Origin of the sequence: Curtobacterium oceanosedimentum (assembly GCF_040545555.1) — a bacterium.
Lineage (GTDB): Bacteria > Actinomycetota > Actinomycetes > Actinomycetales > Microbacteriaceae > Curtobacterium.
Genome location: NZ_JBEPMD010000012.1, coordinates 57,314 through 97,685 on the forward strand (window position 1 = coordinate 57,314; position 40,372 = coordinate 97,685).

Below are 40,372 nucleotides of genomic sequence, written 5' to 3' on the forward strand. Positions count from 1 at the left end.
GGCGTGCTGGACGAGAAGGGCGAGAAGACCGGCAAGAAGGGCCCCTTCAACATCGAGGTCTTCGCCGGCTCGCTCGACGACAACAACGCCGGGTTCTTCTTCAACGGCGCGATGGACACCCTCAAGCCGTACCTCGAGGACGGCACGCTGAAGATCGGCTCCGGCCAGGACCAGCTCTCGCAGGCCGCCACGCAGCAGTGGGACCCGGCGACCGCCAAGGCCCGCATGCAGAACCTCGTCGCGTCGACGTACTCCGGCGGCACGAAGCTGGACGGCGTGCTCTCGCCCTACGACGGCATGTCGATCGGCATCATCTCGGCCCTGCAGGGCGCCGGCTACGGCTCGGGTGACCGTCCGCTCCCGGTCGTGACCGGTCAGGACGCCGAGGCCGCCTCGGTCAAGTCGATCATCGCGGGCCAGCAGTACTCCACCATCTACAAGGACACCCGCAAGCTCGCGAAGCAGTCCGTGACGATGGCCGAGGACCTGCTCTCCGGCAAGACCCCCGAGGTCAACGACACCAAGAGCTACGACAACAAGGTCAAGGTCGTCCCGACCTACCTGTTCCAGCCCACGGTGGTGACGAAGGCCAACTACAAGGAGGTCCTCGTCGACAGCGGGTACTACACCGAAGCCGACCTCAAGTAGGACGCAACCATCCACAGGACTGGAGGCGCGGTGCACCCCCGCACCGCGCCTCCAGTCCGTCTCCACCCGCGCCCACGCGCGGACGACGGAAAGGCGGTCCACATGGCGGACACCATCCTCGAGATGCGGGACATCACCAAGACCTTCCCCGGAGTGAAGGCGCTGCAGGGCGTCTCGATCGAGGTCGAGCGCGGTCAGGTCCACGCGATCTGCGGCGAGAACGGCGCCGGCAAGTCCACCCTGATGAAGGTGCTGTCGGGCGTCTACCCCCACGGCTCCTTCGACGGCGAGATCCTGCTCGACGGCAAGCCCGTGCAGTTCGCTGACATCAACGGCTCCGAGAAGGCCGGCGTGGTGATCATCCACCAGGAGCTCGCACTCAGCCCGTTCCTGTCGATCGCCGAGAACATCTTCCTCGGCAACGAGCGCGTCAAGGGCGGGCTCATCGACTGGAACCAGACGAACCTCGAGGCGGCGGCGCTGCTCAAGCGCGTCGGACTCAAGGACAACCCGGTCACCAAGGTCACGGACATCGGCGTCGGCAAGCAGCAGCTCGTCGAGATCGCGAAGGCGCTCTCGAAGGAGGTGAAGCTCCTCATCCTCGACGAGCCCACCGCCGCGCTGAACGACGACGACTCGGAGCACCTGCTCGAGCTCATCCGCACGCTGCAGGCCGAGGGCATGACGGCGATCATCATCAGCCACAAGCTCAACGAGATCAAGGCGATCGCGGACAAGGTCACGATCATCCGCGACGGCAAGACCATCGAGACGCTCGACATGCACGCCGACGACGTGTCCGAGGACCGGATCATCCGCGGCATGGTCGGTCGCGACCTGTCCAGCCGGTACCCGGAGCGCGAGCCGAAGATCGGCGAGGAGCTCCTGCGCATCGAGGACTGGACCGTCCACCACCCGCTCGACGGCTCCCGCGAGATCATCCACCAGGTGAACCTGAACGTCCGCGCGGGTGAGGTCGTCGGCATCGCCGGGCTCATGGGCGCCGGCCGCACCGAACTCGCGATGAGCGTCTTCGGGCACTCGTACGGCACCGGCATCTCCGGCACCGTCTACAAGCGCGGCGTGCCGATCAAGACGAACACGGTGACCCGGGCGATCGACAACGGCATCGCGTACGCGACCGAGGACCGCAAGCGGTACGGCCTCAACCTGATCGACGACATCAAGCGGAACATCTCCGGCTCGGCGCTCGGCAAGCTCGCCGACTGGGGCTTCGTGAACGCGTCGAAGGAGACCACGGTCGCCGGCGGCTTCCTGAAGAGCATGAACATCAAGGCGCCGAACGTCGACGCCGTGACGGGCAAGCTCTCCGGCGGCAACCAGCAGAAGGTCGTCCTGTCGAAGTGGATGTACGCCGACCCGGACGTGCTCATCCTCGACGAGCCGACCCGCGGCATCGACGTCGGCGCGAAGTACGAGATCTACACGCTCATCAACGACCTGGCCGACCAGGGCAAGGGCGTCATCGTGATCTCGTCCGAGCTGCCCGAGCTGCTCGGCATCTGCGACCGCATCTACACACTCTCCGAGGGCACGATCACGGCCGACGTGCCCCGCTCCGAGGCCACCCCAGAGGTCCTCATGCAGTACATGACCCAGGAACGGGAGACCCCAGTCAATGAACGCGCTTAAGTCCGCCGCCGGCTACCTCACCGGGCAGCTCCGACAGATCGGCCTGTTCATCGCGCTGATCGTCATCGTCATCTTCTTCCAGGTGGCGACGAACGGCATCACGTTGGCCCCGATCAACGTGTCGAACATCATCGTCCAGAACAGCTACATCCTGATCCTGGCGATCGGCATGGTGATGGTCATCATCGCGGGCCACATCGACCTGTCCGTCGGGTCGGTCGTCGCCTTCAGCGGCGCGATGGCGGGCGTGATGATCACGCAGTGGGGCCTCCCCTGGCCGGTCGCAGCGCTCCTCTGCCTCGTCGTCGGTGCGCTCGTCGGCGCGTGGCAGGGCTTCTGGATCGCGTACTTCGGCATCCCGGCGTTCATCGTGACGCTCGCCGGCATGCTCGCCTTCCGCGGTGCCACCCAGATCGTGCTGCAGAACCAGCAGATCTCGCCGTTCCCGGAGGGCTTCCGCTCGCTCGGCTCCGGCTTCCTGCCGTCGTTCGGCACCACCGGCTACGAGCCGCTCACGATGATCCTCGGCATCGCAGCCGCCGCCGTCATGGTGATCTCGGCCTTCCGGGGCCGCATCACGCGCCGCAAGTACCAGCTCGAGAGCGAGCCGTTCGCCTGGTTCATCGTGAAGACGGCCTTCGGTGCCGCCCTCGTGGTCTACGTGGCGCTGCTGCTCGCCAGCTACAACGGCACCCCGATCGTGCTCGTCGTGCTCGGCCTGCTCGTGGTCGTCTACTCGGTGGTCATGCGCAGCTCGGTGTTCGGTCGCCACGTGTACGCGATCGGCGGCAACGCCCTCGCCGCGCAGCTGTCCGGCGTCAAGACGAAGCGCGTCACGTTCCTGCTCTTCGTGAACATGGGCGTCATCGCGGCCCTGGCGGGTGTGGTCTTCACGGGCCAGCTCAACCTCGCGGCCCCGGGTGCCGGCAACGGCTTCGAGCTCGACGCCATCGCGGCCGTGTTCATCGGTGGCGCTGCCGTCACCGGCGGCATCGGCACGGTGCCGGGCGCGATCGTCGGTGGTCTCATCATCGGCATCCTGAACAACGGCATGTCGATCCTCGGCGTCGGCACGGAGTACCAGTCGCTCATCAAGGGCCTGGTGCTGCTCGCCGCCGTCGCGTTCGACGTGTTCAACAAGCGTCGGGCGGCGTCCGCGCGCAAGTAGGACTGGCTCTCCTGCCCCGAGACTCGGGCTGAGCGACACATCTCGCGCCGATCGGTGCGAGAACGGTCGCCCAGCCCGAGTCTCGTTCTGTACGCGGAGGCGTCAGGCGGTCAGGACGGCCCAGCCGGCGGCCGGGAGGCGCAGGGTCCCGTCCCGCAGGTCGCCGGCGCCCGCCTCCACCCGCGTCGCGTCGGCCGCGGGTACCTCGACGGGGTCGTCCGCCAGGTTCAGTGCGGTCACGACCGCCGCGTCCGCGGTCGCCGTCCGCAGCACCACCGCCGTGTTCGTCAGGTGCACGACGTCGGTGTGCGCGCGGTGCAGCCACGGGTTCCGGCGACGCAGGGCGATCAGTGCCTCGTGCACGCGGGTCAGGTCGGTCGGTGCGGGCGGGGCGGCCGGGAGCTCCGGGCGGACGGCGTCGTCGCCGCCCTCACGTTCCTCCTTGACCGCCGTCCACCCGTACTCGTCGCCCGCGTACACGACCGGCGTCCCCGCGACCGTGAACAGCACCGCCGCGGCGTGCCCGGCGAACCGCTCCCCCACCGCGCTCGCGATCCGGGTGACGTCGTGGTTGCCGACGAAGGTCGTGGGCACGAACGTGGCGAGCAGGGCGTCGTGGCGCTCGACGGCGTGCGCGAGCTCGAAGCAGTTCCGGTCGGCGATCCCGTGCCAGACCGCCTGCCACAGCTCGTACTGCGTGGTCGAGTCCATCGTCGACGCCTCGACCATCGCGGCCGCGTCACCGTGGATGACCTCCCCGCTGGACCAGGCGTCCGGGAACCGCTCGCGCACCCGTGGCAGCACCCGCGCCCAGAACGCCGGCGGGACGGCGTACGCGGCGTCGAGCCGCCACCCGTCGATCCCGCGGTCGAGCCAGTAGGTCATCACCTCGACCACCAGGTCCTCCGCCGCCCGACCGTCGTGGTCGAGGGCGACGAGGATGTCGTGCCCCTCGAAGTCACGCACGGGCACGGGCTCGCCCTGCTGCCAGTCGGTCTGCTCGAGGGCGAACAGGTCGGCCGTGGACGCACGGGGACCCTGCTCCTCGAGCGCCCGGAACGCCGGGTGCTCACGCCCGACGTGGTTGAAGACGCCGTCGAGCACCACGCGGACGCCGCGCTCGTGTGCCGCGGCCACGAGCGCCACGAGGTCGGACTCGTCCCCGAGCCGCGGGTCGACCCGGAAGTGGTCGACCGTGTCGTAGCCGTGCGTCGACGCCGCGAACACCGGGCCGAGCACCAGCCCGTTCAGCCCGAGTCCCACCACGTGGTCGAGCCACGGCACGAGTCGCTGGAGGCGGTGGTCGACCGGACGGTCGTCGACCGGGGTCGTCGGACGGACCTCGGCGCCGACCGCGCCGAGCGGGTAGACGTGCCACCACATCGCGTGCTCGACCCAGGCGGGTTCCTGCGGGCGGGAGACGTTCGGGTCCAGGGTCACCACTCCGATCGTGCCAGCCGACCCTGGGCTGTGGGTCGTGTCGGACCGCAGGACCAGGATGGGCGCATGGGACGAGCGATCAGGACCGCCGCGGACGCCTCGGCATCGCAGGAGGCACACGCGGAACGGACCTGCGCGTCCTGCGGTCGTCGGATGCCGTCGTCCGCCTCCCCCGACGCCAAGTGGTGCTCGGCGGCGTGCCGGAAGCACGGGGTCGACGACACCGACCGCGCGCTCGAGCAGCGGATCGACGAGCTGCTCGCCGCTCGTGCACGGACGTCGAGCATCTGCCCGTCGGAGGTCGCGCGGTCCCTCGAGCCCGACGACTGGCGGCCCCTGATGGAGCCCGCACGACGGGCAGCGCGTCGCATGGTCGCGCGGGGCGAGGTCGAGATCACCCAGAACGGCAGCGTGGTCGACCCCTCGACCGCCAAGGGTCCGATCCGGATCCGACGACCCCGGTAGGGAACACGTGTCGCCCGTGGACGTTGCACCACCACGATGACGAACACGACCGAACCGACCATCGCCCGTCCCGAAGCCCTCGTCGTGGGTGCCAGCGGCATCACCGGCTCCGCGCTCGTCGACCACCTGCTCGCGCTCGGGTGGGACGTGACCGCGCTCTCCCGGCGCCCGCTCGCTCGTGACGGTGTCCGCACCGTCGCCGCGGACCTCCGCGACCCGGACTCCCTGACGTCGGCACTCGCGGGCGAGCGGCCGACGCACGTGTTCTTCACCGCCTGGCAGCGGCAGGAGACCGAGGCCGAGAACATCCGGGTGAACGGTGGCATGGTCCGCGACCTGCTCGCCGCGCTGTCGCACGCCCCGCTCGCCCACGTCGCCCTGGTCACGGGGCTGAAGCACTACCTCGGCCCGTTCGAGGCGTACGCCGCCGGGGAGATGCCCGACACGCCCTTCCACGAGGAGGAACCGCGCCTCGACACCCCGAACTTCTACTACGCGCAGGAGGACGAGCTCTTCGCCGCCGCCGAGCGCCAGGGGTTCACCTGGTCCGTGCACCGCTCGCACACCGTCATCGGGTACGCGGTCGGCAACGCCATGAACATGGGCCTGACCATCGCCGTGCAGGCCACGCTCGCGAAGGAGCTCGGCCTCGACTTCGTGTTCCCGGGCAGCGAGGCGCAGTGGAACGGCCTCACCGACATGACCGACGCCGGGATCCTCGCCGAGCACATGGTCTGGGCGGCCACCAGCCCCGAAGGCGCCGACGAGCCCTTCAACGTGGTGAACGGCGACGTCTTCCGGTGGCGGTGGATGTGGCCGCGACTCGCCGCGCACCTCGGTGTGGACCCGGCGCGGGTGGTCGGGTACCAGGACCGTCCCCGGCCGCTCGAGGAGCAGATGACCGAGCACGAGGGTGCGTGGGCCGGCATCGCCGAGCGGTACGGCTTGGTCGAGTCCGACGTCACGCGTCTGGCGTCGTGGTGGCACACCGACGCCGACCTCGGACGTGCCATGGAGGTCGTCACCGACATGGGCAAGAGCCGCGAGGCGGGCTTCACGGCGTTCCGCCGCACCGAGCGCGCCTTCGCCGACCTGTTCGCGCGCTACCGTGCCGAGCGTCTCGTCCCGTAGCCGTACCCCGACGGAACCGACCGGGGTACACGAACCTCAGACCGGGCCGCGAGTCGGGCCGGATGCCCTGGTTGTCTCGGTGACACAGACGCCGGGAGCCCTCGGCGGTTCCCGGAGGAAGGAAGACACCATGTCGCTCGGAGACAAGGCCAAGGACGTCACGCAGAAGGTCGCCGGCAAGGTCGAGGAGGCCGTCGGCAAGAAGACCGACGACGCCGAGCTCACGCACCAGGGCCAGAAGGACCAGGTCATGGGCGAGGGTCGCCTCGACAAGGAGAAGGCCAAGGACGCGTTCGACGGCAAGTGATCGTCGACCACCGCTGACGCCCGTACCGCTCGTCGGTGCGGGCGTTCGCCGTACCCGGGCAGTCCGTCCCGGCCGGCCGGCTCAGAACGCGTAGCGGATGCGGCAGGACGGCAGGTGCTCGGCGACGAGCTCGCGGAAGCGCTCGACGAGCTGCCCCTTCATGCCCGAGCGGTAGCGCACGTTGACGGCACCGTTCTGCGAGACCTTCTGCTCCTGCAGGTCCGGGCGCCAGAGCAGGTCCTCGGCCTTCGGGTGCCAGCCGAGGTTGACCTCGTGCAGGGGTTGGTTGTGCGTCAGGAAGATCACCTCGGCCGCGAGCTGCGCCTTGGCCGCGGGTGAGAGGACGTCGTCGACCTGGCGCAGCAGCTCGGCCCAGTCCGACTCCCACGTCGGTGTGAGGATCACCGGCGAGAAGTTGAGGTGCACCTCGTACCCGGCGTCGACGAAGTCGTTCACCGCGGCGATGCGTTCGGCGATCGGGCTCGTGCGGATGTCGGTGACCTTCGCGGTCTCGTGCGGCATGAGCGAGAAGCGGATGCGCGTGCGACCCATCGGGTCCCAGTCGAGCAGGTCGCGGTTGACGTACTTCGTCGCGAAGGAGGCCTTCGCCGTGGGGGTCATCCGGAAGAGATCGCAGAGGTCCCGCACGTTGTCGCTGATCATCGCGTCGACCGAGCAGTCGCTGTTCTCGCCGATGTCGTAGACCCAGGCGTCCGGGTCGCACTGGTTCGGCTCGGTCTTCGGTCCCTGCTTCGCGATGTTCCGAGCGACGTGCTTCGTGATCTGCTCGATGTTCGCGAAGACCGTCACCGGGTTCGAGTAGCCCTTGCGCCGCGGCACGTAGCAGTAGGCACACGCCATCGCGCAGCCGTTCGCGGTCGAGGGGGCGATGAAGTCGGCCGAACGCCCGTTCGGTCGGGTGACGAGCGACTTCTTGACGCCGAGCACGAGCGCCTCGGTCTTGATGCGCACCCACCGCTGCACGTTGCGCTCGTCGCCGTGCACCTCGGGGATGTTCCAGTGCGACGCCACGGGCACGATCTCGGCGTCGGGCCAGCGCCCGAGCACCTCCTGCCCGCGCGGGAGCTCGAGGGCGGCGTCCTCGGCGTAGATCCGCCGGACGTCGAGCATGGGTCGCACGCGTGGTCCCGTCATCGACACCTGTCTACCGCCGACCACCGACGGTGCAGACTCGGGAGCATGACCGCCGGACCCGACGACCACTTCTTCGTCGTCGACGGCCGCCGGTGGCGTCGCACCGACCCCGCGCTGCCCGAGGACCTCGCCGCGGCACTGCGCTCGCACCTCGGCCGCGGGCGCAACGCCGTGCGGCAGGCGAAGCGCGCCGGCGACGAGGACGCCCTCGCCGCCGCCCGGCACCGGAACGGCCTGGCGAAGCACGGGCTCGGTGAGCGTGGCCCCGAGTGGTGGACCCGCCCTGAAGCCGACCGGGTCGCCGACGCCGAGCGCGCCCTGGCCGACCTCGACGCCCTGGACGACTGAGTCCGCCCGGTCCTTCCCAGAACACTCGCGATGGGAAGCGAGAACGGGCGTACCTGGTCGATCCGTCCGACCAGGTACGCCCGTTCTCACCAGGTACGCCCGGAAGTGCCCGGTGCCCGGCGCCGGAAGACGCGCCCGCGTCAGGCCTCGGTGTGGCCCAGGTCGGGCTCGAGGAGCATGCACACCGTCCGCGACGCGCTGGCGTGCAGCTCGAACACGACGACCTCGTTCCGGCCGGCACGGAGCACCGGCCCCGGCACGGCCAGCGTCCGCTGCGGCCCCCGCGACCAGTACCGCCCGAGGCAGAACCCGTTCACCCAGGCGACACCCTTGCGGAAGCCGTCGAGCGACAGGTAGCGGTCCTCCGTGGACGTCAGGTCGAACGATCCGGCTGCGAGCACGGGACCAGCCAGCACGTCGCCGTCGGTGGAGGGCAGTGCGGCGAGCTGGTCGACCGCTGCCGGCGCGATCGGGCCGAGCGCGAGCGGCGACGCCGACCACCGGGCGAGCGGGACACCGTCGACGGCGACGACCCCGATCAGGCCCTTCGGCTCGCCGATCCGGGGGCCGTAGTCGACGCGCCCCTGGTCCTCGACGAGGAGCTCCAGCGTGCCGGTGACCGGCGGGAGCGCGATCGCCCGGTCGTGGTGCTCGCGCTCCAGGACGCCGACGACCACGCCGTCCACCGAGACGACCGCACGGTCGCGGACCTCGGTGCCGACGGTCAGGACGCCACCGTCCGGCAGGTCCACCTCGGTCCGGTACAGCACGAAGCCGCTGGCTGCGCCGAGGGCGTCGAAGGTCGGCGGCTCGTCGTGCGCCGACCACTGCGTGAGCGCGGGCAGCAGGGACCGGAGCGACGCGACCCGGTCGAGGCGGACCGCGACGTCCGCGGCGGGCGCGGGGCGCGCCTCCAGGCCGGCGACCGACGCGGCGGACGCACTCGACGCGGCGGATGCACTCGACGCGGCGGATGCACTCGACGCGGACAGCACACCCGACCCACCCGGCTGCATCGACGCCGGGAGCGCCGGGACGGGGGCGTAGCGCGCGATGACCTCCCGGAAGGCATGGAACTTCGTCGTGGGCCGGCCGGCCTCGTCGAGGGGCGCGTCGTAGTCGTACGACGTCGCGATCGGCCGGTACACGCCCTTGTCGTTCGCGCCGTTCGTGAAGCCGAAGTTCGTGCCGCCGTGGAACATGTAGATGTTCACCGAGCCGCCGGCCGCCAGCAGGTCGTCGAGGTCCGACGCCGAGGCCGAGGCGGGCGTGGTGTGGTGGTGCTCGCCCCAGCTGTCGAACCAGCCGTCCCAGAACTCGGAGCACATCAGGGGTCCGGTCGGCTGCGCCTGACGGAGTCGCTCGAGCCGCTCCGTGGAGCGGGACCCGAACGAGCCGGTCTTGTGCAGCGACGGCAGCGACCCGTCCTCGAGCATGGTGCCCATCGGCTGGTCGACGCTCGTGAAGGGCACCGTCAGGCCGATGTCGCGGTGCATCTGCTCGAGCGCACGCAGGTACGACGCGTCGGAGCCGTACGCGCCGTACTCGTTCTCGACCTGCACGAGCACGATCGGCCCGCCCTGGTCGACCTGCCGCGGCACGAGGACCGGCGCGAGCTGCTCGAGGTAGTCGCGCACGGCGGCCAGGAAGCCGGGCTCGTTCCGCCGGACCCCGACGGTGCCGTCGGCGAAGAGCCAGTAGGGCAGGCCGCCGTTCGACCACTCGGCGCAGATGTAGGGACCGGGGCGGACGATGGCGTGCATGCCCTCCTCGGCGACCAGGTCGAGGAAGCGGCCGAGGTCGAGCCCGCCCTCGAAGCTGAAGGTCCCGGGCTGCGGCGCGTGGGCGTTCCAGGCGACGTAGGTCTCGATGGTGTTGAGGCCCATCAGCTTCGCCTTGCGGATCCGGTCCTGCCAGAGGTCCGGGTGGACGCGGAAGTAGTGGATCGCGCCGGACAGGACCCGGTGCGGCTCGCCGTCGAGCAGGAAGTCGGTGTCGCCGATGGCGAAGCGCATGGTGTGTCTCTCTCGTACGACGGGGCCGTGCGGACGTGGTGTCCGCACGGCCCCGGGGTGTGGGGAACGCGGGTGTTACTTGCTCTCGACCGTGAAGCCCTGGTCCTTGCCGTACTTCACGAGTGCCTTCTGCCAGGCCTCCAGGCCGCCCTCGAGCGAGGTGCCGTTCTGGTAGGACTGCCCGACGGTGTCGGCGTAGACGCTGTTCGCGTACACCTGGTACGGCAGGTAGGTGAAGTCGTTCGCCGAGGTCTTCGAGGCGTCGACGAGGACCTTGTTGATGTCCTGGCCGCCGAAGTACTCCGGCTTCTCGTTCAGGAACGAGCTCGAGTCGAGGTCGGCGGTGGTCGACGGGAAGCCGCCGGACTGCATGAAGACCTTCGTGGACTCCTCCGACGAGTTCAGCCACTTCAGGAAGCCGGCAGCGAGGGCCGGGTTCTTCGACTGCTTCATGACGACCTGCGAGCTGCCGCCGTTGCTGGCCGTCTGGGCCTTGCCGCCGTCGTAGGTCGGCATCGGCGCGACGCGCCAGTCACCCTTGGCGTCCGGCACGCTGGCCATCAGGTTGCCGGGCATCCAGGCACCGGTCACCATCGTGGCGATCTCGCCGTTGCCGAGCTGCTTGTACCAGTCGTCGGTCCAGCCGGTGGTCTTCGACAGCAGGCCCTGCTCGACGAGCTGGTCCCAGGTCTTCGCCCACTTCTGCGTGCCGGCGTCGTGCAGGTCGATGGTGATCTTGTCGCCGTCGGTCGTGAACGGGGTGCCGCCGGCCTGGGCGATCATGCTCGTGGTGAAGCCGGCGTCGCCGGAGTCCGCGGCGATGTACTTCGACGGGTCCGCCTCGTGCAGCTTCTTCGCCGCGGCGACGTACTCGTCCCACGTGGTCGGCACCGTGATGCCGTACTCGTCGAAGACCTTCTTGTTGTAGAACAGCGCCATGGGGCCGGAGTCCTGCGGCAGGCCGTAGACCTTGCCGTCCATCGCGACGTTGCTCCAGGTGCCCTTCGAGAACTTGCTCTCGAGGTCGTCGAAGCCGTACGACGACAGGTCGACGAGCGAATCGGACAGGGCGAACTGCGGCAGCGCGTAGTACTCGACCTGGGCGACGTCGGGCGCACCCGAGCCGGCCTTGATCGTGTTCTGCAGCTTCGTGTACTGGTCGGCGCCGGTGCCGGCGTTGACCAGCTTGACCTTCACCTTCGGGTACTGCTTCTCGAACGCGGCGATCTGGTCCTTGGCCGAGGGGGTCCAGGACCAGTAGGTCAGCGTGCCGCCGTCCTTCAGGGCCTTGTCGATGTCGTCCGCCGAGCCGCCGGCGGAGCTGCCGGACGCGCAGGCGGTCATGGCGATCGCGGCGGTGACGCCGATGGCGAGGGCGCTGAGCCCGCGCCGGAGACGCTTGTTCATGGGTTGCCTTCCACTTCTTCGTGATCTGGGGCTGGGGTGGTGCTGCTGTGTCCGGTCGCCGGGCGCGTGGCGGGCTGCCGGCGTGCCAGGCGTCCGGTGGGTCAGGCCTTGACGGACCCGGCCGCGAGGCCGGACTGCCAGAAGCGCTGGAGGAAGAGGAACGCGACCACGATCGGGATGATCGTGAGGAGCGATCCGGTGACGACGAGGTTGTAGATCGGCTGCGCGCCGGAGCCGGTGGCCTGCGCGTTCCACTGGTTGAGGCCGACCGTGAGCGGGTACCACTTCGGGTCGCTCAGCATGATGAGCGGCAGGAAGTAGTTGTTCCAGGTGGCGACGACCGCGAAGAGCAGGACGGTGACGACGCCGGGGGTGAGGAGCTTCAGCGCGATGGTGAAGAAGATGCGGAACTCTCCGGCGCCGTCCATGCGGGCGGCCTCGATGAGCTCGGTCGGGATCGCGTCGATCGCGTAGGTCCAGATGAGGTACATGCCGAACGGGCTGATCAGCGACGGCAGGATGATCGCCCACGGGGTGTTCGTCAGGCCGAACTGCGAGAAGAGCAGGAAGGTCGGGACGGCGAGCGCGGTACCGGGGACGGCGATCGCACCGAGGACGACGGCGAAGACCGCACGACGGCCGGGGAACTGGAACTTCGCCATGCCGTAGCCGGCGACCGTGGCGAGCAGGGTCGCGCCACCGGCACCGACGACCACGTACAGCAGCGTGTTGCCGAGCCACTGCATGAAGATGCCGTCGTTGTAGGTGAGCGTGTCGACGATGTTCTGCCACAGGTTGAAGTCGCCGCCGAACCACAGGCCGAAGGTCGACAGCAGCGACGCCTGGGTCTTCGTGCTGTTCACCAGCAGGTAGAACAGCGGCGCGAACGAGTAGACGACGAAGACGACCATCACGGCGGTGAGGAGACCGGAGCGCTTCACCTTGCGTCCGTCGACCGGCTTGCCGGCGCGGCGCGACCGGGAGGCGCGGGTCCCGCGGTCGCGCGGGTCACGCTGGGTGGTGGTCGCCTCGGTGACCGTGGCCGGGCCGGTCCCACCGGCGGGTCCGGTCGCGGGGTGCTGCAGGGTGCTCATCGGTTCTCCTGGCGGGTTCCGCGGACCTGGACGACGTAGGCGATCACGGCGGTGATGACACCCATGACGATGGCGACGGTGGCGGAGTAGTTGAACTGCTGGCCGCTGAAGGACAGCGAGTAGGCGTACATGTTCGGGGTGAAGGCGCTGCCGATGACGTTCGGAGCGAGGGTCTTCAGCAGGTTCGGCTCGTTGAAGAGCTGGAAGCTGCCGATGATCGAGAAGATCGTCGCGATGACCATCGGGCCGCGCAGGGCGGGCAGCTTGATCGAGAAGACGGTGCGCAGCGGTCCGGCGCCGTCGAGCTCGGCGGCCTCGTACAGCTCGCCGGGGACGACGCGGAGCGCTGCGTAGAAGATCAGCATGTTGTAGCCGAGGAACTCCCACGTGACCACGTTGCCGATCGACGTGAGGACCCAGGTCGGGCTGAACGGCTGCAGCAGGTCGATGCCGAGCGCGCTGTTGGCGGCGCCGGTGAGGCCGAACTGGTTGCCGTAGATGAAGCCCCAGATGAGGGCTGCGACGACGCCGGGGACCGCGTACGGCAGGAACACCGCGATGCGGAAGAACCCGGTGCCCCAGAGCCGTGCGCTGTCGAGCGCGAGGGCGGCGACGAGGGCGAGGCCGAGCATGATCGGCACCTGCACGACGAGGAACAGCGCGACGCGGCCGAGGCCCTCCCAGAACTGGGCGTCCTGGAACAGCTGCACGTAGTTGGCGAACCAGACGAACTGGTTGCCGCCGATGAGCTGGTCGCGGAACAGGCTGAGCCAGAGCGCGTAGCCGATCGGCACGATGAGCATCGCCACGAGGACGACGACGAAGGGGCCGACGAACAGCCAGCCGGTGTACCGCCCCCGGACCTTCGGGCGGCGAGCGGTCGGCCGTGCCGGCGGTGCCGCCTCGGCCGGGCGCGCTGCGAGCGTGCTCATGTGACTCCCTTGTCTGCTGCGTTCGGGTTCCGGACCGCGCACCTTCCGGTGCGTTCGGGACGTGCCCTGCCTGCGCTGGCACCGTTCCGGAGGACGTCGATGTTGACGTCAACATCGAACGACGTCACCGTAGCATGGCAACGTCAACATGCACTAGCGTTCGGGGAAGTCGAACGGAGGGAACACGTTGTCGACCGATCTGACCGCACCGCGTCGTGCGCCGTCGATGGCCGCGGTGGCCGATGCCGCCGGCGTCTCGATGCAGACCGTGTCGCGCGTCGCACGCGGGTTCGACAACGTCAGTCCGGACACCCGCGACCGGGTCCAGCGCGCCATGGACGACCTGGGCTACCGGCCGAACCGTGCAGCCCGCGCACTGCGGTCCGGGCGCTTCCGGACCATCGGCGTGATCATGTTCACGCTCGCGTCGTTCGGCAACATGCGCACGCTCGAGGCGATCTCGGCAGCAGCGGCGGCCGCGGACTTCACCATCACCCTCCTGCCGATGGCGTCGCGCACCGGCGAGGGCGTCCGCACCGCCCTCTCGCGGCTGCACGAGCAGGCGGTCGACGGCGTCGTGATCGTCATCGAGTCGCACATCATCGACACCGCCGAGGTCGTGCTGCCGAGCGGTGTCCCGCTCGTGGTCGTCGACTCCGCGGGCACGACCGACCGCCCCTCGATCGACATCGACCAGGCCGAGGGTGCACGGCTCGCCACGCAGCACCTGCTCGACCTCGGCCACGAGACCGTCTGGCACGTCGCAGGCCCCTCGGCCTCGTACTCCGCCGAACGCCGTCTCGACGCGTGGCGGGAGACGCTGGAGCTCGCCGGTCGTCGGGTCCCGCCGGTCCTCCCCGCCGGGTGGTCGACGGCCGACGGGCACCGTGCGGGCCGGGAGATCGCAGCACGCCCCGACATCACCGCCGTCTTCGCGGTGAACGACCAGACCGCGCTCGGGGTGCTCCGGGCGGCGCACGAGGCCGGTCGCGACGTGCCGGGGAGCCTCAGCGTCGTGGGGTTCGACGACTTCCCCGAGTCGGAGTCGTTCTGGCCGCCGCTCACCACCGTGCACCAGTCCTTCGACGAGGTCGGGCGCCGTGCGGTCGCGACGCTGCTCGCGCAGATCGAGGGCACCCCGGTCCGGACGTCGACCGACCTCGTGCCGGTGCGCCTGGTCGAGCGGGCGAGCACCGCACCCCCGCCGCGGGCCTGAGCGCTCCCGGCGGATCAGGCGGTCACCCGTGCGCTCCCGTGACGCAGGAGCAGACTGACCGCATGACCACCTTCAGCGCAGTGACCGTGCTCGGCGCCGGCGTCCTCGGCACCCAGATCGCCCTCCAGACCGCTCGACACGGCGTCCCTGTCGTCGTGTACGACATCAGCGAGGACGCGGTCGCCGCCGGTCGTGAGCGGCTCACCGGCATCGTCGAGCAGTACCTCGGCGACGTCGGGCAGGACGCCCGCCCGGACGCCGACGCGGCCGTCGCGCGGATCACCTTCGACACCGACCTCGCGAACGCCGTCGCCGAGGCGGACCTGGTCGTCGAGGCGGTGCCCGAGCGACTCGACCTGAAGCGCGACGTGTACGCACGCCTCGCCGAGGTCGCGCCGGAGCACACGGTCTTCGCGACCAACTCGTCGACCCTGCTGCCGAGTGCGATCGCCGACGCGACCGGGCGCCCGGACCGCTTCCTCGCCCTGCACTTCGCGAACCACGTCTGGCGGCAGAACACCGCCGAGGTGATGGGGACCGAGCAGACCGTCCCCGAGGTGTTCGAGCGCGTCGCGACCTTCGCCGAGGAGATCGGCATGGTCCCGATCCGCCTGCACAAGGAGCAGCCGGGCTACGTGCTCAACTCCCTGCTCGTGCCGCTCCTCGACGCCGCCGCGGGCCTGGTGCTCCGCGGGGTCGCCGACCCCGCCACGATCGACACCACGTGGCAGATCGGGACCGGCAGCCCGGTCGGGCCGTTCCGCATGTACGACGTCATCGGGCTCCGCACCGCGCACGCGGTCGCGAGCGCCTCCCCCGAGCCGGGCGCGCAGGCGTGGGCTGCGTACCTGCAGTCCGAGTACCTCGACCAGGGCAAGTTCGGCGTCGAGTCGGGTGAGGGGTTCTACCGGTACCGCTGACGTGAGGGGGCCTGACCTGAGCACCCCTAGGATCTCGGGATGGAACTCGTCGCCCCCTCCCCCGAGTACTTCCCGTCCTTCCGCCGCGCCCTGCAGGAGTGGGACGGCGCCCACCAGGACGGAGCCGGGATCCGCGACGTCGCGGAACTGCAGGACCGTGCCGGCTTCGATCGCTGGGTCGAGCAGCTCCTCGCCGAGGAGACCGTCCCCGCCAGCCCCGGACACGTCACGTGCACCTACCGCTGGATCGTCGAGGGCGACGAGTACCTCGGCAGCATCGCCCTCCGGCACGAGCTGAACGACTTCCTCCGCTCGTACGGCGGGCACGTCGGGTACGGCGTCCGGCCCTCCGCCCGGGGGCGGGGACTGGCGTCCGCGGCCCTCGCCGAGGTCGTCCGCACGGCAGCCGAGCGCGGCCTGCCCGAGGTCATGCTGACGTGCGACGCGACGAACCCCGCGTCCCGCCGGGTCATCGAGCACGCCGGCGGCCGCTACGAGCGCAGCGTCGTCGACCCGGACGGGCACACCCTGCTCCACCACTGGATCCGCACGGGTGCGCACGCGCAGCCCGACGTCACCGAGGTGGACGTCGTCGGCGGCCCCGAGCCGCTCACCGTCGGGCTCCACGAGCACGACCCCGCCTGGGCGGGCCGGTACGAGGAGCACCGCGCACGGATCGCCCGCGCCCTGGACGGCCAGCACGTCACGATCGAGCACATCGGGTCGACGTCCGTGCCGGGACTCGCTGCGAAGCCGATCGTCGACGTCGCGGTCGCCGTGGCGGACGTCACCGACGAGGCCGCGTACCTCGCCCCGCTGCTCGACGCCGGGTACGAGCTCCGGGTGCGCGAACCCGGTCACCGACTCGTCCGGACGCCCGAGCGGGACACACACGTGCACGTCTACGAGCACGGTGCCCCCGAGCTCGACGACTACCTGCTGCTCCGCGACCAGCTCCGCCGCGACGACACCGACCGGCAGCGGTACGAGGACACCAAGCGGGCGCTCATGGAGCAGTCGTGGGACGACACGAACGCCTACGCCGACGCGAAGACCGCCGTGATCGCCGACGTCAAGGACCGTGCACGGACTGCGGTCGTGCGCGTGCGTCCGGTCCGTCCGACGGACGCGGACGCCTGGCAGGACCTGTACGCCGGGTACCGCGCCTTCTACCGTCTGCCCGAGGACCCCGAGGCCGTCCGCACCACCTGGGAGTGGGTGTCGACGGGCGCGCACGGGCTGAGCGGGCTCGTCGCCGAGGACGCCGACGGGCACCTCCTCGGGCTGGCGGACGTCCGCCGGTTCGCCCGCCCGTCGTCGGCGACGACCGGCCTGTACCTCGACGACCTGTTCACGGCTCCTCCCGCCCGGGGACGCGGTGTCGCGACCGCCCTGCTGCACGAGGTCGCCGCCATCGCCGCCGCCCAGGGCGCGAGCGTCGTCCGGTGGATCACCGCCGCGGACAACGCGACCGCGCGGGCGGTCTACGACCGGGTCGCCGCGGCGACCCCGTGGGTCACCTACGACATGCGGCCGTCCGCGGACTGACCGACCGGCGGACGGGAGGCCCGTGGCCGGACCGCACCGCGCCTCCCGTCCGCGTGTCCCGGGTCGGGAGGCCCGTGGCCGGACCGCACCGCGCCTCCCGTCCGACACGACCGGCCACGCCGTCACGACCCGGACACGAGCGAAGGGCACCGGTCCGCTCGCGCGGGCCGGTGCCCTCCGTGCTCACTCGACGCTCACCGGAGCGCTCGCCGAGGCGTTCGTGCGCCGACCGTGGTCGGCGGCGGCTCAGCCGATCGACACCGCGGTCCAGGAGACCGGGGGCAGCTCGATCGTGATCGTGTCGCCCTCGCGACGGACGGTCTCGTTCGTGCGGAGCCCGACGCGCTCGCGGCCCTCCAGGTCGTTGACGGCGTGCACGTCGTCGTCCCAGATGCCCTCGGCGCGGACGTCGCCCTCGACGCCGATGCCCGCCAGGTCGATCGTCACCGTGGTGCTCTCGGTCTGGTGGCGGTTCACCAGGAACACCGCTGCCTTCCCGTCCTCGACGGTGGCGGCGGAGTCGACCACCGGGACCTCGCCGTACTTGCCGCCGTCGACCGTGTCACCGGAGGCCTTGACCTGCAGCGACGTGCCGTTGGCGAGCCGCGAGGTGACCGAGAACGGGAAGAAGGTCGTCTGGCGCCAGGCCGGTCCACCCGGCTCGGTCATGATCGGGCCGATCACGTTGACGAGCTGGGCGAGGCTCGCCGACGCCACGCGGTCGGCGTGGCGGAGCAGCGAGATGAGCAGACCACCGACGACGACCGCGTCCGCGACCGTGTAGACGTCCTCGAGCAGACGCGGGGCGACCGGCCACTCGTCGAGCGTGAAGGTCTTCGCCTGCGCCTCCCAGCGCTTGATCGACCACACGTTCCACTCGTCGAACGAGATGTCGATCCGCTTGTCCGACTTCTTGTGCGCCTTGACGTGGTCGGCGGCGGTCGTGACCGTGTCGATGAAGTGGTCCATGTTCACACCCGAGGCGAGGAACGAGGTCATGTCGTCGTCCTCCTCGTAGTAGGCGTGCGCCGAGATGTAGTCGACGTCGTCGTAGGTGTGCTCGAGGACGGTGCGCTCCCACTCGCCGAACGTCGGCATCGAGGCACCGGACGAACCGCAGGCGACGAGCTCGAGGTCGGGCTGGATCTGCCGCATGGCCTTCGCGGTCATCGCGGCGAGCTTGCCGTAGTCCTCGGCGTTCTTGTGACCGAGCTGCCACGGGCCGTCCATCTCGTTGCCGAGGCACCACATCTTGATCGCGAACGGCTCCTGGCGGCCGTTCGAGCGGCGGTACTCGCTGAGCGCGGTGCCGGCGTCGATGTTCGCGTACTCGAGGAGCTCGATGGCCTCCTGCGTGCCGCGGGTGCCGAGGTTCACGGCGAGCATGAGCTCCGAGTCGACCGCGTCGAGCCAGTGCTGGAACTCGTGCAGGCCGACCTCGTTCGTCTCGGTGGAGTGCCAGGCGAGGTCGAGGCGGCGGGGTCGCTGCTCGACGGGGCCGACGCCGTCCTCCCACTTGTAGCCGGAGACGAAGTTGCCGCCGGGGTAGCGGATCGCGGAGACGTTCAGCTCCTTGACGAGGTCGATGACGTCCTTGCGGAAGCCGTGCTCGTCGGCGGTCTCGTGAGCGGGCTCGTGGATGCCGTCGTAGACGTGGCGCCCGAGGTGCTCCACGAACCCACCGAACAGGCGACGGCGCACCGGCCCCACGGTGAACGCGGCGTCGAGGACGAGGTGTGTGCGGGGCATGGATCTCCTTCGATCTGCTGGGGGTTCGTGCGGTGACGTGCGCGGCCCGTCACGAAAGTGAGCGCTCACGTCATGAGAACGCTAGCGGGTTCCGGCCCGTTGGGGAAGCGGTGGCACACCGGTGTCGTGACGTTCACGGAAGGGGTGGCGGCGACCCCGGTCGGCCGCTAATGTGAGCGCTCACGGAGCAACGACCGCTCCGCTCGGCCCGTCCCGATGGAGTGATGCCATGCCGATCCGACCAGTCGTACCCACCTCGCAGACCCGCGGCGGTGCCTTCACCCGGCGGACGCTGCTCGCCGGTGCCGCCGCAGGTGCAGCGGTCCTGCCGCTCGCAGCCTGCTCGAGCCCGATCGCCGCCGGCATCGCCGGTGCCCCGCTCAACCCGGAGACGCTCGTCTTCTGGAACCTGTTCGGTGGCGGCGACGGCGTCCGCATGCAGACGATGGAGGACGGGTACGCGAAGCAGCACGGCGGCTCGTCCGCGCTGCAGGCCACCACCTTCGCGTGGGGCAACCCGTACTACTCGAAGGTGACACTGGCCACCGTCGGGAACAAGCCGCCGGACGTCGCCATCGCCCACCTCACCCGCGCGAAGCCGCTGTGGGACGGCGACCTGCTCGACCCGATCACCGAGGACGACCTGGCGAGCGTCGGCCTGAGCGCCAGCGACTTCAACCAGAAGGCCTGGACCGCGCAGAAGACCGACGGCAAGAACATCTGCATCCCGCTCGACACACACCCCTTCGTGCTCTTCTACAACGTCGACGTGTGCCAGAAGGCGGGCCTGATCGACGCCGACGGCAAGCTCAAGGACCTGAACGGCCTCGAGAACTTCGAGGCCGCGATGGCCGCCGTCGCGAAGGTCACCGGCGGCACGGCGCTCAACGTGGCGAACGTCGTCCCCGAGACCGCGACCCCGTGGCGGTTCTTCTGGACGATGTACAACCAGATCGAGGGCGCGACCCCGTTCATCAGCGACGGCGGCGCGAAGCTCACGGTCAACGAGGACGCCTACGGCAAGGTCACCGAGATGACCCAGAAGTGGGTGCAGAACGGCTGGCTGAACAAGGCGCTCGACTACGCCACGGCGCAGTCGCTGATGTTCGACGGCAAGGCCGGGTTCTTCATGCAGGGCGAGTGGGAGATCAGCACCGCCCAGTCGATCAAGGGACTCAAGTTCGGCATGGTGCCGATCCCGCAGCTCTTCGACAAGCCCGCGACCCAGGCGGACTCGCACACGTTCATCCTGCCGAAGAAGGACCGGACGCCCGAGCAGCGCAAGGCGCACATGCTCTTCATCAAGCAGATGCTCGAGCAGAGCCTGACCTGGGCCGAGGGCGGGCACGTGCCGGCGTACATGCCGACGTTCGACAGCCAGCAGTACAAGGACCTCACCCCGCAGTCGAACTACGCGTCGGCCGCCGAGACCGCGGTCTTCGACGACGCTGCCTGGTACGGCGGCTCGGGCTCGACCTTCGAGGGCCTCGTCGGCGCGCAGCTCGCCCTCGTCCAGCAGGGCAGCAGCTCCCCCGCCCAGGCGCTCTCGGCGATCAAGGGCCAGCTCGCGACCTACCTCAACACCCCGAGCCCGCTGTGACCGGGCACGTGATCCTCCTCGTCCCCGTGGACACCGCGCGAAAGGCACGATGACGTGACCGCTGCACCAGTTCTCACCCGCCCCACGGACGCCGCGACCGTCACCCGTCGTGCGCGGCCCCGCGTGAACTCGACGAACCGAGGGCAGGGCCGCTCCGGCTGGCTCTTCCTCGCCCCGTTCGGGCTGTTCTACGCGGCCTTCCTGCTCGGCCCGACGGTCTGGATGATCGTCACGAGCTTCTTCAACACCTCGACGGTGCGCACCGGGCTCGGCAGCTTCGCCGGGTTCGCCAACTACGCCGAGATGCTCGGGCGCAGCGACTTCTGGTCGTCGCTCTGGCACACGCTGCAGTTCACGCTGTACACGACCCCGCCGCTCGTGGTCCTGGCGTTCGTGTTCGCCGTGCTGACGAACCGGATGAACCGCGGCCAGTGGTTCTTCCGCCTGGCGTTCTTCCTGCCGTTCATCCTGCCGTCGGCGACGATCTCGCTCATCTGGGTGTTCATCTTCACGCCGGCGACCGGCCTCTGGGCGAGCCTGCAGACCGCACTCGGCATGACGCCCGGGTCCGGGATGCTGTCCAGCCCGAACACCGCGATGATCGGTGTGGCGATCGCCACGGTCTGGTGGACCCTCGGCTTCAACTTCGTGCTCTACCTGGCCGGTCTGCAGGAGATCCCCCGCGAGCTCTACGAGGCCGCGGCCGTCGACGGCGCGTCGAACTGGCAGCAGATCAAGTCGATCACGCTCCCGCTGCTCGGCCGCACGACGACGCTCGTCATCCTGCTGCAGATCATCGCGAGCCTGAAGATCTTCGACCAGGTCTACCTGATGACGAACGGCGGTCCGGGCATCTCGACCCAGGTCTCGCTGCAGCTCATCACCGGCGTCGGCTTCACCGACAACCGCCTCGGCGCCGCGTCCGCCGCGTCGGTGCTCCTGTTCATCGTGATCGTCGCGATCGCGGTCATCCGGCAGCTCGTCGAGCGTGCTGCCGCCAAGCGAGAGATCGGGGCCTGACATGACCGCCACCGAGAGCATCACCACGTCGCGTCCGCGGAAGCTGCGCTCCGGCGTCTCGGCCGCAGCCCCGGCCAACGCTGCGAAGATCGGCGTCTCCGGCAAGGGCTTCAACATCGCGGCCGCGATCATCCTGACGGTGTTCGCGGTCATCTGGCTCATCCCGAGCCTGTTCGCGCTGAAGACCTCGCTGTCCGACAACGGCGTCGCCGCCCTGGGCGCGAACGCGATCCTGTCGAACTGGAACCCGACGCTGCACTCCTACGCGTCGCTGTTCCAGGCCGGCGACATCTGGAACTGGTACCTGGCGAGCGGCATCACGAGCCTCGTGACCGCCGCCCTGACCGTGCTGTTCGCCTCGATGGCCGCCTTCGCGCTGTCACGCCTGGTGTTCCGCGGCCGGAACGTCGCGTTCCTGCTCATCATCCTGGGCATCATGATCCCGACGCAGGTCCTGATCATCCCGATCTTCCAGGAGCTCAACGCCGTCGGCCTGCTCAACACCTACTGGTCGGTGATCTTCCCGCAGGTGCCGGCCGTCATCGCGGTGTTCATCTTCAAGCAGTTCTTCGACGGCATCCCGAAGGAGCTGGAGGAGGCCGCGCGCATCGACGGTGCGGGCATGTGGAAGATCTACTGGTCGGTGATCCTGCCGCTGTCGCGTCCGGTGATCGCCGCGGTGACGATCCTGACCTTCGTCGGTGTCTGGAACAACCTGCTCCTGCCGCTGTTCGTGCTGTCGAACCCGGACCTCATGACGATCCCGGTCGGGCTCGCCACGGTGCAGGGCAGCTTCGGGCAGCGCTACGCCGACATCCAGGCCGGTGCGATCCTGGCGGCGCTGCCGCTGATCATCCTCTACCTGGTCTTCCAGCGGCAGATCGTGGAGGGCGTGACGGGCTCGGGCCTCAAGGGCTAGACGCCCCGCATCGACGGACGGGAGGCACGGTGCCAGCTGGCACCGTGCCTCCCGTCCGTCTCGCCTGCCTGGTCGAACCGGGCGTACCTCGTCGAATCGGGCGTACCTGGTGTGTCTGATCGACGAGGGATGCCCGGAACCACCAGGCATCGCACCCGCTCTGGGAAGGAACGGGCGTCGCGGGGCGCAGGTCAGAGCGGGTCGAGCCGGGTCCGCAGCAGGCAGAACTCGTTGCCCTCGGGGTCCTGGAGCACGTGCCAGGACTCCTCGCCGGTCTGCCCGACGTCGGCGGGACGCGCGCCCAGGGCGAGCAGCCGTTCGAGCTCGGTGTCCTGGTCCTGGTCGACCGGCGACAGGTCGAGGTGCAGCCGCAGGGTCTGGGTCGGTGCGTGGTCGACCCGGTTGAGGATGATCGTCGGGGTCGCACCGCCGAACCCCGACGCCGGTCCGATCTCGACGCCGTCGTCGTCCTTGCCGAGTTCGACGTAGTCCAGCACCGCGCACCAGAAGCGCGACAGCGCCTCGGGGTCGCGGCAGTTCAGCACGAGTTCGCTCAGTCGGACGCTCATGCCCGCACGCTACCCGGCCGGGCTCAGACGGGGACGGCCTGCCGCGCCTCGTGCTTCCAGAAGCCGGAGAACGTGATCCGCGACTTCGGCACCCCGGCTCGGTGCAGGTGCCGACGGCCGGCGGTCGCGAGTCTCGACTCCCCCACGACGAAGGCGTACACCCGGTCGTCGCACGGCACGTGCCGCTCGAGCTCGGCGAGCGCCGCCCGCCCGGGGACCTCGTGCGGGTCGACGTGCTCGCGGACGATCCAGGTGACCTCGACACCGACGGGGGCGTCGAGCACGCGGACGTCGGCGGCGGTGGGGACCTCCTGGATGATGCGGCCGACGGTGTCACGGGGCAGCGAGGCCGCGATGCCGACGACGGCGGGCAGCCCGGTCTCCTCGGCCGCGACGACGACCTCGCTCACGTCGTCCGGGCAGTCGAAGATGCGGCCCTGGTCGAGCACCGCGAGCTGGTCCCCCGGACGCGCGGAGCAGGCCCAGATCGCCGCGCCGCCCTCGAGCGCGCCGTCGTCGTCGGTGTGGACGATGAAGTCGACGTCCATCTCGGCCGTGCCGTCGGGCAGGTGCCGGAAGGCGGCGACCGTGTAGTTCGCCAGGTGCGGGCGCTCGTCCTGCGGGATGGCGAGGTACTGGGGGTACCAGCGGGTGCCGTCGATCTCGGGCAGCGTGAAGGTGGACTGGTGCGGGAGCTGCAGGAACAGGCGGAACCAGTGGTCGTACCCGGCGAACGGGAACTCGTGCAGGTCGTCCCCCACGACGGTCACCCGCTGCACCGACGGGGTGTGCCGGACGGAGCGGAGCACCTGCGCACGGAAGAGCCGGGGTGCCTCGGGCATGAGCCGCGGGATCTTCGCCATGAAGGGAAGGCTACCCTAAGCTGGTCCGCGTGCCATCCCCCGAAACCGTCCTGACGCCCGATCGGGCTGCCCGGACCGACGGCCCACCGCGTGCCGACAGCGTGCACCGTCGTGCCGTCCGCCGTCGGCTGCTCGTGGTCGTGGTCCTGGTCGTCGTGCTCGCCGTCGCCGCGGTCGCGAGCATGCTCCTCGGGAGCAACCGGCTCGGCGTCGACCAGGTGATCGCGGGGCTGACGCGCTCCGGGTCGAGCACCGCGGAGGCCGTCGTGTGGGGGTCGCGCATCCCGCGGACCCTCATCGGTGCCGCGGTCGGGGCAGCGCTCGGCATCGCCGGACTCCTCATGCAGGGCCACACCCGCAACCCGCTCGCCGATCCCGGACTGTTCGGGGTCTCGTCGGGCGCCGGGCTCGCGGTCGTGCTCGGCGTCTACGTCTTCGGCGTCACGAGCACCGGCTCCACGGTCTGGTTCGCCCTGGTCGGGGCCGTCGTGGCGAGCGTCGTCGTGTTCTCGGTGACCGTCGCCGGCAGCGGGACCGCGAGCCCGGTACCCCTCGCCCTGGCCGGCGCCGCCGTGTCCGCCCTGCTCGGGGCCGTCACCTCGTTCATCGTGCTGACCGACCAGGAGTCCCTCGACGCCTACCGGCTCTGGGTCGTCGGGTCGCTCGCCGCCCGGCAGCTCGACGTGCTCGCGGCCGCGGCGCCGTTCCTGCTCGTCGGCGCCGTGCTCGCGGTCTGGAACACCCGCGCGCTCGACGCCCTCGGGCTCGGGGCGGAGCTGGCGAAGGGCCTCGGCGAGAACGTGCTCGCCGCCCGGCTCGTCGGGCTCGGCGGCATCACGCTCCTCGCCGCCGGTGCGACCGCGGCAGCCGGGCCGATCGGCTTCGTCGGCCTGACGGTGCCGCACGTCGCCCGGGCCCTGGTCGGCACCGGCCACCGCTGGACGCTGCCCGTCTCGGCACTCGTCGGGGCTGCGCTCGTGCTCGTCGCCGACGTGGTGGGACGACTGGTCGGCGGGTTCTCCGAGGTCGAGGTCGGCATCGTGCTGGCGGTGCTCGGCGGTCCGGTGTTCGTCGCCGTCGCCCGACGTCGATCGCTGGTGTCGCTGTGAGCGCCGCGACCGGCACGCGGCGCGGCGCCGACCGGCCGGACGCCGGTGAGAGCGCGGGCCCGGGCACGCCGGCCACGGGCACGCCGGGCACGGGCCGTGCGCCCGCCGGCCGCCGCGGTGTCCGGATCGGACCGCTCGGCCTCGCATGGCGCCCGCGGGTGCTCGGCTGGACGGTCGGCGCGATCGCGGTCGCCCTCGTCCTCGTCGTGCTCGGCGTCGCGGTCGGCAGCACGTTCATCGCCCCCGGCACCGTCGTCCGCGCGCTGCTCGGCGCCGACGACGGCCCCGACGGCTTCATCGTCACGACCCTCCGGCTCCCCCGCGTCCTCACCGGCGCGTTGGTCGGCCTGGTGCTCGGGACCGCCGGCGCGCTGACGCAGACCGTCACCAGGAACCCCCTCGGCACGCCGGACATCATCGGCGTGACCTCCGGCGCGAGCGTCGGCGCGGTCGCCGCGATCGTGCTCGGCGGTGGCACCTACTCCGTGTCCTCGGTCGTCCTGAGCGGCGGGATCCCGGTCGCGGCGACCATCGGGGCACTCGTCGCCGCGGCCGCCGTGTACGGCCTCGGGTGGCGTGGTGGGGTGCAGAGCTACCGGCTCGTGCTCGTCGGCATCGGGGTGAGCGCCACGCTCGACGCCGTGACGAGCTACCTGCTCGTCCGCGCCAAGATCACCGTCGCCACCGCGGCGTCGCAGTGGCTCGTCGGCAGCCTGTCGAGCACCTCGTGGACGACCGTGTGGCCGCTCCTGCTCGTCGCCGCGGTCTGCGTCCCGATCGCCCTCGCCACCAGCGCCGCGCTCGGCATCGGGCAGCTCGGCGACGAGGTCGCGACCGGCGTCGGGCTCGGCGTGCAGCGGCACCGACTGCTCGTCCTGGCGCTCGCGGTCGTCCTCACCGCCGCCGCCGTCGCCGCCGCCGGACCGATCGGCTTCGTCGCGTTCGTCGTCCCCCAGGTCGCCCTGCGCCTGGCCGGCACGAACCGCCCACCGCTGCTGCTCGCCGGAGCACTGGGGTCGGTGCTCGTCCTCGGCGCCGACCTGCTCGCCCGTTCCGTCTTCCCCTGGCAGGTGCCCGTCGGCATCGTGACCACCGTCGTCGGCGCCCCGTACCTGATCTGGCTCCTCGTCCGCCACCGCAAGGAGATGTCCCGATGACCACCACGACCGCGAGCACGAGCACGGCCCGCAACCACCGGGCCGGTGGCCTCGACGCGACCGGCACCGTGCCTCCCGTCCTGGAGGCCCGTGGCCTGTCGGTCGGCTACGACCGCGACCCGGTCCTCCGCGACCTGGACCTGCGGATCGAGCGCGGCACGGTGACGACCTTCCTCGGGGCGAACGGCTGCGGCAAGTCGACCCTCCTCAAGGCGTTCGGCCGCGTGCTGAAGCCGCAGTCCGGCGAGGTGCTGCTGGACGGCTCCCCGATCCGCAAGGAACCGAACCGCGCCGTGGCCCGGCGGCTCGCGATCCTGCCGCAGACGCCGGTGGCTCCCGCGGGCACGAGTGTGCTCGACCTGGTGATGCGCGGTCGGAACCCGCACCAGAGCTGGGCGAAGCCGTGGACGGCGGACGACGCCGACGTCGCCGAGCAGGCCATCGCGGCGACCGGATTGACCGAGGTCGCGCACCGCGACGTCGCGAGCCTGTCGGGTGGCCAGCGGCAGCGCGCCTGGATCGCGCTCGTGGTGGCGCAGCAGGCGGAGACCCTGCTGCTCGACGAGCCGACGACGTACCTGGACCTGGCGCACCAGCTCGACGTGCTCCGCCTCGTGCGGCGGTTGAACCGCGAGCAGGGGTCGACCGTCGTGATGGTGCTGCACGACCTGACGCTCGCCGCGCGGTACTCGGACCGACTCGTCGTCCTGCACGACGGCGGGGTCGTCGCGGACGGGACCCCCGACGAGGTCCTGACCCCAGAGGTGCTCGAGACCGCCTTCGGGCTGCACGCCCGGGTGGTGCCGGACCCGGTGACGGGCGCGCCGATGATCGTGCCGGAGGCCGACGAAGCCAGCACGTCCGCCTGAGTCCGGCGCGGTGACGTGCCGCCGCCCCGGCGGCCGGGTCGCCACAGGCTGGCGGTCCTCACAGAGTTAGGTTAGGCTCTCCTAACGTGAAGATCCCCCGCCGCGGCTCCCTGCGCGCCGCCCTCGTGACCTCCGTGGCCGTCCCGGCCCTCCTGCTCGCCGGTTGCTCCGGAGCGAACGGCTCCGACGACTCAGCCCGATCCGGGGACACCGCCGGCAACGCCTCGACCGCCTCCGGTCCCTGGTCGTACAAGGACGCCACCGGTGCGACCGTGAAGACCGACAGCACGCCGAAGCGCGTCGTCGTCCTCAACGACATCGCCATCTCGTTCATCGAGTACGGCCTGCGTCCGGTCGGCACCTTCGGCCAGCTGACCATGGCGAAGGACGCCCGTTTCGACGACCTCGACAAGGACGGCATCACACAGCTCGGTCAGGCGTACGGCGACATCGACCTCGAGCAGCTCGCAGCGCTCAAGCCGGACCTCGTCGTCACGTCGGTGTACCCGACCGACGAGAAGGGCACCCTCGACGAGACCCAGCCCGGCTACGGCTTCAAGGACAAGGAGCAGGAGCAGCAGGTCGAGGCCATCGCACCCGTCGTCCAGGTGAAGTGGGGCGGCAAGGGCGAGGACGTCATCGAGAAGATCGCCGGCCTGGCCGAGTCGCTCGGTGCGCCCGAGTCGAAGGTCGAGGCCGCCGAGGACCGCTTCGACGAGGCCGAGGACACCCTCGAGCAGGCCGCGAAGTCGAGCGACGTGTCCGTCGTCTCGATGTACGCGGACGGCGACGGCGCGTACGTGACGCGTCCGTCCGACGAGCCGACCCTGCAGATGTACTCGTCGTTCGGCGTCGACTTCGTGGAGCCGAAGCCGAAGGGCTTCTACTGGGGCATCTACTCGTGGGAGAACGCCGGGCAGATCACCGGTGACGTGATCCTGCTCTCGCAGCAGGGCTACCAGGTCGCGGACCTCGAGAAGCAGCCGACCTTCGCCGACAACCCGGCGCTCGAGGCGGGCCAGGTCCACAGCTGGACCTTCCCCGCGCTCGACTACGCGTCGCAGGCCGACTACATGACGAAGCTCGCGGGCTGGCTCACGGACAGCAAGAAGGTGTCGTAGCCGCGATCGTCGCGGACTGGAGGCACGGTGCCGGCTGGCACCGTGCCTCCAGTCCGTCCCGGGCGGCGTCAGCCGACGGGCAGCGCCGCGTTGACCGCCGTCTGCGCCTGCCGCCAGACGGCAGCGCGCGACCCCGCGTAGGTGCCGCCCTGACCGCTCCCGACGTACCGCAGGTTCGTCTTCCCACCGTCGGTGTTGCCCTGCCAGTACGCCGTCACCGCGCGCGAGGTCCCGCCGACGAGCCAGATCTGGTCCGCCGCGTCGGTCGTGCCCGTCTTGCCGAACAGCGTCGCTCCGTCGAGCGTCTGGCCCCCGGTCGCCGTGCCGCCGCGGAAGGCCCCCTGCATCACCGCGAACGCCTCGGCGGCGACCGACGCCGACACCGCCCGCGTGCAGGACCGCGGCTGCCCGCCGAGTGCCGTGCCGTCGGGGCCCGTGACCTGGTCGACGACGACCGGGGCGCAGGTCACGCCGCCGTTCGCGATGCCGGCGTAGGCGGCCGCCATCGTGAGCGGGGCGATGCTCGTCGTCCCGAGGATCGCCGCCGGGTTCGCTGGCAGCTCCCCACCCGTCGCCGGGTGGACACCGAATCGCGCGGCGGTGTCCCGGATGTCGCAGAGGTCGAGCTGCGACGCCATGTCCGCGTACGCCGCGTTCACCGACTGCGCCGTCGCCGCGCGGACGGAGTACGGCCCGGTCTGCCCCGGCGCGTCGTTCTTCGGGTCGTACGGGGTGCCCAGCGTCACCCGCTGCCCGCACTGCGTCCACGTGCTCCGGGCCTTCCGCGTGCCGTCCACCACGGTGTCCGGGCTCCGGCCGGACTCCAACCACTGCAGCAGCGTGAACATCTTGTAGGTCGAGCCCACCTGGAAGCCCTTCGATCCGCCGTTCGACTCGTCGGTGGCGTAGTTGAGCGAGGTCGCCGTCGCCGGGGCGTCCGCGGAGCGGTCGAAGTCCTTGTTCTGCGCCATCGTCAGCACCCGCCCGGTCCCCGCCTCGACGGTGTCGAGCGTGGCACCGAGGGCGAGACGGCTCTCGGTCGCGGGGTCGTGCAGGGAGAGCAGGTCCTTCTGCCGGGTGTTCAGGTCGAGGTCGAGTGTGGTCTGCACCCGGTACCCGCCCGTGCGCCAGGCGGCGGCGCGCGCGTCGGCGTCGGCGCCGAGCTGCGGGAGGTCCTGCGCCACCTGCTCGGCGTACGCGCAGAAGAACTCCGCGCCGCGGACCGCCGACTCGCACCCCTGCTGGGGTGCGGTGAGGCGGACGTAGTCGGCCGGACGTGACGCGAGCGCCGCGGCGAGGTCCGCGTCGCTCAGGTGCCCCTGGTCGTGCATCGAGCGGAGGACGACGTCCCGCCGGGCCTGGTTGTCGGCGTGGTGCTCGGGTGTCGACAGGTCGCGTCGCTCGGGCCACTGCACGATGGCGATCAAGGACGCGGCCTCGGCCGGGGTCAGGTCCGTGGCGTCCTTGCCGTAGTACCGCTGCGAGGCCGCCTGCACGCCGTAGGTCTGGTCGCCGAAGTAGGCGATGTTCAGGTAGGCGGCGAGGATCTCGTCCTTCGAGTACTCCTTGGCGAGCCCGATCGCCAGCTTGACCTCGGCGAGCTTGCGCTGCGCACTCTTCTCCGTCGCCTCGCGGTGTCCGGCCTCGCGCTCCTCGGCGGTCGGCAGTTCGCTCGCCTGCTGGATCTTGATGTTCCGCACGAGCTGCATCGTGATCGTCGAGCCCCCGGAGCCGCCCTGCCCGCCGGAGGCGATGACGCTCGCGACCGACCGCACCAGGCTCGTCGGGTCGACGCCGCCGGTCTCGCGGAAGCGCTTGTCCTCGCCGTCGATCGCGGCGTGCTCGAGGGTGTCGCTGATCTGGTCGAGCGAGAGCTCCTGACGGTTCTGGTCCCACACGTCGACCAGGTGCACGGGCTGCCCGCCCTGGTACGCCCAGATCTCGTTCCGCTCGGGCAGGTCACCGATCTCGATGTACTCCGGCATCGAGTCGAACAGGTCGATCGCCGAGGTCGTCCCCACCCCGGCCACCGCGAGCACCGGCGTCACGCCGACCCCGACCAGCAGCCCCGCCAGCACGCTGCCGCCGACGAAGCCCAGGGCCGCCCCGGTCGCACGTCGCATCGTCATGTCTCCCCCTCGTGGTCCCGCCCCCGTCGTCCGGTGGCGTCGGGTGACCCTCCCAACGCTGGTCGGGCGTCCGCCCGGGGTTCCCCGGGGAGGACCGGCACGACCGCTGGGAAAGGACCGAGTCGGTACGGATCGTTACCGGAGGGACCCCCGCCGTCACCGTCCCGTGACCCGACCGTGACCGAACCGTCACCCCGGGGTCGTCGGTACGCTCGGGTGATGGGGACCGGGCAGTGGCACGAGGACGTGCTGGGAGCCCCGTTCGAGCGCCTCGAGCTCCCGCTCGGCGAGGACCGCGAAGGACCGGTCGTCGCGACGCTCGTCCGACGACGGCGATCGCCGAACGACCTGTTGCTGCACGCCCGTGGGCCACTGCACGGCGTGGACGTGCTGTACGTGCACGGCTGGTCCGACTACTTCTTCCAGGTGGAGCTCGCGGAGCACCTCGAGCGGCTCGGCGCGCGCTTCCACGCCCTCGACCTGCGGAAGTACGGCCGGAGCCTCCGGCCGCACCAGACACCCGGGTTCGTCGACGACCTGGCCGTCTACGACGAGGACATCGGTGCCGCCCTCGACGCGATCGCCGCCGAGCACCACGGCGGCCCCCGTCGACGGCTCGTCCCGATGGGGCACTCCACCGGCGGGCTCACCCTGTCGCTCTGGGCCGCGCGTCACCCGGAGCTCGTCGACGGCCTGGTGCTGAACAGCCCGTGGCTCGAGTTCCAGGCGAGTGCGCTCGGTCGGGCGATCGTCGCACCGGTGATCAAGCTCGGCGCCAGGCGGAACCCCCTCGCGCCGATGCCGGCGGTCGACCCGGGCTTCTACACCCGCACGGTGTCCGCGACGGGCGACGGTTCGTGGACGTACGACCAGCGCTGGCGGCCCGAACGGGGCTTCCCGCTGCACCCCGGGTGGCTCGCCGCGGTGTTCACCGGGCAGGAGCGGGTCGAGCACGGGCTCGGTCTCACGGTCCCGACGCTCGTGATGCTCAGCGACAAGAGCATGCTGCAGCCGCGGTGGGACGACGGGATGGCACACGCGGACGTCGCGCTCAACGTGGACGTGGTCGCGCACCGGGCGTTGTCGCTCGGTGACGAGGTGACCGTCCGGCGTCTGCACGGAGCCCTGCACGACGTGGTGCTCTCGGCGCCCGACGTCCGCGACCAGGTCTGGGACGTGCTCGGTCGCTGGGCCACCACGCTCCCGCGCTGACGGCCCTCGCCGACGGCAGCGGGTCGGCAGCTCAGCCCGACGCGGCGCCGATCGACCGCACCGCCACCCGCGCCGCCGCGGCCACCAGCGCGTCGGAGGGCTCGGCGTCCGCGCCGGCACCGTCGCGCGTGGTGAACACCACGAGCACGATCGGGTCCCGGCCGGGAGGCTGCACGACCGCGATGTCGTCGCGCACCCCGTACGACGCCGTCCCGGTCTTGTCCGCGACCGACCACCCGTCCGGCACGCCGGCTCGGATCGTGCCGTCGCCGGTGGTGGTCCCCGCCATCGCGGACCGCAGCAGCGCCCGGTCGTCGGGGTCGAGTGCGTCGCCGAGCAGGACCGCGCGCAGGTCGGCCGCCGACTGCGCCGGGGTCGTCGTGTCGCGCGGGTCGCCCGGGACCGCGGTGTTCAGGTCGGGTTCGACGCGGTCCACCCGGGTCACGTCGTCCCCGATCCCGCGCAGCCACCGGGACACTCCGCCGACGCCGCCGAGCCGGTCCACGAGCAGGTTCGCCGCGGTGTTGTCGCTCTGCCGGAGTGCGGCGTCGACCAGCGCTCGGACCGTCATGCCCTCGTCGACGTGCTGGCTCGTCACGGGTGCGTACGCGAGCAGGTCGCCGCGGCCGTAGTGGACGACCTCGTCGAGGTCCGCGCCGCTCGACCGGTCGAGGACCGCCGCGGCGATGAACGCCTTGTTCGTCGACGCGAACGCGAAGCGCTCGTCGGCCCGGTACCCGGTGCTGCTGCCGTCCGCCGTGTCGATCGCGACGACGCCGACACGGGCCCCGTACTGCTCCTCGAGCGCGGCGAACGCACGGGACGTCGCCGCGTCCGCCGTCGGGGTCAGTACCGTCGTCGTGGTCGCGGTCGCCGACGCGGTCGGCGCGCCGCTCGCCGAGGTCACCGTGCCCCCACCACCGCTGCCACTGCAGCCCGCGAGCGTCAGCGCGGCGACCGCCGCGACGGTGGCCAGGGTCGTCCTCGTCGTCCGCACGCGGACGAGCATGCCGACCCCACCCGCGACCCGCCTGGACGTCGCACCCCGGCGCGGACGACGCGCCCCCGCACACCAGGGCGCGACGAGCGCCAGGGGGCGCAGCCGATCAGGTCCGGCGCGGCCGGACGGGAGGCACGGCGCACGCCGCCACGCGCCTCAGGTCCGGCGCGGCCGGACGGGAGGCACGGCGCTCGGCCGCCACGCGCCTCCGGACCGACCGCGGTCGGACGGGAGGCACGGTGCAGCGCCGCCCCGCGCCTCCCGTCCGGTGGGCGGTGCGTCAGGACCGCGACAGGCGCGTGACGGTCGCGTGCGCGCCGTCACGCAGGAGGCCGTCGAGCGCGTCGCGGTACGCCGCGACGAAGCGCTCGTCGTCGACCAGGTCGCCGAAGACCTGCCGGTCGCGCAGGAAGGCGAGCCGGTCCTCGCGCTGCTGCCGAGCGGCAGCGGTCAGCCGGTCGGCGAGGCGGTCGACGACCTGGATCGGCTGCCCGTCCTCGTCGGTGCCCTCGGCGTACCGCGCCCACGACGCGACGATGCCGGCCGACAGCGCGACCGGACCGCCGGACGCGAGGTTCGCGCGGACGACCGGCAGCAGCCACTTCGGGATGCGATCGCTCGACTCGGCGCACAGGCGGGCGAGGGTGTCGCGGACCTCGGGGTTCCGGAATCGCTCGATCAGTGTCGCCTGGTAGTCCGCGAGGTCGATCCCCGGCACGGGGTGCAGCGTGGGCGAGGCCTCCTCGTCCATGTACCGGCGGAGGAAGGTCGCGATCGCCTCGTCCTGCGTGGCCTCGTGCGCGTACCGGTACCCGGACAGGTACCCGAAGTAGCACAGGCCCTGGTGGCTGGCGTTGAGCAGCCGGAGCTTCATCAGCTCGTACGGTTCGACGTCCTCCACGAGCTGGACGTCGGCGTCCTCGTACCGCGGACGACCGGCGGGGTGGTCGTCCTCGAGCACCCACTGGAAGAAGGGCTCGGCGACGACCGGCCAGGCGTCCTCGATGCCGAGCTCGTCACGCACCCACGCCCGGTCCTCGTCCGTCGTGACCGGGGTGATCCGGTCGACCATCGAGTTCGGGAACGACACGTGCTCGTCCATCCAGTCGGCGAACGCCGGGTCCTGCAGACGTGCGTAGCTCGTGAACATCTGCCGGGCGACGTGTCCGTTGCCCTGGATGTTGTCGCACGACATCACCGTGAACGGCTCGAGGCCCCGGTCGCGACGACGTCGGAGCGCCTCGACCACGAGGCCGAACACCGTCCGCGGCGGAGCGTCCCCGCGCAGGTCCGCCGCGACCCCCGGCTCGTCCGCGACGAACTCCCCCGTGACGTGGTCGAAGTTGTAGCCACCCTCGGTGATGGTGAGGCTGACGATCCGCGTGTCCGGGTGCGCCATCTTCTCGACGACGGCGTCCGGGTCGTCGACGGCGAGGAGGTACTCCACGATGCTGCCGACGACACGGGACTCCCGCGTGCCGTCCGGGTGCTTGAGCACGAGCGTGGAGAGGCCACCCTGCTCGTCCATCGCTGCGGCCATCCGGCGGTCCTGCTCGAGGACACCGACTCCGCAGATGCCGTACTCGCGCGCCTCGCCCCGCTCCAGCAGCCGGTCGAGCACCATCGCCTGGTGCGCGCGGTGGAAGCCGCCGACGCCGAAGTGCACGATCCCGGTGGTGATGCCGTCGCGGTCGTAGGTGGGGACCGCGACGCCGTTCGCGGCGATCTGGTCCAGGGTCTCCGGGCTCAGGCGGACGGGCATGGGTACTCCTTCGTACGGCGGTCGCGAGCACCCAGTCTGTCAGTCGGGACCGCTCTGCGGAACCGGTGTGCGGAACCGGTGTTCCGCGCTCGGGTGGCGATCCCGGACCGCGGTCGGACCGCACCGGGGGACGAACCTGAGGGATCACTCGGAGAAGGTGCACCGAGTGCATCGATGCACCTAGTGTTGTTGCACGTGACCACCACCGACCGTCGTGCCGCCCTCAAGGCGAAGCACCGCGCCGCGATCCTGCAGGCTGCGCGCGACCTCGTCGACGAGCGCGGTGGTCGGGGGTTCAGCGTCGACGACCTCGCGTCCCGCGCCGACGTCGCGCGTCGGACGGTCTTCAACCACTTCGCCTCGCTCGACGAGGTCCTGCTCGCGGTGTGCGAGCAGGAGCTGTCGGTGATCATCGACCGGTTCCTCGCCGACATGGCACGGACCCCGATCGGCGACGGCAGCAGGGCGTCGATGTTCGAGGAGCTCGAGTCCGCCGCACGCGGCGCCGACCTGGCACCGGTGATCTCCGGCATGTACCGGATCATCGGCGAGCCGGGCAAGGAGGACCCGAAGGCCGCGGTCCTCACCCAGACCGCGTTCTCGCGGGTCACCGACCGGCTGCACGACGAGGTCGCCCGACGGCACCCCGGCGCCGACCCGCTCGACACCGCGCTGCTCGTCGACTCACTCATGAGCGGCATCGTCGTCATCGCCGACCACTGGCTCAACCACGACGGCCCCGATCTCACCCCCGCATCGCTGACCGCCTGGGATGCGCTGCTGAGCAGACTCGTGCACAGCGTCCGCTCCGGCTACATGCCGACCTCCTGACCACTCCCCCCGGGGTCCACCGGCGCACCCCGCACCACCACAGCACCTGACACGAAAGGACGGGGCAACCGCATGGCCGGTCTCCTCTACCGTCTCGGACGGTTCTCCGCACGACGCCACTGGCTGGTGATCATCGCCTGGATCGTCATCATGGGCATCGCGGGGCTCACCTACAGCCTGTTCGCGGGCACGATCTCCTCGTCGATCACGATCCCGAACACGAAGACGAGCCAGGTGCAGGACGAGCTGGCGGACAAGTTCCCGTCGGCGAACGGCGGCAACGGCACGCTGGTCTTCGAGACGACGGACGGCAAGGCCTTCACGGCGACCCAGAAGGCCGACGTCAAGGACTTCCTGGACGGGATCGCCGACCTCGACGGCGTCAAGGAGGTCCGCGACGGCTTCACCACGCAGGACCAGCTCGACGAGCAGCGGCAGAAGATCGTCGACGGCCGCCAGCAGATCGCGGACGGCCAGGCGCAGATCGACCAGCAGAAGACGCAGCTGGAGTCCGGCAAGCAGCAGATCGAGCAGGCGCAGACGCAGCTCGACCAGCAGAGGGCCCAGGCCGAGGCGCAGGCCCAGGCCGCCGGAGCCGCTGCGGCGAGCAGCGCGGCCGCACAGGCCGGCCAGCAGCAGCTCGCGCAGGCCCAGGCGCAGATCGACGCGCAGCAGCAGCAGATCACCTCGGGCCAGCAGCAGCTCGAGCAGGCACAGCAGAAGCTCGACGACCAGGAGCGACAGCTCGAGCAGGGGTCCGACCTGCTGGACCTGTCGAAGGACATCCGCTTCGTGTCGTCGAACGGCGCGGCGTCGATCGGCACCGTGCAGTTCACGAAGTCGACCTTCGAGGTGCCGCAGGAGACCAAGCAGGAGATCTCCGACCGCGCCGAGAGCGCGAAGCTCGACGGCGTCGACGTGTACGTCTCGAACGACATCGCCCAGGGTGTCCCGTCGATCCTCGGCCCGGGCGAGATCGTCGGCGTCGTCATCGCCGCGCTCGTGCTCTTCCTGATGCTCCGCACGATCATCGGCGCCGCGATCCCGCTGCTGTCCGCCGTGCTCGGTGTCGGCGTCGCGACCCTCGCCTCGCTGTCGTTCTCGAGCCTGGTCGAGTTCATCTCGGTCACGCCGGTGCTGGGGGTGATGCTCGGCCTGGCGGTCGGCATCGACTACTCGCTCTTCATCCTCAACCGACACCGGACCCAGCTGAAGGCGGGCATGGGCGTGCACGAGTCGATCGGGCTCGCGAACGGCACGTCCGGCAACGCCGTCGTCTTCGCGGGCACGACGGTCATCGTGGCCCTGCTCGCGCTGAACATCACCGGGATCCCGTTCCTCGGCCTGATGGGGACGGTCGGCGCCGTCGCGGTGCTCTTCGCGATCCTCATCGCGACGTCGTTCACCCCGGCACTGCTGTCCCTGCTCGGGATGCGCATCCTGCGGAAGAAGGAGCGGCAGCAGATCGGGCACACCGGGGCCGTGCAGGTACCGAACAAGCCGATGTCGACCTGGCGCGCCGTGATCACGCTCGTCGCCGGTGTCGCGGTGCTCGGCACGATCGCCCTGCCCGCCACGCAGATGCGCCTCGGTCTGCCGACCGGTGCGTCCGAGGCGACCGACTCGTCGCAGTACAAGGCCTACAAGGCGCTCGAGGACGAGTTCGGCGCCGGCCAGAACGGTCCGCTCCTCGTCGTGGCCGACCTGCCGAAGGCGATCGCGAAGGACGACGTCACCGCGACCGAGGTCACCATCGGCCAGGCGCTCGCGAAGAACGACGACGTCGAGGCCGTGCTGCCGATCGGCGCCTCGTCCGACCGCGACATCATCGCGTTCCAGGTCAAGCCGGCGGGCGGCCCGGACAGCGTCTCGACCGAGACCCTGGTCAAGGACCTGCGCGAGCAGACGGTGCAGACCGACGACGGCAGGGTGACACTCGGGGTCGCCGGCAACGCGAGCGCGAACATCGACGTGTCGGAGAAGCTCGCGAACGTGCTGCCGCTCTACCTCGTCGTGGTCGTCGGCCTGTCGCTGATCATCCTCATCATCGTGTTCCGGTCGTTCCTCGTGCCGATCACCGCGACGGCCGGGTTCATCCTGTCCGTGCTCGCGTCCTTCGGTGGTCTGACCGCGATCTACCAGTTCGGCTGGCTCGGCTCCGTGTTCGGCGTGCACGACCCGGCGCCGATCCTGAGCTTCCTGCCCATCATCGAGATCGGCATCCTGTTCGGACTCGCGATGGACTACCAGCTCTTCCTGGTCTCGGGCATGCGCGAGGCGTACGCGCACGGCGCCTCGGCGAAGGTGGCGGTCCAGCGCGGTCTGCACGCCGGGCGCGCGGTGGTCACGGCAGCGGCGATCATCATGATCTCGGTGTTCGCGGGCTTCATCTTCTCGGAGTCCTCGACGATCAAGCCGATCGGCTTCGGCCTGGCGTTCGGTGTCCTCGTCGACGCCTTCGTCGTCCGGATGCTGCTCATCCCGGCGGTCATGCACCTGCTCGGCACGAGCGCGTGGTGGATCCCGAAGTGGCTCGACCGGATCCTGCCGGACGTCGACGTCGAGGGCGCCAAGCTCGAGCGATCGCACCCCGGCGACGACCGCGGCCACCGCGCCGAGCCCGCCGTGGCCGGTGCCGGTGCGGGTACCGGTGCGCACCGCGGGTCGCACGCCGCGGACGTCGAGCCGGACGCCAACCCGCACGACGGGCACACGCCGACGCACCGCGCCTAGGCGACGGCCGCCGGCGCGCGCACCGCGCGTCGGCGACAGCCCCGCAGCACCGCCTGGAGGCCCGGTGCCGGTCCACGAGACCGGCACCGGGCCTCCAGGCCGTTCCGGGCACACCTGCCGGACCCGGGCGCCCCTGGCGGAAGCGGGCGTACCTGGCGGAAGCGGGCACACCTGGTCGTCCTGAACCATCAGGTACGCCCGGTTCCACTTGCCATCGCGCGTGCCATGGGAAGGAACGGGCACAGGACCACGGCACCGGGCCTCCAGACCGTTCGTGGACGAAGTACCGTGGACGCATGACCGCGACCGACGTCGACCCCCTGGCCCTCGACCGGCAGCTCTGCTTCGCCCTGGCCGCGACGAGCCGCAGTGTCATCGGGCTGTACCGCGACCTGCTCGACCCGATGGGCCTGACGCACCCGCAGTACCTCGTCATGCTCGCGCTGTGGGAGCACGACCCGCGGTCGGTGCGCGAGATCGCCGCGGAACTCCGCCTCGACTCCGCCACGCTGAGCCCGCTGCTGAAGCGGCTCGAGGCCTCCGGCTACGTCCGACGCCAGCGCAGCACGGCCGACGAACGCCAGCTCGAGGTGTCGCTCACGACCGCCGGGCGAGCGCTCCGCGACCGGGCACGTACGGTACCCGTCGCGGTGGCCGATCGGCTGGGCTGGCCACTCGAGCGACTCGAACGACTCAAGGACGACCTGACGGAACTGCTCGGTCGCGTCGACGCCCTCGACTGAGCGCCCCCTTCGTGGCAGAATGATTCGTGCACGAACGAAAGGACGGACCGTGGGTCGCTTCGGCAGCTGGTACGACCGGTGGAACCGCACGCTCATCGAGAAGATGGGCCCGTCGCAGATCGGCGCCGGACACGTCGAAGGCGCAGACGACCGCACCGTCGACCGCCCCTGCCCGATCTGCCGGCAGCCGCTCTCGCAGCACACGGTGATCCGCCCCGAGGGTCAGGTCCGCTCGAGCACCCTGGTGTGCCCCGGACGCTGAGCATCCGCCGCGGGATCGGAATTGCCCGGCGCAACACGTGGTTCAACGGACTCGTGAAGCTCTTCGAAGCCGCCGACCTCGGCGCACTCCACCTCCGCAACCGCATCGTCATGGCCCCCCTCACCCGGACGCGCGCCGGTGAGCAGGGCATCCCCAACGACCTCCTCGTCGAGCACTACGCGCAGCGCGCCGGCCTCGGCATGATCATCACCGAGGGCACCTGGCCCGTCCAGGAGGGCCGCTCCTACCCCGGGCAGCCCGGCATCGAGACCGACGAGCAGGTCGCGGGCTGGCGCCGCGTCACCGACGCCGTGCACGAGCGCGGCGGCACGATCGTCATGCAGCTGATGCACGGCGGCCGGGTCTCGCACACCGACATCTCGCAGACCCCGCGCATCGTCGGTCCCTCGGCGATCGCGGCACCGGGGCAGACGCACCTCGCCGACGGCTCGAAGGCCGACATGCCCGTGCCGCACGAGCTCACCACCGACGAGGTCCGCGAGGCCGTCCAGGGCTTCGTCCGCGCCGCCCGCAACGCGATCGCGGCCGGGCTCGACGGCGTCGAGGTGCACGGCGCGAACGGGTACCTCGTGCACGAGTTCCTCTCCCCCGTGTCGAACACCCGCACCGACGAGTACGGCGGCTCGCCCGAGAACCGCGCGCGCTTCGCCGTCGAGGTCACCACGGCGATCGCCGAGGCCGTCGGCGCGGACCGCGTGGGCATCCGTCTCTCGCCGCAGCACAACATCCAGGGCGTGCTCGAGGAGGACGACGCCGACGTCCGTGCGACCTACACCGCTGTGGCCGAGGGCCTCGCGCCGCTCGGGCTGGCCTTCGTGGACGTCCTGCACTCCGAGCCGGCCAGCGAGCTCGTGCAGCACGTGCGCCGCACCGCAGGCGCTCCGTTCATCGCCAACTCGGGCTTCTCGTCGATGACCTCCCGCGACGAGGCGATCACGCTGCTCGACGGCGACCTCGCCGACGCCGTCGCCGTGGGCCGGGCCGCGATCGCGAACCCCGACCTCGCCGAGCGCTGGGAGCAGGACGCGGAGCTCAACGAGCCGCGCCCGGAGCTCTTCTACGGCGCGAGCGCCGAGGGCTACACCGACTACCCGACGCTCGACCAGGTCCGCGAGCCCGTCGCGTAGCCGACGTCACCGGTCACGGACGGGGGGGGGGGGGGGGCGCCCCCCCCCCCCCCCCCCCCCCCCGGGGGGGGGGCCCCCCCCCCCCCCGGGGGGGGCGGCCGGGGGGGGGTGCCAGGGCGGACCCCAAAC

35 protein-coding genes (1 of these 35 only partly in view) are annotated in these 40,372 nt (G+C 70.9%); 23 read left to right on the forward strand and 12 right to left on the reverse strand.

Annotation, left to right across the window (positions count from 1 at the left end; translation table 11 throughout):
- From chvE to mmsB, 3 genes are all read left to right on the forward strand, one after another.
- Window positions 1–648, forward strand: partial view of a multiple monosaccharide ABC transporter substrate-binding protein gene (gene chvE / locus ABIC52_RS12965; protein WP_126891470.1) — the 3' portion only. It extends 486 nt beyond the left edge of the window; the window shows 648 of its 1,134 coding nt (coding positions 487–1,134); its start codon lies beyond the left edge, outside the window; the stop codon is at window positions 646–648.
- Window positions 649–750: 102 nt separating this feature from the next.
- Window positions 751–2,301, forward strand: coding sequence for a multiple monosaccharide ABC transporter ATP-binding protein (mmsA, locus tag ABIC52_RS12970; RefSeq protein ID WP_354027524.1), 1,551 nt, complete (start codon window positions 751–753; stop codon window positions 2,299–2,301).
- Window positions 2,288–3,469: a multiple monosaccharide ABC transporter permease gene (gene mmsB, locus ABIC52_RS12975; RefSeq protein WP_126891472.1), complete on the forward strand. Its 1,182-nt coding sequence runs from the start codon at window positions 2,288–2,290 to the stop codon at window positions 3,467–3,469. The genes mmsA and mmsB overlap by 14 nt, the downstream gene beginning before the upstream one ends.
- Window positions 3,470–3,571: 102 nt before the next feature.
- On the opposite strand, the gene ABIC52_RS12980 is transcribed toward mmsB, so the two are convergent.
- Window positions 3,572–4,852 carry an alpha-amylase family glycosyl hydrolase gene (locus tag ABIC52_RS12980; protein ID WP_354027543.1) on the reverse strand — a complete coding sequence of 427 codons (1,281 nt, stop codon included), beginning with the start codon at window positions 4,850–4,852 and terminating at the stop codon, window positions 3,572–3,574.
- A 123-nt stretch (window positions 4,853–4,975) separates the two neighbouring features.
- Between ABIC52_RS12980 and ABIC52_RS12985 the strand changes: the two genes are divergently transcribed.
- The 3 genes from ABIC52_RS12985 (at window position 4,976) to ABIC52_RS12995 (ending at window position 6,812) form a co-directional block, all read left to right on the forward strand.
- Complete coding sequence (locus tag ABIC52_RS12985) at window positions 4,976–5,374, forward strand: DUF3253 domain-containing protein (protein ID WP_126891473.1); 399 nt, start codon at window positions 4,976–4,978, stop codon at window positions 5,372–5,374.
- A gap of 36 nt (window positions 5,375–5,410) precedes the next feature.
- Window positions 5,411–6,505 (forward strand): SDR family oxidoreductase, encoded by a 1,095-nt coding sequence (locus tag ABIC52_RS12990; RefSeq protein WP_354027525.1) that lies wholly within the window; start codon window positions 5,411–5,413, stop codon window positions 6,503–6,505.
- A 130-nt stretch (window positions 6,506–6,635) separates the two neighbouring features.
- Entirely contained in the window at window positions 6,636–6,812 is a 177-nt protein-coding gene (locus tag ABIC52_RS12995; RefSeq protein ID WP_126891475.1) for a CsbD family protein, read from the forward strand.
- Between the two features lie 81 nt (window positions 6,813–6,893).
- On the opposite strand, the gene ABIC52_RS13000 is transcribed toward ABIC52_RS12995, so the two are convergent.
- The gene (locus ABIC52_RS13000; protein ID WP_238638154.1) at window positions 6,894–7,967 is read right to left on the reverse strand and encodes a spore photoproduct lyase family protein; all 1,074 of its coding nucleotides are present in this window, start codon (window positions 7,965–7,967) and stop codon (window positions 6,894–6,896) included.
- A 45-nt stretch (window positions 7,968–8,012) separates the two neighbouring features.
- On the opposite strand from ABIC52_RS13000, the gene ABIC52_RS13005 reads away from it, so the two are divergent.
- Window positions 8,013–8,315 (forward strand): biopolymer transporter Tol, encoded by a 303-nt coding sequence (locus ABIC52_RS13005; protein ID WP_126891476.1) that lies wholly within the window; start codon window positions 8,013–8,015, stop codon window positions 8,313–8,315.
- Window positions 8,316–8,455: 140 nt separating this feature from the next.
- Here ABIC52_RS13005 and ABIC52_RS13010 read toward each other — a convergent pair whose 3' ends face one another.
- The 4 genes from ABIC52_RS13010 to ABIC52_RS13025 form a co-directional block, all read right to left on the reverse strand.
- The gene (locus tag ABIC52_RS13010; protein ID WP_354027526.1) at window positions 8,456–10,330 is read right to left on the reverse strand and encodes a glycoside hydrolase family 35 protein; all 1,875 of its coding nucleotides are present in this window, start codon (window positions 10,328–10,330) and stop codon (window positions 8,456–8,458) included.
- 75 nt (window positions 10,331–10,405) lie between these two features.
- Window positions 10,406–11,737, reverse strand: coding sequence for an ABC transporter substrate-binding protein (locus tag ABIC52_RS13015; protein WP_126891478.1), 1,332 nt, complete (start codon window positions 11,735–11,737; stop codon window positions 10,406–10,408).
- Window positions 11,738–11,838: 101 nt separating this feature from the next.
- Window positions 11,839–12,831, reverse strand: coding sequence for a carbohydrate ABC transporter permease (locus ABIC52_RS13020; protein WP_126891479.1), 993 nt, complete (start codon window positions 12,829–12,831; stop codon window positions 11,839–11,841).
- Window positions 12,828–13,763 carry a carbohydrate ABC transporter permease gene (locus tag ABIC52_RS13025; RefSeq protein WP_066655681.1) on the reverse strand — a complete coding sequence of 312 codons (936 nt, stop codon included), beginning with the start codon at window positions 13,761–13,763 and terminating at the stop codon, window positions 12,828–12,830. The genes ABIC52_RS13020 and ABIC52_RS13025 overlap by 4 nt, the downstream gene beginning before the upstream one ends.
- Window positions 13,764–13,989: 226 nt before the next feature.
- Here ABIC52_RS13025 and ABIC52_RS13030 point away from each other — a divergent pair, with 226 nt between their 5' ends.
- From ABIC52_RS13030 to ABIC52_RS13040, 3 genes are all read left to right on the forward strand, one after another.
- The gene (locus tag ABIC52_RS13030; protein WP_126891489.1) at window positions 13,990–14,979 is read left to right on the forward strand and encodes a LacI family DNA-binding transcriptional regulator; all 990 of its coding nucleotides are present in this window, start codon (window positions 13,990–13,992) and stop codon (window positions 14,977–14,979) included.
- A gap of 62 nt (window positions 14,980–15,041) precedes the next feature.
- A complete protein-coding gene (locus tag ABIC52_RS13035) occupies window positions 15,042–15,899 on the forward strand; it encodes a 3-hydroxyacyl-CoA dehydrogenase (RefSeq protein ID WP_354027527.1) in 858 nt (285 codons plus the stop codon).
- A gap of 39 nt (window positions 15,900–15,938) precedes the next feature.
- On the forward strand, window positions 15,939–17,447 hold the full coding sequence (locus tag ABIC52_RS13040) for a GNAT family N-acetyltransferase (RefSeq protein ID WP_354027528.1): 1,509 nt from the start codon (window positions 15,939–15,941) through the stop codon (window positions 17,445–17,447).
- Window positions 17,448–17,693: 246 nt separating this feature from the next.
- Here the strand turns inward: ABIC52_RS13040 and arfA are convergent, their stop codons facing one another.
- Window positions 17,694–19,196 carry an arabinosylfuranosidase ArfA gene (gene arfA / locus ABIC52_RS13045; protein WP_209823916.1) on the reverse strand — a complete coding sequence of 501 codons (1,503 nt, stop codon included), beginning with the start codon at window positions 19,194–19,196 and terminating at the stop codon, window positions 17,694–17,696.
- A 229-nt stretch (window positions 19,197–19,425) separates the two neighbouring features.
- Here arfA and ABIC52_RS13050 point away from each other — a divergent pair, with 229 nt between their 5' ends.
- From ABIC52_RS13050 to ABIC52_RS13060, 3 genes are read left to right on the forward strand one after another with little or no spacing between them, the layout of a single operon-like run.
- Window positions 19,426–20,796, forward strand: coding sequence for an extracellular solute-binding protein (locus tag ABIC52_RS13050; protein WP_354027529.1), 1,371 nt, complete (start codon window positions 19,426–19,428; stop codon window positions 20,794–20,796).
- A 54-nt stretch (window positions 20,797–20,850) separates the two neighbouring features.
- Window positions 20,851–21,816: a carbohydrate ABC transporter permease gene (locus tag ABIC52_RS13055; protein WP_126891483.1), complete on the forward strand. Its 966-nt coding sequence runs from the start codon at window positions 20,851–20,853 to the stop codon at window positions 21,814–21,816.
- Between the two features lies 1 nt (window position 21,817).
- A complete protein-coding gene (locus ABIC52_RS13060) occupies window positions 21,818–22,735 on the forward strand; it encodes a carbohydrate ABC transporter permease (RefSeq protein ID WP_126891484.1) in 918 nt (305 codons plus the stop codon).
- A 191-nt stretch (window positions 22,736–22,926) separates the two neighbouring features.
- Here ABIC52_RS13060 and ABIC52_RS13065 read toward each other — a convergent pair whose 3' ends face one another.
- Together ABIC52_RS13065 and ABIC52_RS13070 are read right to left on the reverse strand one after the other, a co-directional pair.
- Entirely contained in the window at window positions 22,927–23,304 is a 378-nt protein-coding gene (locus ABIC52_RS13065; protein ID WP_209823918.1) for a VOC family protein, read from the reverse strand.
- A 23-nt stretch (window positions 23,305–23,327) separates the two neighbouring features.
- A complete protein-coding gene (locus tag ABIC52_RS13070; protein ID WP_209679010.1) occupies window positions 23,328–24,167 on the reverse strand; it encodes a siderophore-interacting protein in 840 nt (279 codons plus the stop codon).
- Window positions 24,168–24,196: 29 nt separating this feature from the next.
- Here ABIC52_RS13070 and ABIC52_RS13075 point away from each other — a divergent pair, with 29 nt between their 5' ends.
- The 4 genes from ABIC52_RS13075 to ABIC52_RS13090 all read left to right on the forward strand — a co-directional run bounded on the left by ABIC52_RS13075 (window position 24,197) and on the right by ABIC52_RS13090 (window position 28,423).
- Complete coding sequence (locus ABIC52_RS13075) at window positions 24,197–25,276, forward strand: FecCD family ABC transporter permease (protein WP_354027530.1); 1,080 nt, start codon at window positions 24,197–24,199, stop codon at window positions 25,274–25,276.
- Window positions 25,273–26,433: a FecCD family ABC transporter permease gene (locus ABIC52_RS13080; RefSeq protein WP_354027531.1), complete on the forward strand. Its 1,161-nt coding sequence runs from the start codon at window positions 25,273–25,275 to the stop codon at window positions 26,431–26,433. The genes ABIC52_RS13075 and ABIC52_RS13080 overlap by 4 nt, the downstream gene beginning before the upstream one ends.
- A complete protein-coding gene (locus ABIC52_RS13085; RefSeq protein ID WP_354027532.1) occupies window positions 26,430–27,302 on the forward strand; it encodes an ABC transporter ATP-binding protein in 873 nt (290 codons plus the stop codon). The genes ABIC52_RS13080 and ABIC52_RS13085 overlap by 4 nt, the downstream gene beginning before the upstream one ends.
- Window positions 27,303–27,388: 86 nt before the next feature.
- Window positions 27,389–28,423, forward strand: coding sequence for an ABC transporter substrate-binding protein (locus ABIC52_RS13090; protein WP_354027533.1), 1,035 nt, complete (start codon window positions 27,389–27,391; stop codon window positions 28,421–28,423).
- A 68-nt stretch (window positions 28,424–28,491) separates the two neighbouring features.
- Here ABIC52_RS13090 and ABIC52_RS13095 read toward each other — a convergent pair whose 3' ends face one another.
- Window positions 28,492–30,552 carry a transglycosylase domain-containing protein gene (locus ABIC52_RS13095; protein WP_354027534.1) on the reverse strand — a complete coding sequence of 687 codons (2,061 nt, stop codon included), beginning with the start codon at window positions 30,550–30,552 and terminating at the stop codon, window positions 28,492–28,494.
- A 219-nt stretch (window positions 30,553–30,771) separates the two neighbouring features.
- Between ABIC52_RS13095 and ABIC52_RS13100 the strand changes: the two genes are divergently transcribed.
- Window positions 30,772–31,764 carry an alpha/beta hydrolase gene (locus tag ABIC52_RS13100; RefSeq protein ID WP_354027535.1) on the forward strand — a complete coding sequence of 331 codons (993 nt, stop codon included), beginning with the start codon at window positions 30,772–30,774 and terminating at the stop codon, window positions 31,762–31,764.
- 31 nt (window positions 31,765–31,795) lie between these two features.
- Here ABIC52_RS13100 and bla read toward each other — a convergent pair whose 3' ends face one another.
- Complete coding sequence (gene bla / locus ABIC52_RS13105) at window positions 31,796–32,773, reverse strand: class A beta-lactamase (protein ID WP_435526078.1); 978 nt, start codon at window positions 32,771–32,773, stop codon at window positions 31,796–31,798.
- Between the two features lie 271 nt (window positions 32,774–33,044).
- Complete coding sequence (locus ABIC52_RS13110) at window positions 33,045–34,526, reverse strand: mannitol dehydrogenase family protein (protein WP_354027537.1); 1,482 nt, start codon at window positions 34,524–34,526, stop codon at window positions 33,045–33,047.
- A 195-nt stretch (window positions 34,527–34,721) separates the two neighbouring features.
- Between ABIC52_RS13110 and ABIC52_RS13115 the strand changes: the two genes are divergently transcribed.
- The 5 genes from ABIC52_RS13115 (at window position 34,722) to ABIC52_RS13135 (ending at window position 40,243) form a co-directional block, all read left to right on the forward strand.
- Window positions 34,722–35,357 carry a TetR/AcrR family transcriptional regulator gene (locus ABIC52_RS13115; protein ID WP_354027538.1) on the forward strand — a complete coding sequence of 212 codons (636 nt, stop codon included), beginning with the start codon at window positions 34,722–34,724 and terminating at the stop codon, window positions 35,355–35,357.
- A 72-nt stretch (window positions 35,358–35,429) separates the two neighbouring features.
- Complete coding sequence (locus ABIC52_RS13120; RefSeq protein WP_354027539.1) at window positions 35,430–38,090, forward strand: MMPL family transporter; 2,661 nt, start codon at window positions 35,430–35,432, stop codon at window positions 38,088–38,090.
- A 296-nt stretch (window positions 38,091–38,386) separates the two neighbouring features.
- Window positions 38,387–38,833, forward strand: a complete 447-nt coding sequence (locus ABIC52_RS13125) for a MarR family winged helix-turn-helix transcriptional regulator (RefSeq protein WP_209679027.1) — start codon at window positions 38,387–38,389, stop codon at window positions 38,831–38,833.
- A 49-nt stretch (window positions 38,834–38,882) separates the two neighbouring features.
- Window positions 38,883–39,095: a hypothetical protein gene (locus tag ABIC52_RS13130; RefSeq protein WP_174234761.1), complete on the forward strand. Its 213-nt coding sequence runs from the start codon at window positions 38,883–38,885 to the stop codon at window positions 39,093–39,095.
- Between the two features lie 53 nt (window positions 39,096–39,148).
- Window positions 39,149–40,243 (forward strand): alkene reductase, encoded by a 1,095-nt coding sequence (locus ABIC52_RS13135; RefSeq protein ID WP_354027540.1) that lies wholly within the window; start codon window positions 39,149–39,151, stop codon window positions 40,241–40,243.
- Window positions 40,244–40,372: the final 129 nt, after the last annotated feature.

What these genes read in the sequence shown, in the direction of transcription:
- ABIC52_RS13040 (WP_354027528.1), top strand. Translation starts at nt 15,939, where the DNA reads ATGGAACTCGTCGCCCCCTCCCCCGAGTACTTCCCGTCCTTCCGCCGC.
- arfA (WP_209823916.1), bottom strand. Translation starts at nt 19,196, where the DNA reads ATGCCCCGCACACACCTCGTCCTCGACGCCGCGTTCACCGTGGGGCCG.
- bla (WP_435526078.1), bottom strand. Translation starts at nt 32,773, where the DNA reads ATGCTCGTCCGCGTGCGGACGACGAGGACGACCCTGGCCACCGTCGCG.
- ABIC52_RS13065 (WP_209823918.1), bottom strand. Translation starts at nt 23,304, where the DNA reads ATGAGCGTCCGACTGAGCGAACTCGTGCTGAACTGCCGCGACCCCGAG.
- ABIC52_RS13100 (WP_354027535.1), top strand. Translation starts at nt 30,772, where the DNA reads ATGGGGACCGGGCAGTGGCACGAGGACGTGCTGGGAGCCCCGTTCGAG.
- ABIC52_RS12995 (WP_126891475.1), top strand. Translation starts at nt 6,636, where the DNA reads ATGTCGCTCGGAGACAAGGCCAAGGACGTCACGCAGAAGGTCGCCGGC.
- ABIC52_RS13020 (WP_126891479.1), bottom strand. Translation starts at nt 12,831, where the DNA reads ATGAGCACCCTGCAGCACCCCGCGACCGGACCCGCCGGTGGGACCGGC.
- ABIC52_RS13070 (WP_209679010.1), bottom strand. Translation starts at nt 24,167, where the DNA reads ATGGCGAAGATCCCGCGGCTCATGCCCGAGGCACCCCGGCTCTTCCGT.
- ABIC52_RS13085 (WP_354027532.1), top strand. Translation starts at nt 26,430, where the DNA reads ATGACCACCACGACCGCGAGCACGAGCACGGCCCGCAACCACCGGGCC.
- ABIC52_RS13110 (WP_354027537.1), bottom strand. Translation starts at nt 34,526, where the DNA reads ATGCCCGTCCGCCTGAGCCCGGAGACCCTGGACCAGATCGCCGCGAAC.
- mmsA (WP_354027524.1), top strand. Translation starts at nt 751, where the DNA reads ATGGCGGACACCATCCTCGAGATGCGGGACATCACCAAGACCTTCCCC.
- ABIC52_RS13095 (WP_354027534.1), bottom strand. Translation starts at nt 30,552, where the DNA reads ATGACGATGCGACGTGCGACCGGGGCGGCCCTGGGCTTCGTCGGCGGC.
- ABIC52_RS13060 (WP_126891484.1), top strand. Translation starts at nt 21,818, where the DNA reads ATGACCGCCACCGAGAGCATCACCACGTCGCGTCCGCGGAAGCTGCGC.
- ABIC52_RS12985 (WP_126891473.1), top strand. Translation starts at nt 4,976, where the DNA reads ATGGGACGAGCGATCAGGACCGCCGCGGACGCCTCGGCATCGCAGGAG.
- ABIC52_RS13035 (WP_354027527.1), top strand. Translation starts at nt 15,042, where the DNA reads ATGACCACCTTCAGCGCAGTGACCGTGCTCGGCGCCGGCGTCCTCGGC.
- ABIC52_RS13120 (WP_354027539.1), top strand. Translation starts at nt 35,430, where the DNA reads ATGGCCGGTCTCCTCTACCGTCTCGGACGGTTCTCCGCACGACGCCAC.
- ABIC52_RS13025 (WP_066655681.1), bottom strand. Translation starts at nt 13,763, where the DNA reads ATGAGCACGCTCGCAGCGCGCCCGGCCGAGGCGGCACCGCCGGCACGG.
- mmsB (WP_126891472.1), top strand. Translation starts at nt 2,288, where the DNA reads ATGAACGCGCTTAAGTCCGCCGCCGGCTACCTCACCGGGCAGCTCCGA.
- ABIC52_RS13125 (WP_209679027.1), top strand. Translation starts at nt 38,387, where the DNA reads ATGACCGCGACCGACGTCGACCCCCTGGCCCTCGACCGGCAGCTCTGC.
- ABIC52_RS13000 (WP_238638154.1), bottom strand. Translation starts at nt 7,967, where the DNA reads ATGACGGGACCACGCGTGCGACCCATGCTCGACGTCCGGCGGATCTAC.
- ABIC52_RS13030 (WP_126891489.1), top strand. Translation starts at nt 13,990, where the DNA reads ATGGCCGCGGTGGCCGATGCCGCCGGCGTCTCGATGCAGACCGTGTCG.
- ABIC52_RS12990 (WP_354027525.1), top strand. Translation starts at nt 5,411, where the DNA reads ATGACGAACACGACCGAACCGACCATCGCCCGTCCCGAAGCCCTCGTC.
- ABIC52_RS13010 (WP_354027526.1), bottom strand. Translation starts at nt 10,330, where the DNA reads ATGCGCTTCGCCATCGGCGACACCGACTTCCTGCTCGACGGCGAGCCG.
- ABIC52_RS13050 (WP_354027529.1), top strand. Translation starts at nt 19,426, where the DNA reads ATGCCGATCCGACCAGTCGTACCCACCTCGCAGACCCGCGGCGGTGCC.
- ABIC52_RS12980 (WP_354027543.1), bottom strand. Translation starts at nt 4,852, where the DNA reads ATGTGGTGGCACGTCTACCCGCTCGGCGCGGTCGGCGCCGAGGTCCGT.
- ABIC52_RS13005 (WP_126891476.1), top strand. Translation starts at nt 8,013, where the DNA reads ATGACCGCCGGACCCGACGACCACTTCTTCGTCGTCGACGGCCGCCGG.
- ABIC52_RS13015 (WP_126891478.1), bottom strand. Translation starts at nt 11,737, where the DNA reads ATGAACAAGCGTCTCCGGCGCGGGCTCAGCGCCCTCGCCATCGGCGTC.